This window comes from Microcoleus sp. AS-A8 (assembly GCA_039962225.1).
Lineage (GTDB): Bacteria > Cyanobacteriota > Cyanobacteriia > Cyanobacteriales > Coleofasciculaceae > Allocoleopsis.
The window spans coordinates 57,672-115,342 of the sequence record JAMPKV010000015.1 but is presented as its reverse complement, the minus strand read 5'-3'; the positions used below and the strand labels follow the sequence as shown (position 1 = coordinate 115,342).

At 45.2% G+C, this 57,671-nt stretch carries 53 protein-coding genes and 1 pseudogene (2 of these 54 cut by a window edge); 34 read left to right on the top strand and 20 right to left on the bottom strand.

Annotated elements, in window-relative coordinates:
- The 4 genes from psaB to NDI48_22500 form a co-directional block, all read left to right on the top strand.
- Positions 1–198, top strand: the final stretch of a protein-coding gene (psaB, locus tag NDI48_22515; GenBank protein ID MEP0833942.1) for a photosystem I core protein PsaB. The gene continues 2,034 nt to the left of window position 1, outside the view; only the last 198 of its 2,232 coding nucleotides appear in the window; its start codon lies beyond the left edge, outside the window; it ends in the stop codon at positions 196–198.
- A gap of 278 nt (positions 199–476) precedes the next feature.
- Positions 477–1,913, top strand: coding sequence for a GTP-binding protein (locus tag NDI48_22510; protein MEP0833941.1), 1,437 nt, complete (start codon positions 477–479; stop codon positions 1,911–1,913).
- 183 nt (positions 1,914–2,096) lie between these two features.
- Complete coding sequence (locus NDI48_22505) at positions 2,097–2,798, top strand: actin-binding WH2 domain-containing protein (GenBank protein ID MEP0833940.1); 702 nt, start codon at positions 2,097–2,099, stop codon at positions 2,796–2,798.
- Between the two features lie 77 nt (positions 2,799–2,875).
- Positions 2,876–3,682 (top strand): SirB1 family protein, encoded by an 807-nt coding sequence (locus tag NDI48_22500; GenBank protein ID MEP0833939.1) that lies wholly within the window; start codon positions 2,876–2,878, stop codon positions 3,680–3,682.
- Positions 3,683–3,829: 147 nt separating this feature from the next.
- On the opposite strand, the gene NDI48_22495 is transcribed toward NDI48_22500, so the two are convergent.
- Positions 3,830–4,294, bottom strand: coding sequence for an SRPBCC family protein (locus NDI48_22495; GenBank protein MEP0833938.1), 465 nt, complete (start codon positions 4,292–4,294; stop codon positions 3,830–3,832).
- Positions 4,295–4,610: 316 nt separating this feature from the next.
- Here NDI48_22495 and NDI48_22490 point away from each other — a divergent pair, with 316 nt between their 5' ends.
- The 4 genes from NDI48_22490 to NDI48_22475 all read left to right on the top strand — a co-directional run bounded on the left by NDI48_22490 (position 4,611) and on the right by NDI48_22475 (position 9,980).
- Positions 4,611–6,359, top strand: a complete 1,749-nt coding sequence (locus tag NDI48_22490) for a mechanosensitive ion channel (protein ID MEP0833937.1) — start codon at positions 4,611–4,613, stop codon at positions 6,357–6,359.
- A 209-nt stretch (positions 6,360–6,568) separates the two neighbouring features.
- On the top strand, positions 6,569–7,810 hold the full coding sequence (locus tag NDI48_22485) for an N-acetylmuramoyl-L-alanine amidase (GenBank protein MEP0833936.1): 1,242 nt from the start codon (positions 6,569–6,571) through the stop codon (positions 7,808–7,810).
- 174 nt (positions 7,811–7,984) lie between these two features.
- Positions 7,985–8,983 carry a glycosyltransferase family 2 protein gene (locus tag NDI48_22480; protein ID MEP0833935.1) on the top strand — a complete coding sequence of 333 codons (999 nt, stop codon included), beginning with the start codon at positions 7,985–7,987 and terminating at the stop codon, positions 8,981–8,983.
- A gap of 124 nt (positions 8,984–9,107) precedes the next feature.
- A complete protein-coding gene (locus tag NDI48_22475) occupies positions 9,108–9,980 on the top strand; it encodes an MBL fold metallo-hydrolase (GenBank protein ID MEP0833934.1) in 873 nt (290 codons plus the stop codon).
- A 113-nt stretch (positions 9,981–10,093) separates the two neighbouring features.
- Here the strand turns inward: NDI48_22475 and NDI48_22470 are convergent, their stop codons facing one another.
- Positions 10,094–10,606, bottom strand: coding sequence for a L,D-transpeptidase (locus tag NDI48_22470; protein ID MEP0833933.1), 513 nt, complete (start codon positions 10,604–10,606; stop codon positions 10,094–10,096).
- A gap of 98 nt (positions 10,607–10,704) precedes the next feature.
- The gene (locus NDI48_22465; protein ID MEP0833932.1) at positions 10,705–11,349 is read right to left on the bottom strand and encodes a bifunctional 4-hydroxy-2-oxoglutarate aldolase/2-dehydro-3-deoxy-phosphogluconate aldolase; all 645 of its coding nucleotides are present in this window, start codon (positions 11,347–11,349) and stop codon (positions 10,705–10,707) included.
- A gap of 468 nt (positions 11,350–11,817) precedes the next feature.
- On the opposite strand from NDI48_22465, the gene NDI48_22460 reads away from it, so the two are divergent.
- The 3 genes from NDI48_22460 (at position 11,818) to NDI48_22450 (ending at position 15,073) form a co-directional block, all read left to right on the top strand.
- A complete protein-coding gene (locus NDI48_22460) occupies positions 11,818–12,669 on the top strand; it encodes a DUF2382 domain-containing protein (GenBank protein MEP0833931.1) in 852 nt (283 codons plus the stop codon).
- Positions 12,670–12,900: 231 nt separating this feature from the next.
- On the top strand, positions 12,901–13,794 hold the full coding sequence (locus tag NDI48_22455) for a DUF2382 domain-containing protein (protein MEP0833930.1): 894 nt from the start codon (positions 12,901–12,903) through the stop codon (positions 13,792–13,794).
- A 694-nt stretch (positions 13,795–14,488) separates the two neighbouring features.
- Positions 14,489–15,073 carry a glycosyltransferase family 4 protein gene (locus NDI48_22450; GenBank protein ID MEP0833929.1) on the top strand — a complete coding sequence of 195 codons (585 nt, stop codon included), beginning with the start codon at positions 14,489–14,491 and terminating at the stop codon, positions 15,071–15,073.
- Between the two features lie 74 nt (positions 15,074–15,147).
- On the opposite strand, the gene NDI48_22445 is transcribed toward NDI48_22450, so the two are convergent.
- The 3 genes from NDI48_22445 to NDI48_22435 form a co-directional block, all read right to left on the bottom strand.
- Complete coding sequence (locus NDI48_22445) at positions 15,148–15,963, bottom strand: sulfite exporter TauE/SafE family protein (GenBank protein ID MEP0833928.1); 816 nt, start codon at positions 15,961–15,963, stop codon at positions 15,148–15,150.
- A 99-nt stretch (positions 15,964–16,062) separates the two neighbouring features.
- Positions 16,063–17,028: an acetamidase/formamidase family protein gene (locus tag NDI48_22440; protein ID MEP0833927.1), complete on the bottom strand. Its 966-nt coding sequence runs from the start codon at positions 17,026–17,028 to the stop codon at positions 16,063–16,065.
- Between the two features lie 213 nt (positions 17,029–17,241).
- Positions 17,242–17,940 (bottom strand): hypothetical protein, encoded by a 699-nt coding sequence (locus NDI48_22435; protein MEP0833926.1) that lies wholly within the window; start codon positions 17,938–17,940, stop codon positions 17,242–17,244.
- A gap of 21 nt (positions 17,941–17,961) precedes the next feature.
- On the opposite strand from NDI48_22435, the gene NDI48_22430 reads away from it, so the two are divergent.
- Positions 17,962–18,585: a TenA family protein gene (locus tag NDI48_22430; GenBank protein ID MEP0833925.1), complete on the top strand. Its 624-nt coding sequence runs from the start codon at positions 17,962–17,964 to the stop codon at positions 18,583–18,585.
- 62 nt (positions 18,586–18,647) lie between these two features.
- Here the strand turns inward: NDI48_22430 and NDI48_22425 are convergent, their stop codons facing one another.
- Entirely contained in the window at positions 18,648–18,845 is a 198-nt protein-coding gene (locus NDI48_22425; protein ID MEP0833924.1) for a helix-turn-helix domain-containing protein, read from the bottom strand.
- A gap of 170 nt (positions 18,846–19,015) precedes the next feature.
- Here NDI48_22425 and NDI48_22420 point away from each other — a divergent pair, with 170 nt between their 5' ends.
- The 3 genes from NDI48_22420 to NDI48_22410 all read left to right on the top strand — a co-directional run bounded on the left by NDI48_22420 (position 19,016) and on the right by NDI48_22410 (position 22,358).
- Positions 19,016–20,296, top strand: a complete 1,281-nt coding sequence (locus NDI48_22420; protein MEP0833923.1) for an ATP-binding protein — start codon at positions 19,016–19,018, stop codon at positions 20,294–20,296.
- On the top strand, positions 20,289–20,894 hold the full coding sequence (locus tag NDI48_22415; GenBank protein ID MEP0833922.1) for an RloB family protein: 606 nt from the start codon (positions 20,289–20,291) through the stop codon (positions 20,892–20,894). Before NDI48_22420 ends, NDI48_22415 begins: the two co-directional genes overlap by 8 nt.
- 279 nt (positions 20,895–21,173) lie before the next feature.
- Entirely contained in the window at positions 21,174–22,358 is a 1,185-nt protein-coding gene (locus NDI48_22410) for an MFS transporter (protein ID MEP0833921.1), read from the top strand.
- A 14-nt stretch (positions 22,359–22,372) separates the two neighbouring features.
- Here the strand turns inward: NDI48_22410 and NDI48_22405 are convergent, their stop codons facing one another.
- The 4 genes from NDI48_22405 to purM form a co-directional block, all read right to left on the bottom strand.
- Positions 22,373–22,837, bottom strand: a complete 465-nt coding sequence (locus tag NDI48_22405) for a MarR family transcriptional regulator (protein MEP0833920.1) — start codon at positions 22,835–22,837, stop codon at positions 22,373–22,375.
- A 72-nt stretch (positions 22,838–22,909) separates the two neighbouring features.
- Complete coding sequence (locus NDI48_22400) at positions 22,910–23,593, bottom strand: acyltransferase (protein ID MEP0833919.1); 684 nt, start codon at positions 23,591–23,593, stop codon at positions 22,910–22,912.
- A gap of 460 nt (positions 23,594–24,053) precedes the next feature.
- Positions 24,054–25,331 carry an MFS transporter gene (locus tag NDI48_22395; GenBank protein MEP0833918.1) on the bottom strand — a complete coding sequence of 426 codons (1,278 nt, stop codon included), beginning with the start codon at positions 25,329–25,331 and terminating at the stop codon, positions 24,054–24,056.
- Positions 25,332–25,700: 369 nt separating this feature from the next.
- Positions 25,701–26,783 (bottom strand): phosphoribosylformylglycinamidine cyclo-ligase, encoded by a 1,083-nt coding sequence (gene purM, locus NDI48_22390; GenBank protein MEP0833917.1) that lies wholly within the window; start codon positions 26,781–26,783, stop codon positions 25,701–25,703.
- 1,269 nt (positions 26,784–28,052) lie between these two features.
- On the opposite strand from purM, the pseudogene NDI48_22385 reads away from it, so the two are divergent.
- Positions 28,053–28,325, top strand: a pseudogene (locus NDI48_22385) (septal ring lytic transglycosylase RlpA family protein).
- A gap of 324 nt (positions 28,326–28,649) precedes the next feature.
- Complete coding sequence (locus tag NDI48_22380; GenBank protein MEP0833916.1) at positions 28,650–30,260, top strand: bifunctional pantoate--beta-alanine ligase/(d)CMP kinase; 1,611 nt, start codon at positions 28,650–28,652, stop codon at positions 30,258–30,260.
- Between the two features lie 742 nt (positions 30,261–31,002).
- Here the strand turns inward: NDI48_22380 and NDI48_22375 are convergent.
- On the bottom strand, positions 31,003–31,350 hold the full coding sequence (locus tag NDI48_22375) for a hypothetical protein (protein ID MEP0833915.1): 348 nt from the start codon (positions 31,348–31,350) through the stop codon (positions 31,003–31,005).
- 215 nt (positions 31,351–31,565) lie between these two features.
- Between NDI48_22375 and NDI48_22370 the strand changes: the two genes are divergently transcribed.
- From NDI48_22370 to NDI48_22355, 4 genes are all read left to right on the top strand, one after another.
- The gene (locus tag NDI48_22370; GenBank protein MEP0833914.1) at positions 31,566–32,756 is read left to right on the top strand and encodes a glycosyltransferase family 4 protein; all 1,191 of its coding nucleotides are present in this window, start codon (positions 31,566–31,568) and stop codon (positions 32,754–32,756) included.
- Between the two features lie 75 nt (positions 32,757–32,831).
- Positions 32,832–33,608, top strand: coding sequence for a 2-phosphosulfolactate phosphatase (locus tag NDI48_22365; GenBank protein ID MEP0833913.1), 777 nt, complete (start codon positions 32,832–32,834; stop codon positions 33,606–33,608).
- 112 nt (positions 33,609–33,720) lie between these two features.
- On the top strand, positions 33,721–34,056 hold the full coding sequence (locus NDI48_22360) for a DUF433 domain-containing protein (protein MEP0833912.1): 336 nt from the start codon (positions 33,721–33,723) through the stop codon (positions 34,054–34,056).
- Positions 34,025–34,360 (top strand): DUF5615 family PIN-like protein, encoded by a 336-nt coding sequence (locus NDI48_22355; protein ID MEP0833911.1) that lies wholly within the window; start codon positions 34,025–34,027, stop codon positions 34,358–34,360. The genes NDI48_22360 and NDI48_22355 overlap by 32 nt, the downstream gene beginning before the upstream one ends.
- An 88-nt stretch (positions 34,361–34,448) precedes the next feature.
- Here NDI48_22355 and NDI48_22350 read toward each other — a convergent pair whose 3' ends face one another.
- A complete protein-coding gene (locus tag NDI48_22350) occupies positions 34,449–37,004 on the bottom strand; it encodes an NACHT domain-containing NTPase (GenBank protein ID MEP0833910.1) in 2,556 nt (851 codons plus the stop codon).
- A 256-nt stretch (positions 37,005–37,260) separates the two neighbouring features.
- Between NDI48_22350 and NDI48_22345 the strand changes: the two genes are divergently transcribed.
- A complete protein-coding gene (locus NDI48_22345; GenBank protein MEP0833909.1) occupies positions 37,261–38,028 on the top strand; it encodes a phospholipase D family protein in 768 nt (255 codons plus the stop codon).
- 81 nt (positions 38,029–38,109) lie between these two features.
- On the opposite strand, the gene NDI48_22340 is transcribed toward NDI48_22345, so the two are convergent.
- Positions 38,110–38,943, bottom strand: a complete 834-nt coding sequence (locus tag NDI48_22340; GenBank protein ID MEP0833908.1) for a DUF2182 domain-containing protein — start codon at positions 38,941–38,943, stop codon at positions 38,110–38,112.
- Between the two features lie 11 nt (positions 38,944–38,954).
- The gene (locus NDI48_22335; GenBank protein ID MEP0833907.1) at positions 38,955–39,572 is read right to left on the bottom strand and encodes a DUF1326 domain-containing protein; all 618 of its coding nucleotides are present in this window, start codon (positions 39,570–39,572) and stop codon (positions 38,955–38,957) included.
- Positions 39,573–39,831: 259 nt separating this feature from the next.
- Between NDI48_22335 and NDI48_22330 the strand changes: the two genes are divergently transcribed.
- Positions 39,832–40,311, top strand: coding sequence for a CRR6 family NdhI maturation factor (locus tag NDI48_22330; protein ID MEP0833906.1), 480 nt, complete (start codon positions 39,832–39,834; stop codon positions 40,309–40,311).
- A gap of 80 nt (positions 40,312–40,391) precedes the next feature.
- Here NDI48_22330 and NDI48_22325 read toward each other — a convergent pair whose 3' ends face one another.
- Positions 40,392–41,354 carry a glycosyltransferase family 9 protein gene (locus NDI48_22325; GenBank protein ID MEP0833905.1) on the bottom strand — a complete coding sequence of 321 codons (963 nt, stop codon included), beginning with the start codon at positions 41,352–41,354 and terminating at the stop codon, positions 40,392–40,394.
- Between the two features lie 65 nt (positions 41,355–41,419).
- On the opposite strand from NDI48_22325, the gene ispD reads away from it, so the two are divergent.
- The 3 genes from ispD (at position 41,420) to nfi (ending at position 44,125) form a co-directional block, all read left to right on the top strand.
- Complete coding sequence (ispD, locus tag NDI48_22320; GenBank protein MEP0833904.1) at positions 41,420–42,127, top strand: 2-C-methyl-D-erythritol 4-phosphate cytidylyltransferase; 708 nt, start codon at positions 41,420–41,422, stop codon at positions 42,125–42,127.
- A gap of 19 nt (positions 42,128–42,146) precedes the next feature.
- Positions 42,147–43,304 carry a class I SAM-dependent methyltransferase gene (locus tag NDI48_22315; protein ID MEP0833903.1) on the top strand — a complete coding sequence of 386 codons (1,158 nt, stop codon included), beginning with the start codon at positions 42,147–42,149 and terminating at the stop codon, positions 43,302–43,304.
- Between the two features lie 158 nt (positions 43,305–43,462).
- Positions 43,463–44,125 (top strand): deoxyribonuclease V, encoded by a 663-nt coding sequence (gene nfi / locus NDI48_22310; protein MEP0833902.1) that lies wholly within the window; start codon positions 43,463–43,465, stop codon positions 44,123–44,125.
- Positions 44,126–44,226: 101 nt separating this feature from the next.
- Here nfi and NDI48_22305 read toward each other — a convergent pair whose 3' ends face one another.
- Entirely contained in the window at positions 44,227–44,982 is a 756-nt protein-coding gene (locus NDI48_22305) for an N-acetylmuramoyl-L-alanine amidase (GenBank protein ID MEP0833901.1), read from the bottom strand.
- Between the two features lie 118 nt (positions 44,983–45,100).
- The gene (locus NDI48_22300; protein MEP0833900.1) at positions 45,101–46,270 is read right to left on the bottom strand and encodes a patatin-like phospholipase family protein; all 1,170 of its coding nucleotides are present in this window, start codon (positions 46,268–46,270) and stop codon (positions 45,101–45,103) included.
- A gap of 397 nt (positions 46,271–46,667) precedes the next feature.
- Here NDI48_22300 and NDI48_22295 point away from each other — a divergent pair, with 397 nt between their 5' ends.
- Genes NDI48_22295 through NDI48_22285 form a run of 3 tightly spaced genes read left to right on the top strand, consistent with a single transcriptional unit; the run spans position 46,668 to position 48,376 of the window.
- Positions 46,668–47,357: an NB-ARC domain-containing protein gene (locus NDI48_22295; GenBank protein MEP0833899.1), complete on the top strand. Its 690-nt coding sequence runs from the start codon at positions 46,668–46,670 to the stop codon at positions 47,355–47,357.
- Positions 47,314–47,589, top strand: coding sequence for a hypothetical protein (locus NDI48_22290; GenBank protein ID MEP0833898.1), 276 nt, complete (start codon positions 47,314–47,316; stop codon positions 47,587–47,589). Before NDI48_22295 ends, NDI48_22290 begins: the two co-directional genes overlap by 44 nt.
- Before the next feature lie 10 nt (positions 47,590–47,599).
- Positions 47,600–48,376, top strand: a complete 777-nt coding sequence (locus tag NDI48_22285; GenBank protein ID MEP0833897.1) for a WD40 repeat domain-containing protein — start codon at positions 47,600–47,602, stop codon at positions 48,374–48,376.
- On the opposite strand, the gene NDI48_22280 is transcribed toward NDI48_22285, so the two are convergent.
- Positions 48,324–49,328 (bottom strand): histidine decarboxylase, encoded by a 1,005-nt coding sequence (locus NDI48_22280; GenBank protein MEP0833896.1) that lies wholly within the window; start codon positions 49,326–49,328, stop codon positions 48,324–48,326. The genes NDI48_22285 and NDI48_22280 overlap by 53 nt on opposite strands.
- 173 nt (positions 49,329–49,501) lie before the next feature.
- Here NDI48_22280 and NDI48_22275 point away from each other — a divergent pair, with 173 nt between their 5' ends.
- From NDI48_22275 to NDI48_22255, 5 genes are all read left to right on the top strand, one after another.
- A complete protein-coding gene (locus NDI48_22275; protein MEP0833895.1) occupies positions 49,502–51,661 on the top strand; it encodes an NB-ARC domain-containing protein in 2,160 nt (719 codons plus the stop codon).
- A gap of 224 nt (positions 51,662–51,885) precedes the next feature.
- A complete protein-coding gene (locus tag NDI48_22270) occupies positions 51,886–52,431 on the top strand; it encodes an FHA domain-containing protein (GenBank protein ID MEP0833894.1) in 546 nt (181 codons plus the stop codon).
- 11 nt (positions 52,432–52,442) lie between these two features.
- Positions 52,443–54,422 (top strand): FHA domain-containing protein, encoded by a 1,980-nt coding sequence (locus NDI48_22265; protein ID MEP0833893.1) that lies wholly within the window; start codon positions 52,443–52,445, stop codon positions 54,420–54,422.
- An 85-nt stretch (positions 54,423–54,507) separates the two neighbouring features.
- On the top strand, positions 54,508–54,933 hold the full coding sequence (locus tag NDI48_22260) for a hypothetical protein (GenBank protein MEP0833892.1): 426 nt from the start codon (positions 54,508–54,510) through the stop codon (positions 54,931–54,933).
- Between the two features lie 87 nt (positions 54,934–55,020).
- A complete protein-coding gene (locus tag NDI48_22255; protein ID MEP0833891.1) occupies positions 55,021–55,800 on the top strand; it encodes a hypothetical protein in 780 nt (259 codons plus the stop codon).
- Between the two features lie 281 nt (positions 55,801–56,081).
- Here NDI48_22255 and NDI48_22250 read toward each other — a convergent pair whose 3' ends face one another.
- Positions 56,082–57,671: the 3' portion of a HEAT repeat domain-containing protein gene (locus tag NDI48_22250; protein MEP0833890.1), read on the bottom strand. It continues 24 nt past the right edge of the window; the window shows 1,590 of its 1,614 coding nt (coding positions 25–1,614); the start codon falls outside the window, past its right edge; it ends in the stop codon at positions 56,082–56,084.

Sequence of the window (57,671 nt, the reverse complement as noted above, 5' to 3'; positions counted from 1 at the left end):
TACTGGCAAGAGTTGATCGAAACTCTCGTCTGGGCACACGAGCGCACTCCTTTAGCGAACCTGGTTCGCTGGAAGGATAAGCCGGTTGCTCTATCCATCGTTCAAGGTTGGTTGGTTGGTCTAGTTCACTTCACCGTGGGCTATGTCCTCACCTACGCCGCCTTCCTGATTGCCTCGACGGCTGGTAAGTTCGGCTGATGAAGTTGACTCCATCCTAGCTTTGTAGGTAATTAAATAAAGTCCCCTGCCTTCGGGTGGGGGATTTTTTATGGAGTGAGCTGAGTTTTAAAGGCAGGAAAAATATCTTCCCACAAGATGAATAAATTGATAGGGTTTGGGGAGCAGGCTAGAAATTCAACCTTTAGCATAGGATTAGCCGTCACTAGTAATTGCAACGGGTTAGCTGTTCCCGGCGAGTCGTTGCAGGAGGTTTGATTTTGAGCCACTCAATGCCTGAACCTGATTCTCCCAGTACCATGGATACCGACGAATTCGACAGTGCGATCGCCAGCTTTGAAGAAATTCAGGAAGAACTCAACTACAAACAAGCACAAGACGCACTCCGAGACATAGTGAGTCATCTCGACTTAACCCCACGAGAACAAGCGGGTTTAGAGTCAGAAATTGAGGGCTTAACCACCTTACTTGACAAATTAGAAGATTCATGCATTCAGATTGCTGCCTTTGGCATGGTGGGACGGGGGAAATCGTCTGTCCTCAATGCCTTATTGGGTACACCCGTATTTGAGACGGGGGCATTACATGGCGTTACCCGCAGCAGTCATACCGCAAATTGGCAATTGAGTCAGGAAGCGGTGGGGGATAATGGTCAAGACATTCTGCGAGTTGCCTTACCCAGTAGTATAGGTAAGTCCCAAATTCAGCTAATTGACACGCCAGGAATTGACGAAGTAGACGGTGAAACGCGAGAAGCTTTAGCGCATCAGGTTGCCAGACAGGTAGACTTGATTCTCTTCATGATCGCCGGTGACATGACGAAGGTGGAATTTGACGCCCTTTCCCAACTGCGGAATGTTGGCAAACCGATGTTGCTGGTGTTTAACAAAATTGACCAATATCCCGAAGCGGATCGTCAGGAAATTTACCGTAAAATTCGGGATGAGCGAGTGAAGCAGTTGCTCTCCCCCGAAGAAATTGTCATGGTTGCCGCTTCCCCCTTGGTTGCTCAAGCCGTGCGACGTGCCGATGGTAGTATGAACGTGCAACGGCGTCCGGGAAAACCGCAAGTCGATGAGTTGAAGCTGAAAATTCTGGAGATTTTGCACCGGGAAGGTAAATCGCTGGTTGCCCTCAATTCAATGCTTTATGCCGATGATGTCAACGAACGGGTGGTGAGTCGGAAAATGGCGATTCGGGAGGAGAGTGCCAATCAGATTATCTGGAAAGCGACGATTACTAAGGCAGTTGCGATCGCACTTAACCCCTTAACTGTGGTAGATGTCCTCACTGCCACCATCGTTGATGTGGTGATGATTTTAACCTTATCTCGCCTGTACGGCATTTCCATGACCCAGCAGGGTGCTGTCGGATTATTGCAAAAAATTGCGATCGGCATGGGAGGAATTGGTGCTAGCGAACTTTTGGTCAGTCTAGGACTTGGTTCCCTCAAAAGTTTACTCGGTCTTTCTGCACCGGCAACGGGGGGAATTTCCTTAGCGCCTTATGTTTCGGTGGCACTGACTCAGGCGGGAGTGGCGGGAGTTTCTTCGTATGGGATCGGACAAGTGAGTAAGAGCTATTTGGCAAATGGGGCATCTTGGGGGCCAGATGGGCCAAAAGCGGTTGTAACCCGAATTCTCTCATCGCTGGATGAAACCTCAATTCTCAATCGTATTAAAGGGGAATTGGAGGCGAAACTTGATGGAGGGCGATGGAAGGTAAAGCCACGTTGATGGGAAGTTTAGTCCTAATGCAAATGCTTGGGAAAACGGTATAAGTTTCCTCCAGAAATCTTTAGATAATTTTTCATGTCGGACGGACAGTTAGAGTTGGATACACTGCCATCTGGCATCGTCGTAACGAGCGCTTTCGCAAAATTCTTGCTAAAACTGGATATACTCTTCTCGGATAAGAAGATGATGCAAAATCAATTCCAGGCAACAAAGTCCTTCACCGTCTTAATTAAGCTACTGCGCGATCGCACCTCATTTCTCGATGAAATTCGAGGTGGCATCAAACTCAAGAGTAAGAGTACAGCGCTGCTTATCTGTAGTTCTATATTTTTTGCTATTTCTGGTGCCATTATTGGTTCATTCCATAGTTGGGAACAGGCGATCTCTTCAGCCATCAAACTTCCGGCTCTCTATTTAATTACGCTGTTGATTTGTTTCCCAACCTTATACTTTTTTAACGTGCTGTTTGGTTCACGCAAGACGGCTGGACAGCATTTTGCCATGCTCCTTGCGGCTGTCTCCGTAATTAGTGTTTTATTATTTAGTTTTGCACCAATTGTTCTATTTTTTCTGATTTCCACACGAAATTATCAGTTTTTTATCCTCTTAAATGTGGCAATTTTTACAGTTACCGGATTTATGGGTATCCAATTCCTTTATCAAGGAATGCAGTCGATGACGAAAGAGGACACTGACGGCATGGAAACCCGCATGAGTATTTTACGGTTTTGGTTGGTGCTATATGCCTTTGTTGGCACTCAGTTAGCCTGGACATTGCGACCGTTCTTTGGTACGCCTGGAACATCATTTGTGTTGTTTCGCCAGTTGGAAGGTAATTTTTATCTAAGTTTGGTACAAGCGATTGGAGAAATTTTGGGGTTTTAATTATCCCTACTTTCTATAGATGGGCTTTGTGTCTTGACCCTGTACACTAGACCGTGACTCGCATCAAAGACGGTATCATGGATAACTTTTACAGGGAAATCAATCAGCCAGATGACCAAATTGACCTGGCAAAAGCAGCACTTTATATTGCCCAAGAAGAATATCCAGACCTTGATGCCGACGAATATATGAATGCTCTCGATGTCATGGCAGATGAGGTCGAGGAACGTCTACCAGCCGAACGCTATCCTCTGCGGATTATCCAGACCCTGAATCAATACTTCTACGATGACTTAGGTTACATCGGCAATACGAGTGATTACTACGACCCACGCAATAGCTTCCTCAATGAGGTGATTGAGCGACGGACAGGTATTCCAATTACCCTTTCGCTCGTCTACCTGGAAGTTTCCCGACGCCTAGATTTTCCGATGGTTGGTATCAATATGCCAGGGCATTTTTTAATTCGCCCAAGTTTTGAGGAAGCAGGAATTTTTGTCGATGCTTTTAATCGTGGTGAGATTTTATTTCAACAAGATTGCGAGGCACGACTTGCACAGATGTACGGGCGTCCTGTGCAGATGCAATCCAGTTTCATTACCTCGGTTAGTCCTCGGCAGATATTGGTACGGATGTTGAGGAATCTCAAATTTATTTACCTCAACCGCAGCGAATTGCCGAAAGCGCAGGCAGCCGTTGAACGCATTTTGCTGTTGTTTCCGGATGCTCCTATAGAAATTCGCGATCGCGGGCTGATTTACTACCAGTTGGGAGATGGGCCTCAGGCCGCCCAGGATTTAGAAATTTATTTAGCCATGCTCCCTAATGCGGAAGATGCTCCTGTGATTCGTCGGTTATTGGAGCAACTGAGTCGAGACGCTTAATACCAATTCTCTTTAAAGTTGCACTTTATGAACCCCCGGCTATCGCCGTCCTCTTTAATAAGGGGGACTACAGGGGGTAATGAATTGAGCGCTTTGTTACAGAGAAATAATATAAGGGAATTTAAAATTTTCGCTCATTGTTTTTGTTCATTTTTCACGGCGATATACCTCTTCGGCGACTCGTTTGAGGCGTCTCAATTGGGCTTGCATATCACCTTTTGTCCAATTGGCGGCAAAGGTGTTGAAGCCCCAGCTAATGACTGGGTTGGAAATTCCAAACTCAAAGCGGTTGAGTAGACGTGTGCCTTTGTCATTGGGCTGACACTCCCAGCGATCGCGCCCTTGAAAAAATCCCTGGAATTCCCAAACGACTAAACCCGGTTCTCGTACTACTACAACGCTATTTAATTTTGGTTGCAACAAAGGAATTTGAATCACAAAACGGCTGCGACTTCCGACTGAGGTACTCCACTCTCCTATCGGTTTACAGCTTAGAATTGGGTTGAGCCAGCGGTGCATCAAAGTCTGGTCAGTGATACAGCGCTCTACAACTGTCGCACTGGCCTTGATTTGAATTGACTGTTCAAAAACTTGAGTGTTTGACTTTGACATTGAAATGTTCCAGAGCTAATCGAGGACGGGTAATATGGCTCTACTGGAAAGCAAAGAAAGTTTAAGCCTGAAAAACCAGTAAATCTTGCATTTTTGTGGCTTAATTATCCATAAGGATAGAGGTAAAGCCGCGACTCTAGGTTTAAACTTGCCCCTGGATTTTTCCGGCTGTTAATCTTCAGTTCTCTGCATCTCTATTTAACCATCACACTCTATTGATTGAGAGGATAAATAGCATCAATCACGTTCAGCACTGTGGTCACAAACTTCATGTTGCTGGTTTGTGAAATTTGAGAATAGCGTTAGAAGGAAGACTATGAATGAAATATGGAAAGGTATAGTCCAAACCGTGAGAGTGGATGTGCCGCTCCAGGTACATTCCGTTTTGGCACAGGCACCGAATCAACCGGTGGCACCGGCTCAACCCGGAGTATTCCAGACGGGGACAACCTATGTTGAGGGACTGTGGCAAAGTATCTGGACCTTCGTGCCTACGTTGGTCGGCGCACTCGCCATCTTACTGGTTGGGCTTCTCATCGCCCTAATTGCTTCGTTTATCACCAGAGGGCTGCTCAATCGCACCCGTTTGGACAACAAAATAGCAGACTGGATCACGGGTCGGCAGGAGGGAGTAGAGGCTCCTCCCATTGAGAAGTGGATATCCAGCGCAGTTTTTTGGATCATCATGATCTTCACTGTAGTTGGTGTTCTACAGCAACTACAGCTAGAAGTCGTTTCTCAACCCCTGAATAACTTTCTCAACCAAATTCTGATCTTTTTACCCAAGCTCCTAGGAGCATTGATCTTTTTAGGGGTAGCTTGGCTAGTGGCGACATTAGTCAAGATAATAACAACGCGGGCGCTGCGATTATTTCGTTTAGATCAGCGTTTAGGTCAGCAAGTTAGACCACCAGAGGCTTCAGGAGAAACTTCCCCTCCCCCAACCCATCAATTTTCGCTGGCGGAAACGATTGGAAATGCCCTGTACTGGTTCATTTTTCTCCTATTTCTCCCCTTAATTTTAGACAGCTTGGGTTTGCAGGGAACAACCTTGCAACCCTTGCAGCTAATGCTGAACCAAATTTTGGGAATTCTGCCCAATATTTTGGGAGCGATCGCGATCGCAGCGGTGGGTTGGTTTATTGCACAAGTCGTGCGCCGCATTGTCACCAACTTACTATCGGCAGCTGGCGCTGACCAATTAGGGAGTCGGTTTGGACTCCAGGCAACAGCAGGAAGTCAGTCCCTCTCCTGGCTGGTTGGAACAGTTGTCTACGTCCTAATTTTGATTCCAACAGCGATCGCAGCTCTCCAGACACTACAGATCGAGGCGATCTCAGTGCCTGCGATCGCAATGTTAAACCAGATTCTCAACGCGATTCCTAAAATCTTTACAGCCGCGTTGATTCTAGGCATTGCTTATGTCATTGGGCAATTTCTCAGCGATTTGGTGACCAATATCCTGACTAGCATTGGCTTCAACAATGTGTTTCAGTGGCTGGGTATCCCGACAGCCCGCGTTACCCGTCCTACGCCAGTTACTACAACCGACGAATATGGGTTACCCAGTACACCTAGAGTTGGCTCTCAGACTGTACTACAGCCTTCACCAGCTCCCACTCGAACACCGTCAGAACTAGCGGGAATTATCGTCTTAGTCGGCATCCTATTGTTTGCCGCCGTTGCCGCAACGAACGTTTTGCAGTTTGCCGCCTTGACCTTAATTGTGACCGGCATTCTGGTGATTGCGGGTCGGATTTTGGCGGGGTTAGTGGTATTTGCCATTGGTCTATGGCTAGCGAATCTAGCCTTTAATTTGATTACAAGCTCTGGCTCTCGTCAATCCCGAATCCTGGGACAAACCGCTCGGATTGCAATTATTACCTTGGTTTCCGCGATGGCACTGCAACAAATGGGCATTGCCAGTGACATTGTTAACTTAGCCTTTGGGCTGCTCTTAGGTGCCATTGCCGTGGCAATCGCCCTAGCCTTTGGTTTAGGCGCTCGTGATATTGCCGCCGCTCAAGTTCGGGAATGGCTCTCGTCCTTTAAGGAAAACCGATAAGGAAAACGGGCCGCCCAACATCCAATCAACCAGGGCTTCCGCCGTAACCATAAAGTAGGGGGCGTTACAACGCCCCCTCATCCCCTCTCTCGAAAGAACGATGAGTCTTGTAGGATAAGTAAAAAACCAGTCGCACCCACTCAGAGAGTTCAGGCTCCACTCGCGCTCAGAACAATTCAGCAACCATACATTGTAGAGAAGAGGGAAGAATGCCTTTCACTGCCAGTGTCATTTCTGCTAAACAATGGGGGGCTAGAGCTCCAAAACAGTGGCCTGAAGAAACGAGGCCGCAATATATCGTCATCCACCATACAGATATGCCAAATCCCCCTAGAGATTTATCTAGAGCAACGGTGGAGGGAGCGAAACAATTGGCCAGGAGTATTCAAGGTGCCCACATGGGTGAATTTGGCTGGAATGATTCCGGCCATAACTTTTTAAATACCACGGGTGGGGTTTTGCTTGAAGGTAGACAAGGTTCTTTAGATGCCATTAAGCGCGGGCGTTGTGTCCGTTCCGCCCACGCTGGCAGTGTTAAAGGCAATGAGTCGCCAGGGATTGAAAATGAAGGCAACTTCATGACCTACCAGATGAACGCCAAGCAGTGGGAGAGTATGGTTGAGTTGTGCGCTTCTATTTGCTCGTCCTGCAAGATTGACCCCGATAATATCAAAGGACATCGAGACTTTTCTCCAACGAATTGCCCTGGTAACTGGTTGTACAGTCAATTGCCGCGATTGCGTCAAGATGTACGCAAGCGACTTGGTTCCTCTCCAGCCGAAGACTATCTCCGGGAAGGCGCTTCCGGTGCAAAAGTCACAGAACTACAGCAACGCCTCAAAGCCCAAGGCTTTAACCCCGGCCCCATTGACGGCATTTACGGCATCGGTACGGTTCAGGCTGTCATTTCTTTTCAGAAGTATCACGGGTTAGATCCAGATGGTGTGGTGGGTCCAACCACTTGGAAGTTGCTGACGAGTACGCCGATACCGAAGCCAGAATCGCCCAGTGCGATCGATCTGCTTGATACTTACTTACTGTATCGCAGCTTACCTCATCAAAATCAAGCCATTCAGTGGCTGCAAGGACAACTCTCAAAACCCATCTTGGAAGAGTTTTCCAAACGCTGGGGCAATAAACCATTTTCATCTTCATCTTCATCTCCATCCCCAGCTCAAACTCCATCCCCAGATCCAGATTCAGATCCAGATTCAGATCCAGATCCATCCCTATCCTTTCTCCCCCTCCGGGAAGGAACTAAAGGCACGCAAGTAAAACAACTACAGGAACGCTTGCAACAGCTAGGATTTAAACTTGGGATACCTGACGGAGACTTTGGCCCTGCAACGAAAGCTGCTGTAATGGCGTTTCAGAAGTCTGAAGGTTTAATTACAGATGGGATTGTGGGTGAAAGAACTTGGAGGGCTCTGAATCTTACCTGGCAGGATTAATGATAGGGTGAGCCTTTCAGCAGAACCATAAAATAATTGACACCTTAATACTTAAAATCCCAATCTACCCAACAATCGACTTAAAAACATCCCCCTGTTTCAGGGCTTTCTCTCATTGGTGTGAGTGATATATTTTGGCTGGGATAGTTTCAGGTAGCTCGTTAATCTTACACTATGCCTCCCGAATCAGGTGCTGTTGAACTCTCTGTGGTTATTCCTCTTTACAATGAGGAACTTAATATTGATTATCTATTTGAGCGATTAAGGTCTGTCCTGATGCATCTCAACATGACCTATGAAATCGTTTGTGTGAATGATGGTAGTCGAGACAATACGCTTAGCTGTTTAATAGAGCATCATTATCAAGACCCCAGAATTAAAGTCGTCAATTTGTCTCGGAATTATGGAAAAGAAATTGCTCTAAGCGCAGGTCTAGATCATGCCAATGGCGAGGCTGTTGTACCCATTGATGCGGATTTACAAGACCCACCTGAATTAATCGAAGAACTGGTGGCAAAATGGCGTGAGGGCTATGATGTTGTTTATGCAACACGTCGCTCCCGTCAGGGAGAAAGCTGGCTAAAGCGCTTTACAGCGAATGGGTTTTACCGAGTCATTGATAGCATCAGCCGTGTACCCATTCCCCGCGATACTGGAGATTTTCGTTTACTCGATCGTCGTGTTGTTGAGGCGATTCAACAATTGCCGGAGCGGAATCGTTTCATGAAAGGCTTGTTTGCTTGGGTGGGCTTTAAACAAACATCCGTTCTTTTTGATCGCCCATCTCGTCATAAAGGAGAAACAAAATGGAATTACTGGCGACTTTGGAATTTTGCTTTGGATGGGATTACATCTTTTAGCTTACTCCCTTTAAAAGTATGGAGTTATATAGGTCTTTTAGTCGCCATACCTTCATTCTTCTATGCCAGCTTTTTAGTGGTTCGGACTTTACTCTTTGGAATTGACCATCCTGGCTATGTCTCAATCATGGTGGCGGTTCTGTTTTTGGGAGGAGTACAGTTAGTTAGCTTAGGTGTGATTGGTGAATATCTGGCTCGTGTCTACGAAGAGGTAAAGGGACGCCCTCTTTACCTCGTGCGAGAAACTTATGGGTGTGACTCAACTTCAACCGTTAAACACAAGGTTCACTCTTCTCAAAGGGATAGGTTTTAGAGGAAGGGTGTGTCGCTTATACCCCTGTGGGTAGATTTGCTGTTTCAGCTCCCTTGTCGCACACAAAGCATAGTCGTAATGAGTATGATTTAGAGACAGGGTTAAATTGAACAGCGTTTAAAAAATGGCTCATCTAAATCAACGCCGCTCTCAAAACGTCAGCGGTGACTTTTACGTCGATAGCACCTGTATTGATTGTGATACTTGCCGATGGATGGTTCCGGAAGTGTTTCAGGAGGCGGGGGAGCAGTCTGTGGTGTATCATCAACCGACATCAGAAGCTGAACGGTTGCGATCGCTCCAAGCTCTATTATCTTGTCCGACCTCCTCAATTGGTACCGTTGAAACGCCGAAAGATATCAAAACCGCTCATCAGAGTTTCCCCATCCTCGTGGCGGATAATGTCTACCATTGCGGCTACCACTCCGAGAGTTCCTACGCCGCTACCAGCTACTTTATTCAACACCCCGAAGGCAATGTTTTAGTGGATTCACCTCGCTTTGCCTCACCATTAGTCAAGCGCTTAGAAGACATGGGTGGAATTCATTATATGTACCTGACGCATCGGGATGATGTTGCGGATCATCAGAAGTATGCTGAGCATTTTGGCTGCAAAAGAATCCTGCACAGCGATGATATTACCAGCAGCACTCGTGATGTAGAAATTCAACTGACGGGTTCGGAAACCGTTCAATTAGCGCCCGATTTGTTGATTATCCCCGTTCCTGGTCACAGCAAAGGTCACACCGTTTTATTGCACAATCATAAGTTTTTGTTCACGGGCGACCATCTGGCTTGGGATGAACAATTAAATCAGCTCATTGCCTTCCGTGATTTCTGTTGGTATGCCTGGTCTGAACAGATCAAATCCATGCAAAAGTTAACTCACTATTCATTTGAGTGGGTATTACCGGGTCATGGTCGCCGCTACCATACTGATGCAGAAACCATGCGCCATCAACTACAAAAGTGTATTGCTTGGATGCAAGCCAGATAAGAAGTCATCGGGAGACATGGGGCGAGCAACACGATACCTACTGAAATTGCACAAGGGAGAGAATTGCGATCGCTGATATTCATCAAGCCTTAATGTAATCAACATTTCTGTATCTAGTGATTAATCACCACTGGCGTTCCCACCGATGCCCAATCAAACAACCAACGGGCGTGATTCACAGCAACATTCACGCAACCATGGCTGACGGGCGTCCCAAATTGACGATGCCAGTAGGCTCCGTGGATGGCGTAGTTTCCCTCGTAAAACATGACATAAGGCACATTGGGAACGTCATAATTAGCTCCTCTCATGCGGCTCTTGGGTAACTTGGTTTGAATGGTAAAAATACCAGGGCGAGTCGGGGTGGTGTTTTTGCCTGTGGAGATGACGAGCGCATAAACTTGGTTTCCTCCCTCCCAAGCAATCAACCGTTGGTTTTTCAAATCAATTTGAATCCAGCGTTCCTTGGAAGTTTGCAGCTCCATCATTTTTGTCGCAATACTCTCTCTCAGGGGATTGGAGAGAAGGGGTGTTACCCAAACACCTAAAGCGGTTAGAGTCATGGCTGCACCCGCTAAGACGGTTCCACAGCGACGGAGCCAGTGGGGGGAGATGAGGCTTTTCATGGATTTTGCACGTCTTGAGTCAAGGTAGATGAGGCGCAACGGCCTAGAAATGAGGCTATCAAAAGTTGTGCGTATTTTATCGTTGACTCGTTCTGGTGCTATTTCGCTGGAATCGCTAAGTGTTCCCTGAGAGTTCTGGCGCGTTGCGCGATCGCTTTCCAATCTTCTGTAGCTATCAGCGCTTTGGGAAATAACTCGCCGGAAAGCCCCACGGCAATCGCTCCAGCTTTGAGAAACTCCTGTGCATTTTCCAGCGAGACTCCGCCAGTGGGAATTAAAGGAATATTACCCAGTGGCCCTTGTAAAGCCTTGATATAACTGGCTCCACCCACCGCCTGAATGGGAAATACCTTAATGCAGCTAGCACCTGCCTCCCAAGCGGTGACAATTTCTGTCGGAGTCAAAGCACCCGGTACGATGGGGACACCGGCCTTAACGGCGGCGGCAATTAAACTCAGATTAACGTGGGGCGTGAACAGAAACTGTGCACCCGCCTCAATCGCCTGTTCTAACTGCTCCAAGTTTAATAACGTGCCCGTGCCGATGATACAGTGCGGTAACTCCGTGCGGAGTAGGCTGATCAGTTCAGGGGCTCGTTCGCTATTCCAGGTAATTTCAATCAGCGATAACCCCCCCAGCGCTACCGCCTGAGCCATTTTATGACCGAGTGATAGCCAAGGCGATCGAATCACAGCAATAAACCGATGTTGCTGCAACAAAGTTAACCAAAATTGATTAGACATCTTCACTCTGGGGTGCCCGGTAGAGGAGGAAGGAAAATTTTTTCAAGTCAGCGCTGTTCAATGTACTTATTTTTTCTACATATTCTGTAAAGTATGGCTTTTTGGGTAACGCCAAACGCTGTGTTCTTTCGATTAAAACTGTCAATTTTTCTACTTCCTCTACCAACCGATGAATATTTTATTACATCTATACCAATCCTTAGGGAGATGAAATTAAATTTAAGCTATGATTTCTCAACTCAGAAATATGGCAATCTGTTAGTAAAGCGCTGTAAAGAGCAAGGTGAGCTGACTTTTAGTACGCCTCAATTATTTTCGGCATCAATTAACTTTACATTGGTTTTATTGAAAGCTTAATCCAACCCAATTCCAATTCTATACCCTTAGTATGATGATAAAAAAGAGCAAATTTATCTAATCTATTGAAGTGAGTGATTAATACAAAACAAATTTAGGAGAATTAAACGAATGGCTCTTGTGAAACTTGCAGATGCTTATCCTAACTATAAGCAAGAAATTTTTGGTGGCGATGACATCAAAGGATATGAAGTCTATAGCGCTACCGATGAAAAAGTGGGTGGCATTTATGACGCGCTTGTTGATGAAACAGGTCGTTTTCGCTATCTCGTAATTGACACAGGCGTCTGGGTGTTTGGTAAGAAAGTTTTGGTTCCCATTGGTCGCGTGCGGATGGATTATGATCGTCGCCGTGTTTACATTACAGGCTTGACCAAAGACCAAGTTGAACGGTTACCAGAGTACAACGACAACATGACCGTTGACTACGACTATGAAGAACGAGTCAGAGGGATTTACCGACCCACAGCAACTGCCACAACGGCAACGACGGCTCAGGTTCCTAGCTCTACCTACGACCGTAACACCTACAACTATGAGCATGATCGCTCACTCTACGATACAGATGAGCAAAATCATCAAAAAATCAAGCTGTATGAAGAGCGCTTACTGACCAGCAAACAGCGTCAAAAGACGGGTGAAGTTACAGTAGGTAAGCATGTTGAAACTGAAACAGCCAGAGTATCTGTTCCCATCGAAAAAGAACGGGTCATTATTGAGCGCACCAACCCTACCGACACCAGAGAAGTTACGCCTGGAGAGGTAGATTTCCGCGAAGGTGAAGTGGCTCGCATGGAAGTGTACGAAGAAACGGCTGACATTCAAAAGAAAGCCTTTGTACGTGAAGAAGTTAGTATTCGGAAAGAAATTGAGCGCGACACGGTAGATGCAACAGAAACGATTCGCCGTGAAGAGTTAGACATTGATGTTGATGGCAATCCTGCCATTAACAAACGTAAGTAGGCTTTTAACGTCTAGTAGTCTGAAGCCGCTTTTGACAACAAGGCTGATCATTGAATCAGCGAAGAATCACTTATAACAGTGACAGGTAGAGCGGGCAATTTAGCTGGCTCTACCTGCTGTCTATAAGCTGTCTATAAAAAGAGTATTTTAATCCAGACAATAAATTAGGAGAGAAAAATGGTTGCCAATAATCCTGTCTCTACCAAAAACAAAACTCGAATTAAAGATTTATTGGAAAAGCTGAAAAACAAGCTGAAAGGCTTTGCTGTCATCAACATGCAAGGCCAATTAGTAGGGCGAGTTACAGATATCTTCTTAGATAAAAGCTATCATCTGAATGTGCTTATGTCTAAAGCGGAAGCTCAAGCCAATCCGCAAATATATTTACTCAGTAGTAAATATATTGAGAAAGTTGATGCTGTACACCGCTTACTTTTTGTAGATATCACCCCTGTAGAACTTGAGGAACTTCCTCTATATTCGATGCATAATAAGCAAGTAGCAGAAATTCCAGGAAGCTCTGCAAATCTCTCCCTAACTGAGGAAACCCCAAGGGATTTTCAGTCTCAGGAACTTCGTGAAACAGATTCCCTAGAAACTCCGTCTTCGGAAACAGCAATGCCAACAGAAGTAGCCACTGAAGACGTGACAGAATTAGATGATAGCTCAAATGTAGTGGAAGAAGAGCTCGTTCGTTTGCTAGAAGAACGGATCGTAGTCAACCGCCGCAAGCAAAAAGTTGGCGAAGTGGTGGTTCGCAAAGAAATCGAAACTCACATTATCGAAGTCCCTATTCAACGCGAGATATTAATTATTGAGCAAGTCGGAGCAGAGACTAAAAGGCTTGCAGCCATTGACTTAAGTAAGGGGGAAGTTACCGGTGTTGAACTGACCAATCCTTCGAGTTCTGAGATTCCTCATCAGAAAGAGTCTCGTCATGAGCCTGAAAAGGGTGATCAAGTTATCGGTGAATTTGTCTCTCCTAGAGCCGCCAGTAATCTGTTAGAGGCAATCGCACTGCAAAAGCGGCATGGGTGCGTAAAAGTTCGCGTGGAATTGACAGTGGAAAACGCAGAACTTCAGAAAACTTACCAAAACATGTTTGACCGTTGCTCTATACGCTAAAAAATTAGGGTAAGGTACTCCCTCTGACTTTAGCAATTGAAGCAGTGACGACTGACCAGTTACCAGTGATGCCTTTGTAGGGTGGGGAATGTAAAGGCAGCCACTCAACTAAAGTTGACCACGAGGAGTTCTGTAGTTGTCGGGCTGAGTCTAATGGAAAATCAGTATTTTACGTAATTTTTAATTCTCTGAACAGAGAGTTAGGCTAAGTGTAACAATGGCAACATTGTTGCATTTTTTTATTTTTAAGATAGAGTTTGGAGAGTCGAGTTGGGCAAAATAACCATCCTTTAAAAATGGGTTCTTCTCCTTACGTTAAAAAGTGGAAAAAATTGCTTCTCTAGGCCATACAAAGCTAAATAAAACGTCAGTTGATGTAATTTTAGCTCCAGTCGCTGCGGCAGAATTATTTTTTTTGCAACTAATATTCCGATTATTTATCTATCGGATGCAACGTTTAAGCTGTATCAAAAATATTATCCTTTGAATTTAGATCAACAAGAGGCTGAATGGTTAGAAAAACAAGAATTAACTGCCATTTCCAAGGCAAGTAAAATAGTATATTGCTCAAAATGGGCTGCTGATTCCGCTATTTCGGATTACCAGGCTGATGCTGATAATGTTGTTGTGCTTCCTTTTGGGGCCAATTTAGATAATCCTCCTCTAGCTGAGGAGATTTCTATCAAAAAAACAAATGTCTTCTTGTCGTTTGTTATTTGTGGGCAAAGATTGGCACAGGAAAGGGGGAGATATTGCCTTTCAAACTTTAATTTCTCTGTGCAATCAAGGGATTGATGCCGAGTTAGTACTTGTTGGTTGTGTACCCCCTGCTGAAATTAAACATGACAAGCTCACAGTCATCCCTTTTTTGAATAAAAATATTCCCGAACAGCGGAAACAACTCGACGAACTTTTTTTGAAATCGAATTTTTTCATTCTTCCTACTCGCGGCGATTGTTCCCCAATCGTACTTTGTGAGGCGAACGCTTTTGGACTTCCCGTACTCACAACCGATATTTGCGGAATTTCTACTATTATTAGCAACGGGAAGAATGGTTATAGGTTACCCCTTGCCGCTGGTGGCGACGATTACGCGAATATAATTGTAGAAAATTTCTCTGATAGCACCCACTACGAGAACTTAGTGCGCTCCTCCAGAGAGGAATATGACGCACGATTGAATTGGAACAAATGGGCAGAGAGCCTTCATCAGGTAATTATAGAACTGCTAGCTCAGAAGCATCAGTTGGATCAGGACAATTTCTTAAAAAGCACTTAGGGATTTCCTGATAGGTGAGCAAGCTTTGGCTCTCTACTTGGAATAAAAGAGTAATAGTAAAAATTATCCTAGAGTCAAAGCTTGACACCGTTATAGTTTTGCCACGCTTGCCAGAAAACGTAAATTGAAAGAATAGCTAACAGCGAACGAAATGCCAAACTCACGATCCGATCGGATAACTTGGGTAAAATGCGCGTACTAATTTGCGCTCCCAATAAACCGCCTGTACCCAAAAGTAACCCTTCAACCCACAAAACATTTCCTCGAAAGGCGTGCCCGATAGTAGCTGAAACGGCTGTAATGATAATGACACCCAAACTCGTCTGAATTGCCGTTTTAATCCTTTCCCCCAACAGCAAAATTTGCAGTGGCACCATAATTACACCGCCACCGACTCCAAACAAACCTGCCAATACACCTGCCGTACTGCCGGTGATAATTCGGGAAATAGTGGCTTTGATTCCTGTATCCTGAATTAGTGTCTCGCCTGCTACTTGTTGAAGTTCCTGTTTCTCCCTAGCGCTTAGACGTTTTCGGAGTTCAACCAGGTAAATATTCAAAAGTAGCAGTAACCCAAATGCTACGAGTAAAGCGTAGGGAGTAAATAACTCTGCCAGATAGGCACCCACTTGCGCGGTAACTACCGCAGGAAATCCAATGCCTATGACTTGCTGCAATCTCAAATACCCCATTCGCCAGTTTTGGACGCTGCCAGAAATCGCAGTAATCACAATCGACAGACTACTCGTAGCAACTGCTTGAACAGGCTGATATCCTAACGCGACTAACAACGGTACGAGTACTGTGCCGCCACCGATGCCCAAAAAACCGGCAAGAATTCCCGCAAATAAGCCACCACCAGCAAAAATTAATAAAGTCGTTGGCGTCATTCGATTGTAGATTTTGGATAATGGAATTTTCCCGACTAATAAATACGAGGGTTTCGGTCAAGTTTGAGTTCTAGCTAGATTACGCTAACGGGTACCGCATTAAAGGGCGATCGCCTTCGGTAATATGGACTTAGGAAGCATACCATGAACCCCTTTGTGAGGACGATTGACCACTTGAGTAATATGGAAATTCACCGCAAGAGAACACAAAACATAAGCCTCTTCGGCACTTAATCCAGCAAAGTGTTCTAAGAAAGTCATCATCTGCTGGAGGGCACATTCAAATGCCTGATCCAGCGTTTCACCAAACCCAAGAGTAATAATATCGGTAGGAGTTTCTGCCAGGGGAGCGCTCAATTGTAAATCCTTACGTAACCGAATCTGGATAGTGCCGTTCATGGACGTTTCAATCGCGGTGACATTAATTTCGCCATCACCTTGAGCTGCATGTCCGTCCCCAATAGAAAATAGTGCACCAGGGACAAATATGGGCAAAAAGATGCTTGAACCCGCTCGCAATTCTCGATTATCAATATTGCCTCCATAAACTCCGGGAGGAACCGAAGAACGGTTCGTTTCATCTGTGGCAACACCGAGGATACCAAAGAAGGGTTTGAGAGGAATAGATATGCCGCTACCGTTTGGAAATTGTGCCACACCCTTGTCTAAATCCAAGGGGATAAACCGTAGCCTGGGTTCTGTAAACTGCTCAGGTAAGGCTCCCCATCCTGGGCGAATGGCGTTGAATCCGATAGGTAAACGGGGTGAGATATCTTGCAGCTTTACTTCCAGAACATCCCCTGGTTCAGCGCCATTTACATAAATCGGTCCGGTGAGCAAGTGTGGCCCTGGCCCCACTTTGCGTTTTGTGGGTAAATGTTGACAAATTTCTAGTAATTCCGCTGTCAAAAATTCCGGCGGCGCTTTGTCGTAAATATAGAAACCGGTGTAAGTTTCAACATCGATGCTGTCACCTGAATTAACCACTAATGCGGGTTCCAACTCATGGGAAAAGCCGCCGAGATGAACCGTTTGACAGCTAGCTTTAAGAATGTGGTGAGTCATCTAGCACTAAGAAGCAGAAACAAAAGCCTCGCCATTCAATTATGCAGGGTAGTGACGCCGTTACGAGAGGTATCTCCAGGAGATTGGGTATTAGAGGCATTGCCTAAGCCCATCATACTATCAGGCTTATCGCTTGCTGAACAGTTTTGATGAGAATGGGAATTTCACCAGATTGGAGTGGGGGTACTGTAGGTGAGTCAAGTAAGGATGTCCCTAAAAAACCGATGTATTTTCGTCATTTTCCTCGCGACTTATCTGAATTTTCAACGATAAATCGTTTGCTTCTAGTTGCAAATTATGCTTGGCTTGTTTCTCGAAATTTTGGTAAGCGTAATCAGTTAAATAGAGTCTTTCTCGCTGCAAAAATTGAGTTAAAACTCTTTGCCTTCCTATCTGATAATCTACCTCAGCCATCCACGAATATTCTTGACGAATCGCTTGAGCATAAGTCTGATATTCCCCTTTGGTTGCACCAAGGATAGATAAATCAGCATCCAGAAGAATTTGATTGTCTATATCAGTGGGTAATGCTTGGTGATTTTTGGTTGTCACAATAAGGTATTTAACCCGATTAATTATGGTTTGATGAATTTTTAAGGAGTGGAGTGCCGCTTCTGCGTATTCAGCGCTTTTCTCCTCGTTATCTGGAGCTTGAGGGTCATATATAACATCATGAAACCAAGCCGCAAGCTGAACAGAAATGTAATCTAAACTACGCGATTTCATCTGTCCAATTATTTCTAATACTTGATTAATATGCTCTAAGTTATGATAGAATCTTTCAGTGGTAGAGTAAGCAGTGACTAAGTCAAGAAATACTTTTTGTTCTAACTCAGTCTCCACTACAAACGGTTGGAGTAAAGTTTCCCAACGGAATTTTAGGATTTTCAAAGTGTTGGTAAAAGGCTTCATTGAATGTGATAAGAGCTAACAATGACGATTAGCAAAGACTTATGGCAGTCTAATCAAGACTTAGCACAAGCCTGTCTGGAACACCCTTTTGTACAAGGAATTGCCACTGGCACCCTGGAGCGCACAAAATTCGCTTACTATGTGGGTCAAGATGCCTTTTTTCTAGAAGCTTTCGCTCGTGCTTATAGTATTGCCGCCGCTAAGGCGATGGATTGGCAAGAATTTAATACTTTTCATTGTCTTGCTGCGGGTGTTCTCGAAGAACTGAAGCTTCACGAGGGTTATGCGGCAACCTGGGGGGTGGACTTGCGAACAGTCGAACCGGGTGCAGCCACACGCCGCTATACGGATTTTTTACTGGCAACCGCTTGGGGGTGTGAATTGAGTTTAATTACGGTGGCGATGACTCCCTGTATGCGTCTCTATGCCTTTTTAGGTCAACAATTGGCTGATGATGGGATTCCAACTCATCAATATACGGATTGGATTCGCACCTATAGCCATCCAGAGTTTGAGGAACTGGCGCAGAAGCTAGAGCATTTGACTGACCAGTATACTCAGCTTACGGCATCGGTAGAATCAACGTATCGTTATGCCATGTTGTGTGAACGCGACTTCTTTGAGGCGGCTTGGCAAATCGCTTGATTTTTGGAGATTAGCGTTAGAGTGACTCAAATCGAGCGTCATTGCTAACTTTGGGATCAAGATTAAACAGCAGTACGCTCTAGCACATTGAGATGCTTGGAGATGGCAGGAAGGCTCATTTCAAAGGGTTTGGCTAACTCAGTGATCAATGCCTCACCCTTGGCGAGGTGAGCGAGAATCGCCCGTCGCGTGGGATCTGCAAGATGCCCAACGATTGAGTTTAGAGGACACAGATAGTCTCGGCAACGCAGGCCAACCATACTGTGGTGTTCCAGTGCAGCAACTTATTATGTTGCGCCCTGCAAGTCAGTACAAATGTATGCGGTAAAAGAATCTTATACCTTAACATCTTAACTAAATTATTGCTATCCTTAAAGCAGGAAGTTGTGATTTTTCCCCAAATTCATGACTTAAGCCTAAATATCTAACTATGCTTATCGAATTTAGTGTCGGCAACTATAGATCATTTAAGGAGAAAGTCACCTTTAGTATGGTGGCAGCTAATCTTGTCGCGAAAGACAAAACACTGGATGAAAATAACGTTTTTGAAATAGATGATGATCTCAAGCTGCTTAAGAGTTCTGCAATATATGGCGCAAATGCTAGTGGGAAAAGCAACCTAGCTAAAGCTCTAGGCTTTATGCGATGGTTTATGATTAACTCTTCTAAAGAAACCCAAAGCACAGAGAAAATTGGTGTTGAGCGATTTAAGCTCAGTCTTGAAACTGAGACTGAGCCGTCATTCTTTGAGATAGCATTCCTAATGAACGGCAGGAAATATAGATATGGATTCGAGGCGACTCGTAAGAGAGTTGTTTCTGAATGGTTATTTTATGTGCCTAAATTAAGAGAAACAAAACTTTTTGAACGCCGACTAGATAATATTAGTGTTACCAAAACATATAAAGCTGACGGCATTCAGCAGAAAACAAGACATAATGCTCTGTTTTTGTCTGTATCTGCTCAATTTAATGTCGGGATTGCTGAGAAAATCTTGGACTGGCTTACACATCGAGTCAAAGTTGTTTCTGGTTTGGATGATAGAGGCTATCGAAGCTATACAGTTAGTTGCCTAATGGAGAATAAAAATAAAGAAGATATCCTTCAATTGCTAAAAAAATTAGATTTAGGATTTGGTGATATCAAAGTAGAAGAAATCGAAATCACTGATGAATTTTTACCTAAGGAATTACCAGAAGAGATAAAGAGTTTTATTTTGAAAAATGGAAAAGCGACATCAGTACAAACAATGCATCGTAAGCTTGATGTCCAAGGAAATTCTATATCTATAGAGTTGTTTGATTTAGATGAACAAGAGTCTGAAGGAACTCAAAAAGTCTTTGCTTTAGCAGGGCCTCTGGTTGACACTCTAAAAAATGGTAAGGTTTTAATTATAGATGAATTCGATGCTAGAATTCACCCTCTAATAAGTCTTGCAATTGTTAAACTATTCAACTCTAATGAAACAAATCCCAAAAATGCTCAGTTAATCTTCATGACCCATGACACCAACTTGCTAAGTAATAAGCTATTTCGTAGGGATCAAATTTGGTTTGCAGAAAAAAATAGATACGGTGCAACAGATTTGTATTCTTTAGCAGAATACAAAATACGTAACGATGCGTCGTTTGAGAGCGATTATATCAAAGGTAGATATGGTGCAATTCCATTTATTGGAAACCTGAATCATCTAATCAATTCCAATGTCTAGAAGAAAGGTAAATACTCGTGGATATCTACCTAGAAAAGTTGATACGAGGGAAATTAGACAGAGATTTTTGATCGTATGTGAAGGAGAGAAAACAGAACCTAACTATTTCAGAAGTTTTCGTGTTCCTAAAGATGTTGCTGAAATAGATGTGCAGGGTTTAGGAGAAAATCCAAGTAGACTAGTTCAAAGCGCAAAAGACTTGAATAAGCAAGGAGATTACGATCAGGTTTGGTGTGTCTTTGATCGTGATTCTTGGACTGTAGAAGATTTTAATAATGCCATCAAAAATGCTAATGAGCAAGGATTTAAAGTGGCTTATTCTAACGAAGCGTTTGAGCTATGGTATGTTCTACATTTTGATTTTCTTAATACAGGTATTCCTAGAGGTGATTATCTTCGCAAATTAACTTCTTTACTTGGTCGAACATACAAGAAAAATAGTGAAACAATTTATGAAGAATTATTTGAAAGGCAATCTATTGCTATTAAAAATGCTGAAAATCTCCTTAAGCAATACGATCCTCACATTCCAGCTAAAGATAATCCATCTACATCAGTGCATTTATTAGTACAGGAACTCAATAAATTTATTCAATGATTAACTTTAAAGCATCGCTTAACTCTACGCAGTACGGACAAGCTTCAAGTATTTGTCAAACAAATAAACTAGCAACATAACTGATGATTCGCAAGTCCTTTCTTTACCCTTCGCTACTATGACTTTCCCTCCCTGGTAATCTTCTAGAACCCAATCCAACTCGCGATTCGCATTACAACTAAGGCGGAGAGTTTGTTCGTGGATTCCCCCTCCTTTCTCGCCAACGCCCTTAAAGATGTTGCGCTGCTGATCAAATTTTGAGGACGGGAGAAGTTCACGATGTCATTGGATAGTAAAAACAAAACGACCAAGACTGTAATTGTATTAACGATTATCTTCCTGGCGATCGAATTATTAGACGAACTTGTGGATGGAGTGGGGGGTGCAGCCTATCCGTTGATTCGGACTGATTTGCATCTTTCCTATGTGCAAGTGGGACTGTTGCTGACGATACCCAATACTATCAGTAGCTTGATAGAGCCAATTCTGGGGATTTTAGGAGATTTGGGACAGCGACGGCAATTGATTTTGGGGGGAGGTATTGCTTTTGCGATCGCATTACTACTCATTTCCCTCAGTCATCACTTTTTTGGGTTATTAGCCGCGTTTGTGCTGTTTTATCCCGCCTCTGGCTCCTTTGTCAGTCTTTCCCAGGCGACGCTGATGGACATGGAACCAACACGCCACGAGCAAAACATGGCACGTTGGACATTGGCGGGTTCTGTTGGTAATGTCATTGGACCTTTGGCTTTAGCAGGTGCTGTAGCATTAAATCAAAGTTGGCGGAGTGTGTTTTTAATCTTGGCGGTACTAACAGTATTATTGCTAGGAATCTTGTGGAAGTATCCAATCGCAACTCTAACCGCCTCATCTCAAGTTGAGCAGCCAATACAAAGTTTCAACGATGGTATCCGTCAAGCTATCAACAGCTTAAAACGACGCAACGTACTCCGTTGGTTAACGTTGTTGCAATTTTCGGATTTAATGTTGGATGTTCTGCGTGGTTTTTTAGCACTGTATTTTGTTGATGTCGTCGGTGCAAGTAACACACAGGCGAGTTTTGCTATCACCGTATGGTTGGGGTTTGGCTTACTCGGAGATTTTCTCCTCATTCCCTTACTTGAACGAGTGCAAGGACTCGCTTATTTGAGGTTTAGCGCAATGATTGTTTTGTGCCTCTACCCGGCTTTTTTGATTGTGCCCAATCTCAATGTTAAGTTGATCATTCTCGGCTTTCTGGGGTTCTTGAATGCAGGTTGGTACTCAATTCTTCAGGGGCGATTGTACACAGCGATGCCAGGGCAGAGTGGGACAGTCATGACACTCAACAACCTGGCGGGTTTCGTGGGTGGTTTAGCCCCGTTTGTACTAGGTTGGGTGGCTCAACAGTATGGTTTGCAACCTACGATGTGGATGTTACTTGCAGCACCCATCGCCTTGCTGATTGGGCTTTTTAAGGCTTAAGAAAGACAAAGTGGTTAAGAACAATTAGCGATCGCTTGATCAATCAACCTCGAAAGTAATTCTCGATCAGCTTCAGCAATTCCTGCCATTGCCTGTTCCCGGATTTGCAATGCAATCGGAGGCAACACTTCTTCTAAGTCTTTGCCAGCTTCCGTCAACCAAATCCGCCAAATTCTGCGATCGCGCATATCACGCTCTCGACGCACTAACCCTCGTTCCTCCATGCGATCGAGTACCCCGGTTAAAGTGCCTCCCACCTGCTGCAATCGTTCCCCAATACTAGAAGTTGCCAACCCATCTTCTTGCCACAGGCAACACAAAACAACCCAGTGAAACGGCGTCAATCCATACGGCTCTAATCGCTCTTGAAACGTGCGACTCAGCAACATGGAGAGCAGTTTAATCCGGTAGCCGAGGCTTTGGGGAGCGAGAACTTCCTCCCACTCTGCCAAATGACTGCGATTCACAGAAAAAGGCATCAAGCAACAATCAATAGACGAGTATGCAAGATTACAGTAACATCTTTGTTTGACTCATTGTTGTTACATGTCTTAATGGGCGGCAGCACCTGCACCAGTATCCGTCATGAGTAGATTTGCCGTCGCCAACTGAGTAGATGGATTGCCGTAAAAGTGAGAAACTCGTAATCGTACAAGTTGGGATTCTAATTCAGGCGCGAAGCCTCCCTCACGGTGTTGAATGATCTCAGCCCAAGGGAGATTATAAGTTTGAGCCTCTAATTTTTTCACCAGGTCTTCAACGCGACCGATAGATTGAGCCGGGACACCTGCCACAATGTCTCCTTCTGCAACATTCTTAGTGACAACAGCCCCAGCGGCAATGATCGCATTCGCACCAATCGTGACATTGGGCAAAATAATGGCATTGAAACCGATAAAAACATTATCGCGAATGTCAATTTTACCGACTGCATCAAGCTTCACGTTGTAAGCACGGTTAAGCATGGCAATAGAGCCATCATGTCCAATCAAGCTACAGGACGAGAAATGAACGTTATTACCAATTCGCACATAGGCGGGGTCAGTGAAAACCGTGCTGGGGAGAATGCTACAGTCTTGACCCAGCTCGTAAAAATTGCCATGACGGCGGAGATATTCCGCGTATTCATCTCCCCTAGGTTTGCAGATTTTGCGATAGAGACTGGGGAATTTTCCGTAACGTAGGGCGAGTATCCTGATAATATTCTTAAGTAAATTCTTCAGGAATGAATACATGGCATACTGTTAAGTAAAGTGTATTCTAGATAGTAAAAATTGATTGTGAATAAAATGTGAATTAGGGTGAATACGAAAGGGAATTTCCTGTATTATAAATTTGAATTAAAATCGATCAATAAATTATCAAAAAAACGTAATAAATTTACTTCATTGCTTTTCGATAGAAGCAATTTTTTATTTTTAAAATGATTAATGTATTTTTCGTATTCCTTGGGTTTCTCTATGTTTTTTACCTTCTCTGGGGGAGTCGGCAATCCTGTGTGACGCAGCTATAGCAGTCGCCAAGGCAACTCTTGACTCTCGCCAAATACTGAAACATTGAGCCGTCAATATACATCCCTTTTGCCTTCTGCGATATTCGGCGACCCAGCGCGCCGAATCCTCTACCTCCTCACTCTCATCTCCGGTGCCTTTGGCTATACATCAACAAATGCCAACTCCGAGGGAAGAACTACCATCATGAATAAGACTTAGAAATTAATCCGATTTTGTGGTAAATAGGGCGAACTAAACGCCTTAAAGTTGGCAACTTCTGGGCAAAAACAAGGGAACCCAAAATACAGAAAACCCCACCGATCATGACTGTATTCGGTGCACCGATGCGACTGGCTAAAGCACCCGATGCTAAATTTCCAAAGGGTAATACACCTAAGAACGCCATTGTATAAAAACTCATCAATCGCCCCCGTTTATCCTCCTCCACAATGGTTTGTAAAATCGTATTACTTGAAGCAATTTGCAGAATTGAAGCACAGCCAACAATCAACATCATCAGTAAAGACAGCCAGAGAAGACGGGATTGAGAAAAAATAATCAATGCCATCCCTAAACCAGCGGGAGAAAAAGCAATAATTTTACCTAAACCCACGACACTTTGGCGCGAACTGAGGTAAATTCCCCCCATTAATGCGCCCACTCCCACGGCTGCCATGAGAAACCCTAAGGTTTGAGCGCCACCGTGAAGAATTTTTGTAGCAAAAACGGGCACCAAAACTGAATAAGGCATACCCATAAAACTGAATAAGGCTAGTAATAATAAAATCGCTCGGATGGGTGGAAATCCAAAGGCATAGTTGAATCCCTCTTTTAATCGTTGCCAGACATTAGCCTGGTGAGGAGTGATTGTTCTCGGCTTGAGCTTCATCGCCAATAAGCCAGCAATGACGGCAATATAGCTGAGTCCATCAATCAGAAAACATACACCGGCTCCAACACTAGCAATCAGTAATCCTGCAATCGCCGGCCCGACTAATCTAGCTCCATTGAAAACTGAAGAATTGAGTGCGATCGCATTTCCCAAATTCTCTTTTTTATCAATGATTTCCATCACAAAAGCCTGACGAGCCGGGGAATCAATCGCATTGATTAACCCTTGAAATAGGCTCAAGAGAATAATATGCCAAATCGCAATGGTACCCGTCAGCGCTAAAAAAGCTAACGCTAAAGACTGAAGCATCGAAAGGGCTTGAGTACCTATTAAAATCCGGTGACGATTCCAGCGATCGACTAGAATCCCCCCAAACGGAGCAATCACAAAATTGAGAACTTGGCTGGAAAATCCAACAACGCCTAACAACAAGGCGGAGTCAGTCAATTGATAAACTAGCCAAACTGTCGCAATTTGAGTCATCCAAGTACCAATCAGAGAAATGGCTTGGCCTGCAAAAAAAAGACGGTAATTTCTCGACTCTAAGGCTCGCAGAATTGGCTTAAATTTTGATACACCAAAATTCATGAGTAAATGCCTATTTTTAACTCTAATAAGCCTATCCAATACAGGTAATGAGCATCTCTACTAAAAGCGAGATTGGCAATTAGTATTCTTAGAGATGTACTTCCTGAAAAAGAGAAGTTTAGGGATTTTATTTAGGGTACGTACTATTACTGTAACAATACTTAAAGATTTGAGGAATCCCCCGGTCGAGTGAGGCGCAATTTCTACCGGAGGGAAGCTGTCAGGAAAGATGAGCGATCGCACAATCCAAGCCTGTCTAACAATTCTCAAGCACAGCTAGCTCAAAAACAGCTCTCTTTCTCGCCCCTTCTCTTCTCAGTGCCCTCCGAGCCTCTGTGGTTCGTTAAAATTCAGCTTCCGCCGCAACCATCAACCAAGTAAGCCAACCACCTCACCCGTGCCCTCAATCACGCTACCAATGGTATAGGCCGCAACCTGCTGCGCCTCAAACCATCGACGGGTTTCCTCGGCCTGCTCTGGTGGTACCAGTACCACAAAACCAATGCCCATATTGAAAGTATTAAACATACTCTGTGCACTCACTTCACCCGCCTCAGCCAACCACTGAAAAATTGGTGGAATCACCCAACTATTAGGATCAAGCTGAACCGATTGATTAGCTCCCAGACAGCGTGGCAGGTTCTCTGGTAACCCTCCCCCCGTGATATGAGCCATCCCATGAATATTAATCCCGGCGCGACGAGCCTCCAAAATCGGCTTGACGTAAATCTGCGTAGGGCTTAACAACACTTCACCTAAACTTTGACCTGCAAGCCCTTCTGGGCGAATCTGCCACCTTTGGGCGCTATCCTCCACGCCTTCACCCGTAGCCTGTTCCAGGAGTTGCGTCATCACTGGAGACTCGTTGACGATTTTCCGTACCAAACTAAAGCCGTTACTGTGGACACCTTGACTCGCTAAACCAATTGCCACATCTCCCACCTGCACCTGGGAACCGTCCAACAATTGGCTCTTTTCCACAATTCCCACACAAAACCCCGCTAAGTCGTACTCTCCAGGTTGGTAGAAACCGGGCATTTCCGCTGTTTCTCCTCCCATCAACGCACATCCAGCCAGGCGACACCCTTGTGTAATGCCGGCAACCACTTGAGTGAGTTGTTCGGAATTGAGCTTGCCGGTTGCCAAATAATCCAAGAAAAATAGCGGTTCTGCCCCAGAGGTTAAAACATCATTGACGCACATCGCCACCAGGTCAATTCCGACTGTGTTATGACAGTTGAGGTCTTGGGCGATTTTGAGCTTTGTGCCAACGCCATCGGTGCCCGATACCAAGACCGGTTCCCGATACCCCACAGGTAGCTGAAAGTAACCACTAAAGCCACCCAGTCCACCCAACACTTCAGGTCGGTGCGTGCTTTGCACCAGGCTACGGATTCGTTCTACAAAATCTCGACCTGCCTCAACATCGACACCGGCTTCTCGATAATCCATCAGACAACAACAAGGTTTTGAGTTAGAGATGCAGGATGTATTTTACAGGTTGATTGGCAAGGTTGAACGTAGCGATCGCCAAAGAGATTGAGGTCACAGGTTGAAAGTCCTCAGAAATGTATGACCGTTTTATTCATAAAGCCGAAACATTTTATGTAAAGTTTTCATAAAATTTGCGAATTTTTCCGGAAACAGATAAAAACCGCAAATTCTTGCCAGACAAGAGTTTTAAGAAAAATGAGAATTTAAAGTTTTGATAAATCAGCCGATGAATACCGACGAACCCTGATCCCCAAACCCAAAACTTCATGTTAGTCTGTTGCAGTTCAAGGAAACAGAGCGAACGCGGAACGAGTACGAGTTAATGGGGAGATTGCCTTTTCACAAGCTTCACAACCAGAAGCACAAAATCTCGAATTCCAAATAGCTTTTGACAACGGACTTATGAATCAACGAATTTGGAGTGGCCTTAGTGCTACTCTCCTAATGACAACCCTGGGAACGGCAACAGCAGGTCAAGCTCAACAAGCGAGCCAGCTAGACCAAGCGTCAGAGAATAACTCACCCAAAACCCAGGTACGGCAGGTAACAGCGACAGCGACCCCTGCTTCAAAGCAACCACAAGTTCAGCCGGAAGAAGTGGTTAAGGTCGGGGAGAGGCACTCACCGATCGCGGCAGCAGTGGAACAAGCCGAAGTCATTGCAAAAATTCAAGCCTATGAATCAGGAGGGCGTAAGGTCGCGATCCTGTATGTCCGCGATATTCCTGTCCTGAGCTTCTGGGACTCTCGGCCTGGGACAAGTCAGAGATCCCAAGTGGGTGCAACCCCCGCAGCTCCAGCAAAGAGGGCTTCTCGCCAGTCCAGTTCACCCACGAGGGCAATGACCTCAGACGAACTGGAAGGGGCTAAGCAGTATACCGCATCATCGGATCGGTTCGAGATAGAAAATAACCCGGTTTGGCGGGCGACAGCCGTTGCGGCTAAATTGAATCAACTGTATCGAGACAACGTAGATGCGAAGGCGATCGCTGTGCGTTGGAATGATCCACACAAAGCCTTCAGCATTCAAGTGAATGGTCAAGAAGTTGTTCAAATCAACGACAACACATTCCTACCCGATACAACCAAAAACCTCGCTCAAGACGCTCTGCAAGCCACCAATCGCCTCCGACGGCTAATAGGGAATGCTCCACCCTTGCGAACAATTGCCGGGATGCCCCAAAAGCGTCGAGCCGCACAAGTTGCCTTTGCTCCGGTTCGATCAGCGATGAGTGGAATTGCCTCTTGGTATGGCCCTGGATTCCATGGTAATCGCAGTGCCAGTGGCGAAGTTTACAATCAAAATGCGATGACGGCTGCTCACCGCACCTTACCTTTTGGAACCAAGGTTGTAGTCACGAACCTCAACAACGGTCGTTCTGTGGTGGTGCGGATTAATGACCGTGGGCCGTTTATCAGGGGTCGAGTGATTGACCTTTCAGCGGCTGCTGCTAGAGCCTTAGGCGTCATGCAAACGGGCATTGCGCCAGTACAGGTACAGGTTCTGGGGGAGCAAAAAACAGTAGCATCTGACAGCTACTAATGGCACAGGGGCAAGCCTCCCCTGCTGGAGTGCTGTGAACTTAAGACCCAATTCCAAAGGTCAGAACGCCAGCCAACCCCTCTATTTTTGGATTTTTAGCTTTAGAATTTTTGAAGTGAAGCCCTCCGGCTCAAAGCGGGGGGCTTCCCTTGTTAGACCCATCGCTGACTGGCTGGAAGTCATCGAATTGCTAACATCAAGGTGATGCTCCTCCCATTGCTACCCTACGGGACGGCGTGGGGATTCCGGCGATTTCAGCTAAAATCCAAATTCTAGAATTTCATGCGCCTGTTTACGACAACAGCGGGATTGCTCTGCTACTTAGAACGTTACCGCAACGGTAAGGATGTTGGTCTTGTCCCGACCATGGGAGCCTTGCATAGGGGTCACTTTAGTTTAATTGAGCGGGCAAGACAGGAAAATGGCCTAGTCATTGTCAGCATTTTTGTGAATCCACTACAGTTTGGCCCAACTGAAGATTTACAGCGATACCCACGACAGTTGGAACAGGATCAACAACAGTGTGAACGGCTGGGAGTGGATGTAATTTTTGCCCCGACGGTGGTCGAATTTTACGGAAATCATCTGTCAAGCTCAGACATGGGTATCCAGGTGACTCAGGTCGTTCCACCTACCACGATGACTTCTGTATTATGTGGTCGCTCTCGCCAGGGACACTTTCAGGGAGTCGCGACAGTGGTGACAAAGCTGTTGAACCTCGTACAACCAGAGCGTGCTTATTTCGGTCAGAAGGATGCACAGCAACTAGCGATTATCCGGCGCATCGTAGCGGATTTAAATGGGTCAGTGGAAATTGTCGCTTGTCCCATTGTGCGGGAAGCATCTGGACTCGCTCTGAGTTCCCGCAATCAATATTTGTCCCCCTCGCAAAAAGCTCAAGCACCGCTCCTATTTCAAGCTTTGCAGCAAGCCCAGAAGGTGTTTAAATCGGGGGAGCGCGATGGCGTGAGTCTGATTGAGGCAGTGAAGTCAGAATTGGCTGGGGTGAGTGAACTGCAAGTGGAGTACGTTGAACTGGTTCATCCCAAAACGCTGACGCCGTTAGAGCAAGTGGAGGACTGTGGCTTATTGGCGATCGCAGCACGTCTAGGAACCACTCGTTTAATCGACAACATCCTGCTCTATAACCGTCAGCCCATTGTAGCCATTGACGGGCCGGCAGGGGCTGGGAAATCCACCGTTGCCCGCCGAGTGGCTCAGTCTTTAGGGCTGATGCATCTGGATACGGGTGCCATGTATCGTGCTGTAACTTGGCGGGTAATGGAAGCCGGAATTGATCTAGACAATGAATCAGCGATCGCCGAACTCGTCAGCCAGTCTCAAATTTATCTGACTAATGAGCAACAGGAAGAGCCAGCACTAACCCTCCAGGACTCCTTACCCTTGCGCTATCGCGTTTGGATTGATGGAGAGGATGTCACCCAAGCCATTCGTTCCCAGGAAGTCACGGGTAATGTATCTGCGATCGCGGCTCAACCAGCGGTGCGGCGGGAGTTAGTCAAACAACAGCAGCAGTGGGGTTGTCAGGGTGGCATTGTGGTCGAAGGTCGTGATATTGGCACCCACGTTTTTCCCGATGCCGAACTCAAAATTTTCTTAACCGCCTCTGTTCAAGAAAGGGCAAGGCGACGCCAACAAGACCTCAAAGACCAAGAACTGCCGATGGTGAGTTTAGAGCAGCTAGAACAGGATATTCAACAGCGTGACATCCGTGATAGCACTCGTGCTTTGGCACCCCTACGCAAGGCTACTGATGCCATTGAAGTCGTCACGGATGGTCTTAGTATCACAGAGGTTACCGAACGCATTGTCAGTCTTTACCGAAATCTCCAAGCCAGCCCCTTATCCCTAGAGGTGAGATCCATGGGATGACCATCAATAGAGGTGTGATGGCGAGGTGGCTGGACTTTCTTTCACAAAGAATCCGCACCCTGGTGGGTGCGGAATATTAATTTCCAGTCTTATAAGTATCTATCTCTAAAATCAGTCCCTGTTATGCAGTTGGGTCAGATTTTGTTCATCTAGAGAACTATAGCTGTCGCCATAAAGGTTAGGACAGCCCTAACGGCTGAAACGACGACTTAGCAGTAATAAACCTTCTGCCTTGTGCCTTGTGCCTTCTGCCTTTTGCTATAACTGTCCGAACTCTCCCGAAAAATAAAACCCGCTGGCTAGAGGACAGCGGGCAAGGCATGTGTTTAGTTAAATCATTTCATTTATAAACTGGGTAGACCGTTCAGCGATAGCGGGAAAATACTGAACTGTTAAACGAGATTTTGAACTCTATAGATCAAAATTCCGAGAAATCCCGGAGATAAATTCGGGGTTGTCGTTCCTAACGTTAAGATTTTTTGCGATTGTCTCTTGGACAAGTCTTCGGTCAAACCGAGTGCCAATCCTTAAGCAACAAGAAAGCCCAGCGAAAAAAGCTGGGCGGTAATGAAGGAACATGGTAGATGTCCCCTGAAAGTGAATACACTATTACTAGACTCTCCAGACTGAGGGGAGACTCACCCCCCTAATTGTTTGTCAAACCTAGGGCGGAGACATTATAAACCAGCACGGCACAAATAACCGAGCAGCTAAAGTCTGAGGAAGTAGCGGGAGTCAGACATTAGTGTTTCGGCGAATGAATCACTGGCAACGGTAACTGAACACTGTGGCGTGGATGAACAAAGCCCAAGACTTCTCTGCTATGCCAAGTCAGTGTAAGCCCGTCCATAATACCTTCAATCCACCCTTGTCGATTTTGAAACAGCCAAGGTTGTAAATCTCGTAGGGGCATTCTACACACGGATTCAGGAGACAAACTATTAAAAATTTCTAGGGGGACAATGAACCCCAGTGTTTTTCCTTGATGTGTTATTATTGCGGCTTCAATTCCTATCTGCCAGCGGCGTCGATAGGCACGGGCGCTGGTAGTCAGTTCGGCAAGAGAAACTTGGCGGCAAAGAATACTCATAGTGAGTTATTCCCTTTTCGTCATAGCCGCACCGGAAAAATTAAGGTTACATCTCCCGATTCCCCAGATTCATCAGTGGAGTTTGATTCAGAACTGTTTGCCGAGACACCAAAAAGATTTTTGTCTGGCAGCTAAGTACAATTGCATCTATTCAATAAAATTTGAGCAATATGTCAGTTTGTAGACCTGTTTAAAGTGTAGGGATTGGGGAAGCAATGAAGATATTGGTACTTGCCTGGGAATTTCCGCCCCGGATTGTTGGGGGAATTGCGCGCCATGTGGCGGAGTTATATCCAGAAATCGTTAAATTAGGGCATGAAGTCCACTTAATTACTGTGGAGTTCGGAGAAGCGCCGCTTTATGAAGTTGTGGATGGTGTTCATATCCATCGGGTACCCGTTGCTCCCAGTCATGACTTCTTTCACTGGATTGTGAATTTGAACGACAGCATGGGGCTTCATGGGGGCAAACTTCTTCTAGAAGAAGGGCCTTTTGATTTGATTCATGCCCATGATTGGCTAGTGGGAGATGCCGCGATCGCACTGAAGCATAACTTCAAAATTCCAATGGTGGCGACGATTCACGCCACAGAATTTGGTCGTTATAACGGTCTTTACAACGAAACCCACCATTACATTTGTGGCAAAGAAAAACTGCTTGCCTATGATGCTTGGCGGGTGATTGTCTGTACTGAATATATGCGGCGGGAAGTGGAACGCGCCTTAGATACGCCTTGGGACAAAATGGATGTGATTTATAACGGCGTCCGACCTGAAAAGAAACACCGTACTCCAGAATTTGACCACTGGAACTTCCGTCGCCGCTTTGCTGATGATGGAGAGAAAATATTCTACTATGTGGGTCGTATGACCTATGAAAAGGGCGTGTCTGTTCTTATCAGCGCTGCCCAAAAAGTCCTGTGGGAAATGGGGGGCTATGCCAAGGTTGTGATTATCGGTGGTGGTAATACCGACCACTTAAAGAAGCAAGCTTGGGATTTGGGGATTGGTCACAAATGCTATTTTACGGGTTTTATGTGCGACGCTGACCTGGATAAGTTCCAAACGATCGCAGATTGTGCAGTTTTCCCCAGTCTCTATGAACCCTTTGGTATTGTCGCTCTAGAAAGCTTTGCAGCCCGTGTCCCTGTGGTTGTTTCCGATACCGGGGGATTCCCAGAGGTGGTGCGACACACCAAGACTGGCATTGTCACCTACGCCAACAACCCCGACTCTCTGGCTTGGGGGATTTTGGAAGTGTTGAAAAACCCTGGCTATACTCAGTGGTTGATTGATAATGCTTATGAAGATTTAGAGCGACGTTTCAGTTGGTCTAAAATTGCCAAGCAAACTGAGGCAGTTTTTGAGCAAGTTGTGAGTGAGCGATCGCAAGTTGTCTGGCTCTAAGTTTTAATTCCTTCCCAGCACAACGGTTTTTTGTCTCTAATTCCGACTGCTGCCTGAAGAATTGCACGAGAAAAGATGAACCCAAATCCCTTTTCCCAGTATCGGTACCCCTGTAAACTCGATTGGGGACAGCGAGGTGCTATTCAGGCAGCAGAAAGAGGAGACATTATCGTTGTTGTTGATACCCTTAGCTTTTCCACAGCCGTTGCCTGTGCCGTGCATCAAGGTGGTGTGGTTTATCCCTGTGGAAAAACAGAGGATGCAGCCGCCTTTGCACGGCGCATCGGTGGTGAAGCTGCTGTGAATCGGAGAGATGTACCGCAAAAGGGACGCTTTTCCCTATCGCCTCTATCCTACTTGGGGCTAGAGTCGGGAACGAAGATTGTTCTTCCTTCTCCCAATGGGGCAACTTGTAGCCGCTTGTCTCGTGCAGTTCCTTACCTGTTCGCTGGGGCATTGGTGAATGCAAAAGCTGTTGCTAATGCAGTATCACAGGTTGTCAGTACTACTGATTTATCAGTGACAATCATCGCCTGTGGAGAACAGTGGTTAATGCCTTCTGAGGAAGGGCAATTGCGGGTAGCCATTGAGGATTATCTGGGTGCAGGGGCAATCTTATCGTATTTGGAGTATGAGAAGTCACCTGAAGCTCGTGTTTGTCAGGGTTCCTTCCAGTCTGTTCAAAACGATTTGGAGGAAATTATTTGGGATTGTGGAAGTGGGCGGGAATTGCGAGAGGCAGGATTTGAAGCTGATGTGCGGTACGCCTTGCAATTGAACTTGCTCGATTCTGTACCTGTGATGCGCGGTGAGTGTTTTGAAAGGTTTTCTGGAGAATTTTCTCGGATGTAGGGCTAATCTAATGACTGCTAGAGGAACCTCCTAATAAAGTCAGAGCTTTTAGTAAACTTTTTACTAAGCTGTAATCATAATAAGCATTGTGCCGCTCGTTGCAAGGATGCCTATGGAATCGGTGATATCAGAACATATCGAAATCACTCCTGACGTATGTGGGGGCAAGCCACGCATCGCTGGGCATCGGATTAAAGTGCAGGATATTGTAATCTGGCACGAACGGATGGGACTTTCACCGGATGAGATTGTATCTCAGTATCCGGGAATCACTTTAGCTGATGTGTACGCAGCTTTGGCTTATTATCACGATCATCTACAAGAAATCAGACAACAAATTCGAGAGGATGAAGCCTTTGCTAAAGAGTTGCAGGCTAAAACTCCTTCTCTAGTGCAGCAGAAATTAAGGAATCCAAATGTCGGGAACGATTCGATTCCACTTGGATGAAAATGTCAGTAATGCCATAGCCATTGGTTTACGAAGTCGTGGCATTGATGTAACGACTACCTCAGAAGAAGGACTGATTGCTGCACCGGATGAGGTACAACTGGAGTTTGCACTTTCTCAAGGTAGGGTAATTTTTACTCAGGATACAGACTTTCTGCGACTTCATGCAGATGGAGTTGCTCACAATGGTATTGTTTACTGTCAGCAGGGTACTCGGTCAATTGGCGAGATTGTGCGGAGTCTAATTCTCATCTGGGAGTTGCTTGAACCCGAAGAGATGGTTGGACATGTCGAATTTATTTAACTGGGGCGATCGCACCTTCAATCCGGTTGAAAATTGAACTTTTGGAGTGGTGGTGGTGGGATGCGATCGCATAGCCAAGATAGCTGTTTCAACTACCCGATGTGTTGTTGCCCTCTCCTTGTCGCCGTTCAAGCTCATCTTTTGGTAAGAACAACGTCTCCTCAATTTCCTGACGCACTTCGGGAGACACAAAACAATTCCCTCGGAGAGATTCGATCAAAAACCAAGTAGCTTCACTATATTGCCAGAATGGTTTTTTCTCTTGTTGGCTCCATTGCCTAGCATCAATCATAATAATGTTACGGTACTTAATTACTTCATGCAGGTTTTTCAGCCAAGTTAGACCTTCATCTTGCCACCACTTATTGTATTCTTGTATATCTCCATTGTACTGGGGTAAGCAATCTCGCAGTCTTTCAAGTGATTGTCTCAATTGAAGAGTAGGAGCTTTAGCACAAATTTTGTCAAAATAAGTTGCCAAATAAGCAGCTTCTTGAATATCCTGAATCAAAGTACTACCTTCATTCCTAAAATAGTAAATACCGTTAGCTCTGTCAAAACATCGCTCAAATATTCCGGTAATATCAAAATCAAATTCCATAGTCCCTTGAGGTCTAATCTCTGCACTCAAGTAATTAAAAAAACCACCAAACCCCTTAATTGCGCCCCTAAAAGCCTGACCGCTGTGTCCAATATTTCTAATATAATTAAAATAATGGGAACGTATTACCACTGGCTTATATAGATTTCCTACTTCAGTCTTAACTAAATAAGATTTCTTACTAATCCATTTTAAATAATCCTCTAATTTATTATTCCTGGAAGCATATTCCGCCAGTTCTTTTGTCATAGACATTAGAAGGAAATCTGTATACTCAGACTTCTGTAGCATCTCAAATACTAGTAAGAATACTTCGCGCCACCGAATCTTTGTAACATAGCTAGCTAAATGTTCTAATTCCTTTTCTACATATGGGTTATTTACAATTGCGATAGCAGTAAAATACTCTTGAAATGTTAGATGAGAAAAGGAGTAAATTTCTCGCGCTCGCTCTATCAGTAAGCCATGTTGGGTCTCAATCGATTTCAGCACCGCCTTACTATCTCGTTTCAATGCTTTTGGTTCACTTTGGACATCGGGTAAGGTTCGGAGATAGTTAGCTATGAGTTGCTGGATTTGGTCTTGTTCAAAGAAATAATCGCCCCGCTCAAACGTGATGAATGCAACCTGACTCAGCAACTCTTTCTTGTCTTCCAAAGATAAGTTTTGATAAGCCTCATCCCGTTTACTGTTTTTGGATTCATCCCATCGTTCGAGTAGAATACCTAATCCTTGTTCATACAGCTTATAGCGTTTAGAGGGGAAATCAGCTTTTTCTAGAAACACTAAGCAAATTAAATTGAGCAAAATGGGTGTTCCAGCCAGTTTTCTGATTTGCTGAGTTTCCGGCAGATACAACTTCTCAATAAACTGACCTGCCTTAATTAATCCCTTCTCCTTGGAATTCCGAGCAACCTTTACAAACCATTTTTCAGCAAAGGCTTCGATTTGCTCTTCGTCAAAATCCGCTACCTCAACATCGGTGAAGCTCAAACTGTATCGCTGGGTGGCTAACTGTGCAGCAATCCGACAAGTGATAACAAAGTGATTTCTGAAATACTTTCCAGTAAAATCGCAAACTTCTGTTAAGATTTTATCACCAATATCTGCTTTAACTTCATCCAAGCCATCTAGCAAAATAAAAAATTTGCCTTGATGCAGTAATTCTTCGACTTGCTGAGCCTGAACATCACAGATGCACAATTCTTGGGTGATGTAATTCAATAAGCTAAATTCACCTTTTCGCTTGGCATCTTTAGCAAAAACCTTCAGCTCTATGAAAATCGGTATGCGTTCTTTTTGAAACTCACCTCGAATACACTGAATTGCTAAAAACTTCAAAAACGTGGTTTTTCCTGACCCTGGTTTGCCCAGTACCATCAGCTTAGAGTACCTTGCCACTGCCTCTAGTCCTGGTACTTGTGGCTCACGCACGTTACCTAAACCCAAGCGGTCAAAATCATCTGTAGCTGGGTTGAAACCATGAAAGTCAGAAAGTTCTAAACGTCTGTTGCTGGGCAGCTTTTCCAGAACATTTACATCAATGTAAATGTGGTCTATACCAACCAGCAACTCAACATCCAAGATGCGTAGGCGTCCGCACTGCTCTTGTATCTTGTCATGGAAATAGGGATGCGATCGCACTTTCTCCACCAAAGCATCGAAGTCCAACTCATCCCCTTGGCTAACAGTGGTTTTGAGGTTTGCGATCGCCTCATCTCGTCCTAAGAAGTTCGGGTCTAGCTTTGGCAGGCAGGCTTGAGGTTCAGAAGTAAGGTCATCATCATCTAGTTGCAGGTTGAAAGCACTAAAAAGACAGTGAATAGATTTCTTATCAACCGTTTTTTCACCCTTAAATATTTTCCTAATCGTGCCAACGTCTAAACCACGTTCCTTATAAGGACTGGTCAGTTCGTTCATCTTTTCCTCGGTACACCTGGCTTCATGCTGGGTTTCCCACTCTCGTTTAGCAGCTTCGAGTTTTTTCGCGCCTTCGGGAGTGAGGACGTAACCGCGAGTACGTTTTTGCATCTGTAGAGGCATTGGTTGACGTAGCTTAACTTCCCGTTGCGGATAATTAGGCTGACTTCCGGGAAGATAAGGGCTTTTCCCTGATTTTAAGAAATCCAGCCCATTTTTGAAGTTGAGGTTGGCTAAAGCTTTTAGGGTTTGCCCTCACTGGCTTTGCCAAAGGATAGCAGAAAACTTTAAGTTCATGCTGTAACTGCTCGGACTTCGCTGGTTCAGCCTTGGTTAAACCTGCACACTGGACTCAGTTACTCAAGCGGAGACATTCACTGTGATACATCTCGATAACCAATACTTGGCACATTTTCCACCAGCGCTAGCACATTGCGAAAAATGCCTTGCTATTTCCAAGGCAATGCGTCGGAACCAGAAGCAGCAAATTTACTGCCCAGTTTGCCGAGTCGAATATGTTTTTGACGGCAATTTCAAAATTGAACCATTTCGCGCTTATTTCCGAAAGCGAGGTTTTTACATTGACATCGATAACTCCAGCGAACACATCAAGCATCTTGGACTGATAGCGAATCGTGTGCAGCAAGACAGTTTCGACTATCCACCTCTTAAAGGGTTATTTGAATCAATTAATAAGGCTCAAAAATTTATCCATTTCACTACCTTTGGCATCAACCAACAGATTCTCGGTGCTTTGAAGCTGGCAGCACAGCGAATCCAAGTGCGCGGTATAGTCTCTCTACCTCCAGATCAAGCTTGGTTGTTGCCTGAATTGGAGTGCTACAAGAACGAAGCGCCAGGACTCACAATCAAAACAGTTTGCGCTTCTAGTCGCAATTGGGAGGAATTGCCCCATCAAAAGCTTGTTGTGATTGATGGGTTATTGGCTTTCAAGGGTAGCGTTAATCTCACCCCTACAGCATGGCGAAAAGCAGCACGCGGCTATGACGAAGTAGAGGTTCTTACTGATGTGGAAAAGGTGATAAACCTGCATAACCGCTACTTTTCACCCATTTGGGCAAACTTAAGTGCATACGGCGACACGATCGCAATTGACGATCGCATCGATGACACTTCGGCTGCCTAAAGAAAACGCGCTCTGCTTGCAGCAGCGCTTCGCTATCGCTAAAAATTTACCAGCGAAGCGATCGCACAACATTCCGAAAACCTAAGCATGAGTTCCTGCATAACCCCCTAACAAATCTGGCAACCAACTAGGATGCAGCAACACCAAAACACCCCAAACCAGGAAAGCAACCCCAACCACAGGAACAATATCACGCCCTCGGTTCCACGTCCGCTCTAATGTCATCACCACAGTTAGCACAATCATCCAGCTAAAATGCCCCACCCCGACAGCAAACATCACCAGCATCAGCGCCCAACAACAGCCCAAACAGTACAAACCGTGACGAATCCCTAAATTCCAAGCACCTTGCCAGCCTCGCTGATAATGATGGGTGAGAAAACTAAACGGATGACGACAAGCGTTTAAACACTGTTCCTTCAGGGAACTGAACTGAAACCCACCCGCTAACACTAAGGTTGAACCGGCAATCATCCAGGGATGGTGATCCAGCCATAGCCAGTGATGCGCCAGCTTATGTAACCCCATATCTCCGGCAACAGCGAGGAGGGCAAACCCCGTCCACACCGATGCATAAGCTGCTAAAAATGTCAAGAGTGCTAACTGAGGCTGAGATTGTCCGCGACTGGCTTTGGCAAATAAGCGCACCATTGGTAGCGTACTCGGCAACATCATGGCGGCTGTCATCACCTGCCAAACAGCGACAAAGAGTAGCAGCTTGAGCAGTAGGGGTAAAGAATTGTGCTCAATCAGAGCATTGTAATGGAGCCAGTGTTCTTGTCCTGAGAGGACGGCAAGAAAAGTCAGCACCCAAGCTAGGAAAACAACCGCCCACAGGGGTACTAAGTCATGGTTAAGAGCGTTATTCAGAACCAGGAGTATGGATGATTGTTGTGCACCCGAAGGTTTTTCCAAAGCCGTATCCTTTATTCTTCAAAGCGGAATAAGCCTTGGATCGCATTACGACCGTTGTACTCCCAAGTCATGTCAAATTCTGGTAAATTTACCCGATGCATGGGCGCTTTAGCAATGTAGGCCGGTGAACCGGGAATGGTGCTGAAGATGCTATCAACGATCTTTGTGGGCTGTCCATCTGGCCCACGATAGGGTTCCATTTCACTTTCCAACACATCACCAATTTTGATGGTGCCTTTCCCTTGGTGAATGTTGTACTCAATTGGGGCAATTCGCACATCCAGTACATCGCTGATTAACTTGGCTACGTCTGCGATCGCGCCCCCAAGTTCCCCATTAAACACCTGTAACAACGCTTGTTGCTGTTCTGGCGTTCCTTTGGCATCCACATAAATGACAGCACGCCAATTCCCAGCAAAGACATTTCCAGGAATATAGACAATTTTCAGTAGGGTTAAACCAGAAACATCGATTCCCTGAACTTCTCCCCGTTCAACGTGGTAGGCGACAAAGCTGTCACAATAACCACCATCTGGATCATCTCCAATCCAGCAGGGACAGGGCGCACTGCAAGAGCAGGCTTCCAGAATTTGTCCTTCCAAGCTGTAAGTCGTAGCTGCGGTTGCCATAGGGGCTACTCCTGGGTAAGACACACCCATCGAGTCGATTCCTCAGAACAACCCTGTGGGTTTTGGTATAGAAATTATACGTGATTGTGATTTTCAGATGAGGCACCCTGAGCGATAGCTCACCCCGAAGGCATGAAAATTATTAATTTCATACAGAAAAATGCATCTACACCTGGCGTGAACATGGGTGTCGATTCAGAGGAAGATGGAAGATGTCACCTTCACAGATGACTCGATAACCATGGCGTGAAGCGAAGCTATGCCCGAAGAACTTATCGCACTCAATTCTGACTGCATTAACAATCTAGACTTGTCGCCAGCCCAAACGGTGATTGAAAAACTGCTCAATGACGGAGCGATCGCTTCTTTTGAACAGCAGTTGCGCTTTGACATCGACTATCCCCGCGATCCCACCGATCCGCGAGAACTCTCAGAAATTCCGGAGGTGCGGCTGTGGTTTATTCGCTTAGATGCTTGCTATCCCTGGATGCCGTTTTTGTTGGATTGGAAAGCGGGTGAACTCGCCCGCTACGTTGCCATGCTCGTGCCGCACCAATTTAACCGCACAGAAGGCATTCAGTACAATCCCGAAGCCTTAGAAATCTTCGTGATGCAAAAAATCTTTGTCCTCACTAACTGGCTAAAACAACAAGGGATTCCCGGTCAATCGCGATCGCAGTCCATGGCTAAACTCTTGGGTTATGAACTCGATAGTACCTTTTTTGACCTGATCGAGTAAGTAATCTGTAGGGGCAGGTCTTGTGCCTGCCCAAACTTTAACAGGTCTTGTACCTGTCCAAGCCCTAAGCAGAGCACCCACTAGCCACGCCAAATTTGTTTTAGCACGTCTTCCGGTTTGATATCCGCAATCTGTTGAGTTGGGGATTGAATGCTCATGCAGTTTTCACTTGGGGGTACCCGCTTTTTCGCCTCTGTCGAGCCAAATAGAGCGATCGTATAAGTGCCGACGGCTACAGCTAAATGCATGGGCGCACTATCGGTACAGATGATTAAATTAGCACCAGCAATCATGGCGGCTAATTTACCGATATCCCCTGGAGAGGTGATTTTCAAATCAGGAAAGGATTGCAGCATGGTAGCAGGCACTTGAGCGTCCTCAGTCCCTTTGAGCATCACAATCGGCAGATTCGGCTGTTTTTGTTGAATATCTGCCAGAATCTGTCGCCATTTTTCAACAGGGTAGAGTTGAGCCGTGCCTTTCTCTTGAGTCGGTTGGGTTGAACCGGCATCAATGAGAATATAGCCACTTTCGGCAATTCCCAGGCGTTGCTGTTCGCGTTCCGCCCATTCAATATCTGGTTTGGGAACACTGAGGGCTAGGTTTGGAGTAGGGGTGTTGATTTCCAACCCCTGTAGCATGTCATGGTAAATGTCAGCCGCATACTGCTCGGTTTTTAGGGGGACAGCATGGGTGAAAAACCACTTTCCAGCACTGGCTTCGTAGCCAATTCGGGTTGGAATACCAGACATCCACAGTAACAGCCCTATAGAACCCCGCGGCACTAGTGATAGGGCTACATCATACTCGCGATCGCGAATAATCCCCAACAAGTTACCGAAATCCGCCAGACCATTGCGGTCTTTAAAATCAAACGTCAAAACTTCATCAACAGACTTACAAACCCGATACGCCCCCTTTGCGCGTGGTTCCACAATGACATCAATCTCGGCTGTGGGATAGTAAGCTCGAAGGTCATCGAGGGTCGGAAAAAATAGAATTTGGTCGCCAATTCCCCCAGGGACAAGGGCTAATATTCTCATCTCAATTGATTGAGCTTATTGATCAGCTTAATTTTAAGGGAGTGGATACCTAAAAGAGGAAGATCGTGCATTTATTAATTCCAGCAGCAGGGATGGGCCGGCGGATGGGGATCGATGCCTGGGGCGGGCTTCGCCAACGTAATAAGCTTCTGTTGACCCTGATGGGTAAACGAATACTAGCTTGGACTCTCCTAGCCGCAGAGGCCGCAGATGATATTACCTGGATTGGTATTATAGGACAACCCGCTGACCAGTCTGACTTTCAGCAAATTCTGGGGGAGCTTTCCCTCTCAAAACCCGTGCAGTTGATTCAGGGAGGAGACACTCGCCAGGAATCAGTCTATAACGGCTTGCAGGCGTTGCCACCTGAGGCACAACGGGTATTGATTCACGATGGGGCTAGATGTTTAGCCACCCCCCAACTCCTGAATCGGTGTGCTGCCGTGCTGCTTGATTGTCCAGGTTTAATTGCGGCTGTACCCGTGAAGGACACGATTAAAGTCGTCGATCCAACAGGCGTGATTCAAGATACACCCGAACGCAAGAACCTATGGGCAGCCCAGACGCCTCAAGGATTTGACGTACAGTTGCTCAAGCAGTGCCATGACAAAGGGCGTACTTTGGGATGGGAAGTTACGGATGATGCGGCTTTGTTTGAACGGTGCAAGTTGCCCGTAAGAATTGTGGAAGGGGAGGAGACGAATCTCAAGGTGACGACTCCGGTGGATTTAGCGATCGCGGAATTTATTCTCCGCCAGCGATTAGGATTGTAATGAGCGAGGAGAGACAACAATGTTGAAAAAATTACACTACTTCTGGCAATTAAGTTATCAAAGAAGTCCTCAAGAAAATTTAAAAGCCTTAGGAAATAAGTTCAATACCAGACTGAATCCAAACCAGCCACAAGTGGGTGATAATCAGCGCATTGATGAAGCCAATGCAGTAATTCCTGATTTATGGAATCAACCCCCGTATCAAGAATTCATTGCCCACCAACTCCAAATTCATAAACAACCCATTGTGTTGCTGGGTAAGTTAGAAGAAATCAAGGTTTTAGCAGCTATTTTAACCAGTAAAAACCTTCACGTAAACACTTTAGAATGGGGTTGGCAATATCAGATAAATCTCAATGGCTTGCCAGAAGAATCACAGCTTGTTATTTGCCACATTCCCTTGAGTGAATACCAGTGGAACGTTATTCAGCAACTAAAAGAGAGATATGCCAATCGATTGACCAGTATTTATGAGCTGGTTTTGCCGTTTACTCTGCTCCCCATGGCTCAATCCTCCCTCGATTATTACGTGAAAAATTTAGCAGAAATTACCTCTTACTATCTAGGAGAGACTTATTTTAGACCGATTGATAAGTTAAATGATGTCTTCCCTTTAGCCGAAAAGAGGGTGATCGAGTTCGGCCCTTTAGAGGGATGCCTGACAGCTGGACTAGTAAAACTAGGCGTTAAGAGTTTAACTTGTATAGAAGCTAGAGCGGAAAATGCTATCAAAACATTAATTGCTTGCCACGCATTTAGTTGGGAGAATGTCAAGTTGGTAATGGATGATTTTCATAACGTCAATCATCTCAAATACGGAACTTACGATTTAGTTTTTGCTCATGGTGTATACTACCACAGTTTAGCTCCTTTTCTGTTTTTAGAAAATTTATGCTCCTTGTCTGAAAACATTTTCATCGGCGGCTTTTGTGCCACAGATTCTTTGCCAGAAGGAGATTACGAAATACTAGAGTACTGTGGCGAGCAATATCGGGCCAAAATTCATAAAGAAGTAGATTACTTCACATCGGGTGTTAACCCAATCGGTTACTTTTTTCATAAAGATGATTTGATGAAATTTTTTAAGGAGCGGAACTATAAGGTAATTGTCATTTCTGATGAAGATGCGGAAATTGCGGCGGGCAATTATTTACGATTTTTGGCTTGTAAAAAATGAAGCTTTCCTTAAGTGTGAGAAGGCAAAAGGTAGGAGGCAGGAGGCAGAAGGAAAGTAACTTTTCAAGTGCATAGTTATTTCCGCCACGCTGCACTAAGCCATATTCAATGCTCAAAGCGATCGCCTTGTGATTTGTTCCTTTACCCGTGAAAAATCTCATGAAAATTCACCAACGCCATCCTTGGCCTCTCACCGTGGAAGAGGCGATCGCCATTCAAAATCAACTGCAACCGGAGGTGATTACCGAAGACCAGTTGGGAGACGTGCAGTATGTGGCGGGGGTGGATGTTGGGTTTGAGCAGGATTATGCCATCTCACGGGCGGCGGTGGCGGTGTTAAGTTTTCCGGACTTGCAGTTGGTGGAACAGGCGATCGCACGACGCTCTACGACTTTTCCCTATGTTCCGGGGTTCCTCTCCTTCCGGGAAGTGCCGGTTGTGATTGATGCTCTGGAACAAGTCACCACGATACCCGATTTAATCTTGTGTGATGGTCAGGGCATTGCTCATCCTCGCCGCTTTGGTTTGGCCTGTCATTTGGGGGTACTGACAGACATGCCGACGATTGGGGTTGCTAAGTCCTTGTTGATTGGCAAGCATGAGGAGTTGCCAGTGGAGAAAGGGAGTTGGCAACCATTGCGGTACAAGGGAGGGATTGTTGGGGCGGTTGTGCGATCGCGCACGGGTGTAAAACCTCTTTATGTCTCCCCCGGTTATCGCATCAGCTTACCGACTGCAATTGATTATGTACTACGCTGCCTGACCAAATATCGGTTGCCAGAAACAACCCGTTGGGCAGATAAACTGGCATCAAATAGGTAGCAAAGCGAGTACCTTCGCTGGTTATGAAATGGTGTTGCACATTCAAATATCGGCGCAAATGTATAACACACATAAACTCCATAACTAGCTAGAAATTAGCCTCAACCTTCAGTAACCTTAGCAAATCCCGTAAAGACAAAATGCTCTCTACGATTTCCCTTGTTGCTATCAAGCCACTCCACACAGTAATGCCCTTCTTCAGAGCTGAAATCGAGAATTGCGTACTTACCTGGCTCGATATCTATACAGCTTTCTTTAGGCAAATCTGCTGCTTGTTCAGTTGAAGGCTTGAGGACGGTTTTTTTGGTAATCTCTAAGACATATTTCTTTTTAGCAATAGCAGGCTGTCCAATTAAACCCACCTTAATCGCCTCAGCCATTTCTTCTGCATCAAATATTGCCATATCCTTCGCTGAGTCACAGAAGCAGCACTCAATTAGAATAGCTGGCATACTGGTATTCTTCAGTACCAAATAGTTGGCACTCTTTACACCCCGATTGAGAAATCCCAGTTTGGTAATTTCATTCAGGACTGAGGTCGCGATCGCTTTACTCGCATTGCTGAGTGCAAAGATCTCTGTACCGCGTGCCTTGCCGTTAAAAGAATTAAAGTGAAGCGAAATAAAAAGATTAACCTTTTCTTGATTCGCTTTATTAGCCCGTTTCTTCAGAGAATCAGTCTCGTTGATAGCACTACTGGGTTTACACTCGACAACAGTATGACCTGCATCTTTCAGCTTTTGTATCAGCTTCGTGCCAACAGCCATCGTTAGTTGATCTTCAGTTTTACCACTAGCAAGACCCGGAGCGCCGGTATCGGGTCTGCAATTGTGTCCGATATCAATGCCAAATTTCATAGTTCACCTGTCATTTAATTTTGGATTTTGGATTTTCCGGATATATAAATCCGGGAGTTTGCAGATGCACCGACAGTATAAATAGCCCTAAAAAATGCCAAAAATCATGCAAATAGTTTTAGCAGGAATGACTTGAAACGGGCAAGTCATTTTCTTCTACATCTGTAGCTTGATTGCTTGTCGTTGATGTAACAATTGTTGCCAATTGATTGAGCTGTTCATCAACTTGAGCGCAAAAATTTCCTACTGTCTTTTGCAAGGCTGTAAGTTTAAGTTCATTAGCCTCAAAGGGAGAAATACTACTCTCTTCATTGAGGATAGGTTGGAAGCGAAAATACTTGTTCTTCCAAAGGATGTTCTTAGCGATGTAATTACTTGTCTCAGTAGAACCATCGAAAAGGATATCGATGAGAGGTACGCCCCTTAATGGACTCGCCCATTCAATACCCCATCCTCTCGCCTGTTTGATGTCGATCCCTCTTTGAATTGGCTGTCCACTGCCGAAGGAAGCTACTACAATATCCTTGATATCAACCCAGGTGTTGCATGGCTCAGGAATCCATTTTTCTTGATTAGCTGGAGGGGTGAGGTTCCAGTTCAGACGTTCCGCGATCGCACACAGTACCGGATCGTTAGCAATTACACCGCCATCAATTAAGGGAATGCTTTCACTAGCAGGTATTTCCAAACCCATTGCCTTGGTAAATTGGAGAAAATGCTCATTCTTCATTTCATGAGCAGGAAAGGCAACGGGTGCCGCCGATGAAGAACGGCAAATCTCCCATACAGGTATTTTTCCAAGTAGGGGTTCGGTATTCTTGAACACCACAGCTTGTCGATTATAGGCGTCATAACTTGTAATTAGGGTCGGTTTAGGCAAGTCTTCAAATAAAATCTCTTCCCCAAACACCTTCTTCAGAACATCCTCTAACCCTTTGCCGTCATACATCGGCTGAGTAAATCCAGTCGTAATTCGTCCCCAAAGACTTCTAATCGCGCTCCGAAACCACCCTTTGTTCCACCATTTGTCTGGGAATATCTCCTTCCCATCTTGTATAAACAAATTTTTGATTTCGGTCGCACTAATTCCCTTAGCGATACCACAAGCGATGATGCTGCCTGCGGAGGTTCCTGCAATCAGATCGAAGTAATCTCTGAGTCGCGCATTGGGGTTGTTTTCATGTTTTTGTATCCTTTGTTCCAAGCACTCTAGCAAGATTGCAGAGGTTAGACCCCGGATGCCACCGCCATCAATAGAAAGGATGCGGTAAGGTTTATTAATTTTCATGATGTCTTTCTCCAAGATTGATTCTTAAAAAGTCAGTCATTAATATTGCTACAAAACTCTAGTTCCTCATCAGGATAAAATGTCTCAAAATTAATTAAGAATGATGAAGGCTATAAAACCTAAAGTTTTGTCTTGCCTCATCCTGTTCCACAGGCTTTTAGGTTGTTCATAAACCCAAGTTAATCCAGCGATACTCGGATTGAGAGTCGGAAAAAGTTATAAAAATGTCAGAGCCAATGTCAGAAGAATGTCATAATACCCAAACGCAATATGGGTGACGGGTAGGTTTGCGTAATTGGCAAAGAACAGGGTGAAGAATACTACAGTCACAAAAAAATAACCTTTTCTGATGAAATCACTGCCTCCTAACACAGGAGGCTTAAGCTTTTGGGAACCAATGACGGTTGAAGACGCACTTTTAATTGTTGAGAAAGTTTTAGAACAAGAACGCTTAAACAAAGTTCAAGAAATTGTATTTAGGCAAGCTTGGGAAGGACGGTCATATCAGGAGATTGCAGAAAGCTCTAGTTATGACCTTGGTTACATTAGGGATGCTGGCTCTAAACTATGGCAGCTACTCTCACGCGCCTTTGGGGAAAAGGTATCAAAAAATAATCTTCAGTCTGTCTTGAAGCGGTATTCACGCACCGTGTTGGTCAGCGAATCCCAGCAGGTTCAAAGCGTTGCTTCCCATCCAATCACGACCTTGAAGTCAAGTACTAACCAGTATCAAGACTGGGGTGATGCGGTGGATGTATCCGTTTTCTACGATCGCATTGAAGACCTTGCTACCCTAAAACGCTGGATTGTCGAGGAACGCTGCCGAGTCGTGACACTGTTTGGCATGGGGGGAATGGGTAAAACCGCTCTATCTGTCAAGCTAGCTCAACAAATTCAGGGGGAATTTAAGGACCTGATTTGGCGATCGCTACTGCACGCCCCATCTCTTGAAGACCTACTAGGCGACCTGATCGAATTTCTGTCTCAGCAGCAGGTCACAGATTTGCCAAAAACGTTAGACGAGAAATGCAAACTTACACCAGGTGAATTTACAAAATGCCGACCTGAGCAAATCTGTTTTTGCTGAAACCTTCGGGAGTATTTTATCGGTAGCTTATAGCCCGGATGGAAAACGCTTAGCGATCGCAGGTGAAAGCGGCGGAATTCGGATATGGCAAGTGGGGGATATGAAGCCACTCATAACCTGTCAGGGTCATACGCGCTGCCCACTGGGTTCTTTCACTGGCTTTCAGTCCAATTGCTTACCCTGGGAGACAAGGGGGGATTTTAGCGAGTGGAAGTTGCGATCGCACCGTTAAACTCTGGGATGTGGCTAGCGGTCAATGTCTGAAAACCTTGCAGGACTATCCTAACTGGGTACTATCGGTAGCCTTTAGCCCGGATGGTCAAATCTTAGCCACTAGTAGCGATCGCACCGTCAAACTGTGGGATGTCCGCGAGGGGAGGTGCCTCCAAACCTTGCAGGAACATACCAACTGGGTTTGGTCAGTAGCGTTTAGTCCCGATGGCAAAACCTTAGCTTGTGGCAGTGGCGATCGCAAAATCTGGCTGTGGGATGTCACTAGCGGGAAGTGCCTGAACATTTTGCAAGGACATACCAATGCGGTTTGGTCAGTGCATTGGAGTCCTGATGGTCAACTTCTCGCCAGTGGCAGTGATGATCATACGGTACGGTTGTGGGATGTGACTCGTGGGGAGTGCCTGAACATTTTGCAGGGACATACCAATGGAGTGTGGTCAGTTGCCTTTAGTCGCGATGGTCAACGTCTCGCCAGTGGCAGTGATGACCATACACTAAGGTTGTGGGATGTCCATGAGGGTCGGTGCCTGAAAACGTTGCAGGGTCATAGCCACGGAGTCGGGTCAGTTACGTTTAGTCCTGAAGGGGAGTCCGTAGCTAGTGGGAGTCAAGATGAAACCATTAAGCTGTGGGATGTCAAGACGGGTGAGTGTCAAAACACTTTAAAAAGTGAGAGACTCTACGAGGGAATGAACATCACTGGCATTAAGGGTTTAACACAGGTACAGAAAACTACGCTGAAAGCTTTAGGGGCAGTTGAATTAGATGATTTGCTGATGCGTTAGAGATATTACGATTTAAAGAAGCTCTCAAATCGTTCATGAACAGGTCGATAAAATCGACCGTAATATTCTGCATCACTACTAAATGTGCTAACTCTCCTTGGGTGGCTAATTGCCACTTGCGACATACTTCTGCATCAGGTTTGTGCAAAACTACAGTGGTAGAGAAGTCGTTGAGCATCGCAGAGTAGTCTATTTTCCCTAAACAGTTGTAGAGATAATGAGCGTTATTGACACAGGCTTTAACCTCTTCCCTGAAATGCTCGCCTCTAGTAGCGATCGCATACCAGAGAAACAGGGGAGCCAATCCATTACGACTGCCCATAATGGTTGTATCTTTACTGCCGATGTACTCAATGTCTTGCTCTATCTTCCTGACGTACTCTCGGCGTGTTAGTACCACTCCACAGGGAATGGGAGAACCAATAAACTTGTGACCACTGACGGCAATACTACCAATGGGTTTCTGAAAGCTAATCTTGGGTGCGTCTTCGATGAAGGGCAGTAGTAACCCTCCCAAGGCTCCATCGCAGTGAATGTGAAATTTATCAATGTTGAGTTGTTCGAGTAAATCAAGTACTCGGTCGATTCGATCTGTTGCACCTTTGAGCGTTGTTCCCAGGTTGATATTAATGATGGCGGGGTGGTGGCGATTTTGTCTTAAGCTCAACTCTAGGTGTTCATAGTTGAGTTCACCGTTATCCTGAGACTCGACGATGACATGCGGTATCCGAAACAGCCTCGATGCTTTGGCAATGGAGTAGTGAGTATCCCTGGAACTGTAAACAATCCCATCCGGGTAGAGTTCCCGCCCCAAAAAAATGCCGTACAAATTGCCTTCTGTACCACAGGAATTGACATATCCCCAGTGATCGTCTAGTTCGTACAACTGAGCAAACCATTTCAGACAAGCTTGTTCAAACTCCCTCGAATCAATGCCGTAGTTGCTAGCCACATAGGGGTCGCCTAAGTTATTGAGAGTGTACTGGAGAAACGGAAGCAGTGGAAAGTCCTAAAGCTCATCAATGCCCCGATTTGAACTACTGTGTTGGAGCCATTAGGGAAACACCAGAGGGGTAAGCTCCGAGCTAACGATAATCTACCGACGGGTTAACTTGATTGGAATACATGAGCGTTGACGAAGCACTCCTTTTCTTAGACTCTATCCTTCCCCAGCATCTCAACGATGTTCAAGAGTTAGTCTTTCGGCAAAGTTGGGAAGGACGCTCTTATCCAGAGGTGGCTAAGAGTGCTGGTTATGATGCTGAGTACATCAAGTTGATTGGGTACCAGTTATGGAAGCTCCTGAGTCAGGTGCTGGGAGAAAAGGTTACAAAGAATAATCTGCAATCAGTCCTGCGGCGAAAGGCACAACAGGTGCAAGTAGTCGTGGCACCATCAAACAGTACTTCTGCTGATCAGGGTAGAAATACTCAAGCGCCTCAAAATGAAGCGATTCCTCCTTTGATTACTGCTGAGGTGGCTACAGCTAATCGGTGTCAAGATTGGGGAGAGGCGATCGATGTCTCCGTTTTCTATGGACGCACAAAAGAACTCACCACACTACAGCAGTGGATTGTGAGCGATTCCCTTCGGGATAGCTACGCTTCACGCTGCCGCTTAGTTATGGTATTGGGGATGGGTGGCATGGGTAAAACTGCCTTATCCATCAAGATAGCTGAACGCATCCAGGAGCAATTTGATTTTGTCATCTGGCGCAGTCTCCGCAATGCTCCACCCATTCTTGATCTCCTGGCTGATCTGATCCAATTTCTCTCCCAACAAAAGGAAACGGCTTTACCGGAAACGGTATACGGCAGAGTTTTGCGGCTGCTTGAATATTTACGAGCATCTCGCTGTTTGCTCGTTCTGGATAATGCTGAATCAATTTTACGAGAAGGCGATGCCTGCGGCGGGCTACGCCAACGCACAGGGGGATATCGAGAAGGATATGAGGATTATGGTCAACTGTTCAAAACTGTGGCGGAAACACTTCATAAAAGTACTCTCATTTTAACCAGTCGGGAAAAATTGAAAGAACTAGCCCTAAAGGAGGGCGAAACACTACCTGTTCGTTCATTACAGTTAACGGGTTTATCCCCAATAGAAGGACAGAAAATTTTTGGAGCGAAGGGTTCTTTTTCAGGTTCAGAATCCGAATGGGAAATACTGATTGAACACTATGCTGGCAATCCCTTAGCCTTAAAAAGGCTAGCTCCAACCATTCGAGATTTATTTGAGGGTAGTGTTTCTAGTTTTTTAGATTTATTAAATCAAGATATATTAGTTTTTGATGATATTCGCAATCTCTTAGACCAACAGTTCAATCGCCTATCCGCTCCCGAAAAAGAGCTGATGTATTGGATTGCTATCAATCGAGAACCAGTTTCTTTCTTACAATTACAACAAGATTTAGCCAAAAAAATATCGCCAACTGAACTCCTAGAAACACTAACTTCTCTTGTAAGGCGCTCTCTAATCGAAAAGGCTGCGCCTACATCTAGTGAAAAAAACTCAGACGGCTTCACCCAGCAACCCGTCGTCATGCAATACATGATAGACCAGTTCATTGAACAAGTTTGCCACGAGATAATTACCGCCCAAATAACCCTTTTTAAGAGCCATGCCTTGCTAAAAGCTCAAGCGAAAGACTACGTGAGAGACACGCAAGTTCGCCTTATCCTAAAACCCCTTGCCGAGCGGCTAATCTCTACTTTTGAAAACAACCAAGTTCTAGAAGATAAACTCAATCTAATTCTCGCATCTGTGCGAGAAAAGCGAACACGAGAAACGGGTTATGTCGCTGGGAATGTAATTAATCTCCTGCGGCAGATGCAGATAGATTTAAGTGGTTGGGATTTTTCTAGTTTGACAGTTTGGCAAGCTTACGTGCAAGATGCAACTCTATCTGGTGTAAATTTTGCTGGTGCTATGGAGGGACACGACAGCATGGTGGTCTCAGTGATGTTCAGTCCTGATGGCACGAGGCTGATAAGTGGCAGTCACGACCAAACAGTGAGGTTGTGGGAGGTTAGTACTGGTGAATGGCTGAAAGTTCTCCAGGGACACGACAATTGGGTTTGGTCAGTTGCCTTCAGTCCGGATGGTCACAGCATAGCCAGTGCCAGCCAAGATGAGACGATTAAGCTTTGGGATGCAAAGACAGGTGATTGCCTAAAAACGCTACCAGTCCCCAAACCCTACGAAGGCATGAACATTACAGGCGTTACAGGTTTGACGGATGCCCAGAAAGCGACGCTGAAAGCACTAGGGGCAGTGGATGATTGAGATAGGCCAGCAATGGCAAAAAGACTTGCACATAGTTTCAGGAGGGATGGCCTGAAGGCTTGATGAATCACCCCTTCAGTGATCTCATCCCAGTGTATTCCTGGGAATCCATATTACGTTCCGTGCCATACAATGGTCAACTCGTGCTTAGCTAGCCAGAATCGTAATGGGAATTCTAAAGTTATCAGTTGGAGTTCTTATTAGAAGGTTCAAAATTCAGGGCTATGTGTGAATTAACTTTAGAGTGGCTCCAAGCTGGTCAGCTCAGACGAGAAACAATTCGTCACCCACAGCTTAGTAAGTCTCCGGGAACGGTTCGGATTGGTCGTAATCCAGAGGAGTGCGACATCATTTTGACTGACCCCACTGTCTCAGGGTTGCATGTTGAGATTTTTTTTAATCCTTCATCCCAAACCTTTTGCCTGCGGAACCTCCGTCATACGAATCCCCCAGTTGTAGATGACAGGCAAATTGTCGCCGCGGAGGTACCTTTAAGGCAGGGTAGCATCATTGCGTTGGGACAACTCGAACTCAAAGTCGTTGAGATTTCTCTTGAGAAACCTAACAACGGGATTCCGCCAACCATTCTACTTCCGCCCCAACCTCCAGCAGCCGCCAATCAACCTGCACCGGGTACTGTCTCCTATGGTTTGGAGTGCCCCAAATGCCATCGAGTTTCTCCTTATGAACGATTGGAGTGGGGGTGTCAATGGTGTGGCACCTCTTTGGCAGCAGCGACTAGTGTTTTAATGTCGCCCAATAGTAATTAGGGATAGGAAAGATGAATTCTGCCCCTTTGCGAATTCAGTTGAGTTGGGATAACCCCGCCACCGGAGAGAGGCGAGAACCGACGCTGGGTATTCCAATTGCACTGGGGCGCGACTTCAATGCCATGCCTGCCCAAATTCAAGGGCGTCCTGTCTCTCGGATGGTTCTCAATAGTCTTGAGGTTTCTCGCTTCCATGTGCTGATTGATACAGACAGTGGCGCGTTAGTTGTCATCGACCAAAACAGCCGCAATGGTACTTTTGTCAATGGTCAGCGTGTTGCTACAAATGGGCGCACGTTGTTGGCTAATGGCGATTCGTTACAAATTGGGCCTTACCAAATTACGATCGCCTTTGGTGCGAGGATACAATTGTCTGCCCCTTCCAGGAATTCACAGATTGTCTTTAACCCGAATACCGGGTTGCCCGATCCGAGTCCACCCCCAGCGATCCCGGTGGTAACTACTACTCGTAATTTTCCTCCACCCCTGTTTCAGGCATTGGAAGTGGCTGTACAAGACCTTCATGCTACAGGATTACCGGTGGAAGAAGTGGATTATGCAACCGTGGGAGCGGGGTTGGGTAGCTTTGTTTGGGCGGATTTATTGAGAATTTCCGGGGTGAAGAGTTCTCAGATTGCGGCTTTGGGGATTGCTCCACAGCCCTATAGTCGGTATAAGCAGCTTTGTCTCAATTCCCAAATTCCCCTGCATGAGCGATTAAGGTCTAATTCGGATTCTTGTCCTGATAATATTTGGGGTTGGCCTAGTTATGCTGTGCGGGAGGCATGGCACAATGCGGTGCGGGGGCATTGGGGGACAGCATTCGGCTATTTGTGGCAGGTGTTTGCTGAGCCAACGTTTGCCCAAACCTACACGCCTCGCGCCCAGAATGTGTTTGCTTCCCTGGATCGGGAGGTGCAGCGGATTGGTTGGGAGCAAATGTTTCGTTATGGAAGCGTTCGGGCGATTCGTAAGACTACAGATGGACGTTATGCGATCGCCTATTCCCGAACCACCACAGGATACCGTAACCATGCCTTCTTAGTGGCTCGTTTCGTTCACTTAGCAACAGGCTATCCGGCGATTAAGTTTCTCCCGGATTTGCAAGCCTATCGGGAGAAAACCCAAGATTTTAAGTCAGTAGTGAATGCTTACGAACTTCATGACCACGTTTATCAATATTTGGAAGAATATGGCGGTACGGTGATGATTCGCGGTCGTGGGATTGTGGCATCGCGGATTGTACAGCGAGTGTATGAAGCAAGGCTACGCAACTCGAATATTCGGTTAGTGCATTTAATGCGATCGCCCAAACCCCAAGGCAACAAATTTGGCACCTCCCAACGACGGGTAGAACACCACTACGAATTTCAACCCTTCAACTGGCCCAAAGCTTGCTGGAGTGGGGAACTGCGGGAGATGCTAGAAAAAGCTGACCCCAATGAGCGACAACGCTTACTCGCCGATTGGGGGGGTACAACAACGGCTCTTCGCCACGATTGGCAGTGGATTGTCGAGCAAGGGTTAAAGTTAGGCTGGTACAAAATTGAGTTTGGAGAAGTCGAACGGGTTGAACGCGAGTCTAGTAGGATTATCAGTTACATTCAGGAGAAGGACTTTAAAGGACAAATACGTCTAGAAGCCGACTTTATTATTGATGCCACAGGACTGGATGCCAAGGTAACCGCCAGTCCTCTCCTCAACGACCTGATCACGCATTACAACTTACCGCTTAATCCTTTGGGGCGTCTAAGTGTGAGTAATGATTTTGAATTGGTAGAAATGCGTGTGTCACAGGGTCGGATGTATGCGGCGGGTGCAATTACATTAGGTGGCTCTTATGCGGCTGTGGATAGCTTTTTGGGCTTACAGTATGCGGCACTCAGGGCAGTAGATGCGATGACCACCAACAAAGCATCAGGAATCCGTCGTTTGAATGGACTTAATTCCTTATTCCAATGGGGAAAATGGGTCGCTAACCAATCCCCCTAAACCAAAAAGGATGAAGTATGAATTGTCAAGTCTAGGAAGGATCAAAAATTTTCATCCTTAATCCTTAATCCTTCAGCCTTGAGTTATGACTCCTACTCTATTCGGTCGCTGGCAAACTCGCTTATTACTACTGGCTACAGTAGGCGTCTTGATCACATTGCCCTTTTCTTTGGGCATTATCGGTTCTGGCGCTAGTTCGGAATTCTTCTGGATACTTGGATATGTAGCACTGTTTGGTTTACTGTGGGACGTTCTTTATAACTACCTCCAGAAGTTTCGTTGGGATCGGGATTGGCCGGGTGCGTTTCAACTACTGGCTGGAATTTGGGAAAGTATTTTTATTGCTGCTGTGGTGAAGCTATTTGGCTTGCCTAATGTACCGCGAGAATTACCGCTCAATGGGTTTATTTTTCACTACAGCTTAGTGTGGCTGGGAGTTTACATTACCTCTCAGGCACTGATGCGGATTGTGTTTCCCCGGTGGCGTTTCAAAGGTGGGCAATGGCTATAATCTGGCAGGCACAATTAAACCGCTAAATATTTTAAAATCTTCCTAATTAGAATTATTCGGGCTGCGGACTCTCTTCTTCAAAAACCTATGGCTATTCTCTTACAGTGTATTGAATGTGGCGGAACCGTTAGCTCTAAAGCTTCCCAATGTCCGCGTTGCTCAACCAAGTATCCATTTGGGGTTAAGTGTACGGTTTGTTGTAAATTTTTCAAACGCTCAGAAGCCCTTAAATTTGTCAGAGATTACGGTGAAACTGAGCAGCCAAATATTGTTCGATTTTTTCATCATGCTTGTTATAAGCAAGTGAGTCAAGTCCGAATTGGAAGGTCAAGAACAAGTTGTCCAGTCTGCAAACACGGGATTGAATTTGATACAAGCAGTTCTGTGAATTGTCCTAATTGTGGACATCATATTTTGACAAAGTTAGAAAAACCTTCATTTGCGTCTTGCTGTTACTGTGACTTCCCATTAAACACAAGATTAGAGGTTGCTATCAAAGAAGTACCTCGTCAATTTTTAGAGGGTTGGGTTACAGAAACCCTCTATGCTCACAAGATTTGTTACACTCCAGAGAGACAAGAAGAAGAGAAACGAGAGCAGAAAAAAGAACAAATTAATCAAATTATTAATAAAAAGAGACAAACAAAGAATTTTCGCATAAGGCAATCAAGGAACAATCAAGAAACCCTAGCTGTATCAATCATTTTAGCTATTTTAATGGGCATCCTTGTTGGGAGCTCAGGAGGCGTTATATCACATTACATTCTTGGATTTGGTTCTACCTGGAAAAGTGCAGCTTTGTGGGGATTTTGTAGTGTTTCTATTTTAACTATAGTTACTGTTTGGATTGCTCGATTATTGGATTAATTGAGAAATTATAGTCTTGCTATCACTGGGCATATATCTGTAATCGGTACTATAGCACTCCTCAATCATTTATGAGATAAAAACATTCTCCTCTTAACTCTCTCTGTGTTCTCTGTGCCTGTGTGGTTTATTAAAACTTCTCACAAATCAAATAGGATTGCTATATAGCGGTTCTGACTTGGATGGAATACAGCAATCATGTAGGGGCACGACATGTCGTGCCCTCACTCTATATACACAAAATTGAGAATTGCTATAAAAATGGCCTACAGTAATCTAATCTAACGCTTGAGTATTTTTGCAGGCATTTTAGTTTGTTTAGTTCCTTGATTGATGGGATAAAACTTAAATTTACTGATGGCCGTACTAGCTAATTTAACTACATTGGGAGCTGAATCGCGCAATGCCTGTTTGAGATAGGGTATCACGGACTCACTCTTAATCTTTCCGAGAGCTTCAACAGCAGACTGACGCACAGACGGTTCTGGAGAGCGGCTTAATTTTCCTAATAGATGGATTGCTCTTTGAACTTCTGGTTTCTGGCTTTGGATAGCCGCAATGTTACCTAATGATGATGCAACTAATTCTCGAATACGGCTATCGGAATGATTAACGTACTCAGTTAGTTTGGGAATATAAGCAACTTGACTTGATTTTCCCATTGCTATTATTTTTTCAGTGATATCTTGCGCTTTTTGGCTGGTAGTTGGGTTGACACTTTGAGCCGTATCCTCAGAATCTGTTAGAGGAGTAATCACAGAAATGAGTTCTCTTAGTGCTTGATCGATTTCCTGTTGAATTTCCTGATTGGACTGGGCACGAAGCTCCTCTTCGAGTTCAATATTTTCGGGGAAAATACTAAAGGGAGAGGTTTCTATCTGTGTTGGTTGTGTTTCCTGGATGGACAACTCGACAATATCTTGTTCTGGCTCAACAACCGCTGAAGAAGTACTCTCAATAGAGGTTTCTATCTGTGTTGGTTGTGTTTCCTGGATGGACAACTCGACAATATCTTGTTCTGGCTCAACAACCGCTGAAGAAGTACTCTCAACAAAAGTGTCTATTGGGGTTGGTTGTGTTTCCTGGATGGACAGCTCGACAATATCTTGTTCTGGCTCAACAACCGTTGAAGCAGTACTCTCAACATCAGTTTCTATTGGGGTTGGTTGCGTTTCCTGGATGGACAACTCGACAATATCTTGTTCTGGCTCAACAAACGCTGGAGAAGTACTCTCAACAAAAGTGTCTATTGGGGTTAGTTGCGTTTCCTCACTCCAGGGATCTGAAATTTCTTGTCCTAGTTCAGAATTTTCTGAAGAAGTACTAACCGCAGGAATTTCTAGGGGAGTGGGTTGTATTTCCGGAGTCAATGGCGCTACAACCTCTTGTTCTACCTGCTCATCGCCTTGTAAATTACTAACAAAAGAGGTTTCTACGGATGGGATTTCCGGAATGGGCGGCTCTAGAACAGGGAAATTTAGATTGTCTTCTGAATCAATAAGAGTATTCTCTGTAGATTGCTCTAAGAGTTGATTTTTATCATTTTCTTTTAATGAATTAATTGTATTTTGCAGTTTAGCAGGGTAGATTTCTTCTAATTCATCAGTCTTTTGGATTGTCTGATTTTGGTCATTTTCTGGCTGAAAGTTGATTGTTTCCTGTAAACGAGCCTCAAACTGTTGCTTTAATTCCTCAGTCGCCTGTTTTAATTGCACCTGATAGTTAATTTGCATAGACTCGATAATTTCAAGAATTCGAGACTCATGCCTATCTTCTAATTCTTGCAATCTTTTGCGAAACCGTTGCTTCTGCTTTTCGATTTTTTCTTGCAGGAACCAGTAGGTTAAGCCGACTCCGACGAGTGCTATAAT

Excerpts from the sequence above, each read along its gene's own strand:
- NDI48_22295 (MEP0833899.1), top strand. The coding sequence starts at position 46,668 with ATGACGGTTGAAGACGCACTTTTAATTGTTGAGAAAGTTTTAGAACAA.
- NDI48_22355 (MEP0833911.1), top strand. The coding sequence starts at position 34,025 with ATGTCGGGAACGATTCGATTCCACTTGGATGAAAATGTCAGTAATGCC.
- NDI48_22260 (MEP0833892.1), top strand. The coding sequence starts at position 54,508 with ATGACTCCTACTCTATTCGGTCGCTGGCAAACTCGCTTATTACTACTG.
- NDI48_22465 (MEP0833932.1), bottom strand. The coding sequence starts at position 11,349 with ATGTCTAATCAATTTTGGTTAACTTTGTTGCAGCAACATCGGTTTATT.
- NDI48_22470 (MEP0833933.1), bottom strand. The coding sequence starts at position 10,606 with ATGAAAAGCCTCATCTCCCCCCACTGGCTCCGTCGCTGTGGAACCGTC.
- NDI48_22380 (MEP0833916.1), top strand. The coding sequence starts at position 28,650 with ATGCGCCTGTTTACGACAACAGCGGGATTGCTCTGCTACTTAGAACGT.
- NDI48_22365 (MEP0833913.1), top strand. The coding sequence starts at position 32,832 with ATGAACCCAAATCCCTTTTCCCAGTATCGGTACCCCTGTAAACTCGAT.
- NDI48_22505 (MEP0833940.1), top strand. The coding sequence starts at position 2,097 with ATGATGCAAAATCAATTCCAGGCAACAAAGTCCTTCACCGTCTTAATT.
- NDI48_22410 (MEP0833921.1), top strand. The coding sequence starts at position 21,174 with ATGTCATTGGATAGTAAAAACAAAACGACCAAGACTGTAATTGTATTA.
- NDI48_22480 (MEP0833935.1), top strand. The coding sequence starts at position 7,985 with ATGCCTCCCGAATCAGGTGCTGTTGAACTCTCTGTGGTTATTCCTCTT.
- NDI48_22270 (MEP0833894.1), top strand. The coding sequence starts at position 51,886 with ATGTGTGAATTAACTTTAGAGTGGCTCCAAGCTGGTCAGCTCAGACGA.
- NDI48_22275 (MEP0833895.1), top strand. The coding sequence starts at position 49,502 with ATGAGCGTTGACGAAGCACTCCTTTTCTTAGACTCTATCCTTCCCCAG.
- NDI48_22350 (MEP0833910.1), bottom strand. The coding sequence starts at position 37,004 with ATGCCTCTACAGATGCAAAAACGTACTCGCGGTTACGTCCTCACTCCC.
- NDI48_22405 (MEP0833920.1), bottom strand. The coding sequence starts at position 22,837 with ATGCCTTTTTCTGTGAATCGCAGTCATTTGGCAGAGTGGGAGGAAGTT.
- NDI48_22335 (MEP0833907.1), bottom strand. The coding sequence starts at position 39,572 with ATGGCAACCGCAGCTACGACTTACAGCTTGGAAGGACAAATTCTGGAA.
- NDI48_22460 (MEP0833931.1), top strand. The coding sequence starts at position 11,818 with ATGGCTCTTGTGAAACTTGCAGATGCTTATCCTAACTATAAGCAAGAA.
- purM (MEP0833917.1), bottom strand. The coding sequence starts at position 26,783 with ATGGATTATCGAGAAGCCGGTGTCGATGTTGAGGCAGGTCGAGATTTT.
- NDI48_22440 (MEP0833927.1), bottom strand. The coding sequence starts at position 17,028 with ATGACTCACCACATTCTTAAAGCTAGCTGTCAAACGGTTCATCTCGGC.
- NDI48_22400 (MEP0833919.1), bottom strand. The coding sequence starts at position 23,593 with ATGTATTCATTCCTGAAGAATTTACTTAAGAATATTATCAGGATACTC.
- NDI48_22305 (MEP0833901.1), bottom strand. The coding sequence starts at position 44,982 with ATGAAATTTGGCATTGATATCGGACACAATTGCAGACCCGATACCGGC.
- NDI48_22360 (MEP0833912.1), top strand. The coding sequence starts at position 33,721 with ATGGAATCGGTGATATCAGAACATATCGAAATCACTCCTGACGTATGT.
- NDI48_22495 (MEP0833938.1), bottom strand. The coding sequence starts at position 4,294 with ATGTCAAAGTCAAACACTCAAGTTTTTGAACAGTCAATTCAAATCAAG.
- NDI48_22445 (MEP0833928.1), bottom strand. The coding sequence starts at position 15,963 with ATGACGCCAACGACTTTATTAATTTTTGCTGGTGGTGGCTTATTTGCG.
- NDI48_22330 (MEP0833906.1), top strand. The coding sequence starts at position 39,832 with ATGCCCGAAGAACTTATCGCACTCAATTCTGACTGCATTAACAATCTA.
- NDI48_22490 (MEP0833937.1), top strand. The coding sequence starts at position 4,611 with ATGAATGAAATATGGAAAGGTATAGTCCAAACCGTGAGAGTGGATGTG.
- NDI48_22510 (MEP0833941.1), top strand. The coding sequence starts at position 477 with ATGGATACCGACGAATTCGACAGTGCGATCGCCAGCTTTGAAGAAATT.
- NDI48_22300 (MEP0833900.1), bottom strand. The coding sequence starts at position 46,270 with ATGAAAATTAATAAACCTTACCGCATCCTTTCTATTGATGGCGGTGGC.
- nfi (MEP0833902.1), top strand. The coding sequence starts at position 43,463 with ATGAAAATTCACCAACGCCATCCTTGGCCTCTCACCGTGGAAGAGGCG.
- NDI48_22315 (MEP0833903.1), top strand. The coding sequence starts at position 42,147 with ATGTTGAAAAAATTACACTACTTCTGGCAATTAAGTTATCAAAGAAGT.
- NDI48_22415 (MEP0833922.1), top strand. The coding sequence starts at position 20,289 with ATGTCTAGAAGAAAGGTAAATACTCGTGGATATCTACCTAGAAAAGTT.
- NDI48_22420 (MEP0833923.1), top strand. The coding sequence starts at position 19,016 with ATGCTTATCGAATTTAGTGTCGGCAACTATAGATCATTTAAGGAGAAA.
- NDI48_22325 (MEP0833905.1), bottom strand. The coding sequence starts at position 41,354 with ATGAGAATATTAGCCCTTGTCCCTGGGGGAATTGGCGACCAAATTCTA.
- NDI48_22430 (MEP0833925.1), top strand. The coding sequence starts at position 17,962 with ATGACGATTAGCAAAGACTTATGGCAGTCTAATCAAGACTTAGCACAA.
- NDI48_22425 (MEP0833924.1), bottom strand. The coding sequence starts at position 18,845 with ATGGTTGGCCTGCGTTGCCGAGACTATCTGTGTCCTCTAAACTCAATC.
- NDI48_22370 (MEP0833914.1), top strand. The coding sequence starts at position 31,566 with ATGAAGATATTGGTACTTGCCTGGGAATTTCCGCCCCGGATTGTTGGG.
- NDI48_22435 (MEP0833926.1), bottom strand. The coding sequence starts at position 17,940 with ATGAAGCCTTTTACCAACACTTTGAAAATCCTAAAATTCCGTTGGGAA.
- NDI48_22375 (MEP0833915.1), bottom strand. The coding sequence starts at position 31,350 with ATGAGTATTCTTTGCCGCCAAGTTTCTCTTGCCGAACTGACTACCAGC.
- NDI48_22475 (MEP0833934.1), top strand. The coding sequence starts at position 9,108 with ATGGCTCATCTAAATCAACGCCGCTCTCAAAACGTCAGCGGTGACTTT.
- NDI48_22255 (MEP0833891.1), top strand. The coding sequence starts at position 55,021 with ATGGCTATTCTCTTACAGTGTATTGAATGTGGCGGAACCGTTAGCTCT.
- NDI48_22450 (MEP0833929.1), top strand. The coding sequence starts at position 14,489 with ATGTCTTCTTGTCGTTTGTTATTTGTGGGCAAAGATTGGCACAGGAAA.
- NDI48_22500 (MEP0833939.1), top strand. The coding sequence starts at position 2,876 with ATGGATAACTTTTACAGGGAAATCAATCAGCCAGATGACCAAATTGAC.
- NDI48_22485 (MEP0833936.1), top strand. The coding sequence starts at position 6,569 with ATGCCTTTCACTGCCAGTGTCATTTCTGCTAAACAATGGGGGGCTAGA.
- NDI48_22265 (MEP0833893.1), top strand. The coding sequence starts at position 52,443 with ATGAATTCTGCCCCTTTGCGAATTCAGTTGAGTTGGGATAACCCCGCC.
- NDI48_22395 (MEP0833918.1), bottom strand. The coding sequence starts at position 25,331 with ATGAATTTTGGTGTATCAAAATTTAAGCCAATTCTGCGAGCCTTAGAG.